Genomic DNA, 57,671 nt, shown 5'->3' with positions numbered 1-57,671 from the left:
AACGACCTGCAGGGTCGGATCCACCTCGAGCCAGCGGCCGGGTGCAGCGCCGATCGTCTCAATCCCCAGGTCGCCGGTCGGGGGGCGGCGCCCGGCGGCCACCAGCAGTTCATCAGCGGCCACCACCGACCCGTCACTGAGGTGAACCAGCACTTCACCCCCGGCCGCCGGACGCAGCACGCGCTGGACTTCGACGCCGAAACGCACCTCGACACCGGCCGCCTGAAGGCCGGCCAGCACCAGGTCGCCGACGAACGGCTCGTGGTTCGGCAGCAGGTGGGGGCCGCGGTTCAACACCACGACCTGGCCGCTGCCCAGCCAGCTCCACGCCTGGGCCATCTCCAGGCCCACCGCCCCACCGCCAAGGACCACCAGGCGGCGGGGGGCAACGACAGCGGACGTGGCCTCCCGGTTCGTCCACGGCAACGCCTCGGCCAGCCCGGGCACCGGCGGAAGGACCGGCAGCGATCCGGTGGCAAGGACGACCGCCTGCCCGGCGCTGAGCTCGATCTGCGGGCCCGGGCCGGCATCAACGACGACGCTCCGCGGCCCGGCGAGACGGCCCCGGCCCCGGATGACCTCCATCCCGCGTGCTTTCATCCCTGCAGCGATCCTCGTGTCGTCGAGGTGATCGACGGCATCGTCACGGCGGGCCAACACCGCCGACGGGTCAAGCCGGCCGGTCACCGACTCCCGTGCCCCCGGAGACCGCAGGGCGGCCAGCCTCGCCTGGGCGGGGCGCAGCATCGCCTTGCTGGGAATGCACGCCCAGTAGTGGCACTCACCACCGACCAGTTCGGCCTCAACGAGGGCGACCGACATCCCGCCGCGCACCAGCCGCTGCGCCGCCGCACCGCCGACCGGACCCCCACCGATGACGACGACATCGTAGGTCCCCGGCTCAGGGCGGTCCTGGGCGGTATTCATCATCTGCCTCATGCTGCTCCTTCAGATTGGGGCTGCCTCCCCGAGCCGAGCATCGGCGGTCACACCGGCTGGGACCGCTCCACGGGTTCCAAGGCCTTCATCCCGAGTTCCGCCGGACTGTCCGCCACCGTAATGGGCTGCTCCACGGGTTTCTTCGGCCTGCCGTGCGCGCTGATGTCGACACGGTCACCATGGACGATCGACCGGATCACCTCCAACGGTAGTTTCGGCCGGCGGTCTTCCCCCGCCAGGCCATTGGCCTCCTGCAGCGTATCGGTGAGCTGTGTGTAGCAGAATCCGGCCAGCACCGGGCTGGCCTGGAGTGCCTCGAACTGCTCGCGCAGGGCGCGCTCATATTCCGATGCCCCGGAGACCGTCACATAGCCCCAACTGGTTTCCGGGGACGACGCCGCAAAACTTACCCCTCCGAACTCCGACACAACGATGGGTTTGCCCTGGTCGGCTGTGTCGATCAGTTTCATACGCCGGCCCAACGGTCCCACTCCCTCCATCAATGACTGCACCGAGTGCTCGTCCTTATAGAAAGCCTCAAGCTCCGGCCCCGTGGTGGAGTAATCATGAATTGTCAGGAAGTCCGACTCGGCATGTTCCCACCCATCATTACTGATGACCGGGCGGCCCGGATCCAACGCCTTTGTGAGGTGGTACAGCGATCGGGTGTAGTCAAGCTGCGCCGGATCGTGTGCAAGGTGCTGAACCCCCCAGCTCTCATTCAAAGGCACCCAGGCCACGATGGACGGGTGGGAGCGGTCCCGGTGGATCGTTTCGGTCCATTCCCTCATCAGACGGGAAACCGCCGTGGCCGAGAACTCGAAGGCGCTGGCATTCTCCCCCCACACCATCAGGCCCAGGCGGTCCGCCCAGTAGAGGAAGCGCGGATCTTCAATCTTCTGGTGCAACCGGACGGTGTTGAATCCCATGTCGCGGGCGAGTTCCACCTCGGCACGCAGCGCGTCAGCGCTGGGAGCCGCCAGATGGGACTGTGCCCAGTACCCCTGCGCCAGCACGGCCCGGATGTAGCAGGGACGGTCATTGAGCAAGAAGTGCCCGCCGGCCCAGGATGTGCTGCGCAACCCGAAATAGGAGGCAACGGCATCATCGCTGCCATCACTGAACTCCACCCTGACCTCGGCATCGATGAGCCTTGGTGCGTCCGGGGACCACAGCAGCGCCTCATACCCCTGGCCATTCACCTGCCCGGGCAGGGTGATCCGCGTAGTGCTGCGGGGATCGGTCTGGGCAAAACTCAGTTCGGCCAGCGTTTCATCCCCAAAGCGGAGGTGAACACTCACCACCGCTTTCCCGGCCGGCCTGCGGTTCAATCCCAGCTCCAGTTCCACCGTTCCGGCCGGAACGTCAGCCGACCAGCCAAGGGAGGCAATGCGCGTCGCCGGGGCGGCCTCAAGCCACACCGGCTGCCAGATTCCGGACGTACGGTGGTACCAGATCCCATGCGGGACAACCTGCCAGTCCTGCTTGCCCCGCGGTTGGGAAACATCCAGGGGATCATCCTCGGCCCGCACCACCACGACCATGGGATCGGAACTGTCCACCCGGGCCGGAAGGGTGAAGGAAAACGGAGTATGCCCTCCCTGATGGCTGCCCAGATACTGCCCATCCACCCACACCTGGGCGCGGTAATCCACGGCGCCGAAATGCAGGATGACCTGCCGTCCCACCGGGCCCAGCGACGCAATCTCGCCCGGCGTGATCGTCCGCCGGTACCAGACCACCGGGTGAAAGCCGGTGGCACCAATGCCCGACAGCTCGGCCTCGGGAGGGAAGGGAACGGTGATGGTCCGCTCAAAAGCATGTGCCTGCGCGAACCACAGTTCGTCGATTCCCCGGTCCTCATCATCGTGCTGGAACTCCCAGGAGCCACTGAGATCGACCCAACCCTGCCGCATCAGCTGCGGACGCGGATACGTCCCGTCCTGTGATGATGCTGCAGGCAGGATCCGGGAATCGCCAATACTAGTCATGGTCCATATGATGCGCGATCGACCCTCGCTTTGCAACGTGGCAATTGAAGTGTTGACAATGAGCTATATCACAATCAAACTTGCGGTTATTGATGGTTTGCCACGAGGAAAAGGGAGTCGACGTTGACTACGAACCAGATCAAACCGACCGGGTCTCCTCCTGGCATTCCAGGTTCCGCTGATGCCTCCGGCCGAGCGCACGAAGTGCGCACGTCCCAACGCAGGCCCGGTTCCCGTCGGCGCCGGCGCGCGTCGATGGACGCAGCCCTCTTCCTGGCCCCCTTCCTGGCGGTGTATGCCATTTTCCTCCTGGCACCGGTGGGCCAGGCACTTTATATGAGCGGTTTTAATTGGGATCTGCTCAGCCCCATCCGCCAGTTCGTGGGAGCGGACAACTACCTGCGCATGCTGTGGGGGACCGGCATTGTCTGGAACATCAGCCACGCGTGGCTGCCCCGGCTGCTGGTCCTGGCCGTGACAGCCCTGATTATCCGCTCCCTGCTGCGGCAGGGCCCCTCCAAAACGGCGGCGGTGGTCACCGGAGCCGCAGGCGTCATCATTGCGGTTCTGCTGGGGTTCCATCCGGGGCCGGGCGGGGCCTGGAATGACTCGGGATTCTGGAACTCCCTGCAGAACACCCTGGTCTTCACCCTGGTGTCCACGCCGATCCTCATCGCGCTGGGACTGGCCATGGCGTTGCTGCTCAACAACGCCCGCCGGGGGCGCAGCGCCTACCGCGCCGTGTTCTTCCTCCCCTATGTGCTGCCGATCTCCGCCGTCACCCTGATCTGGAGCTACCTGCTGAACCCCGACCGGGGGCTGATCGCCGGTGCGCTGGGCTGGTTCGGCGTCGACGGCATCGCGTTTCTCTCCGAACCGGCCCTGGCCATGCCTGCCATCATCGCGACCAGCGTGTGGTGGAGCGTCGGTTTCAACATGGTCCTGTTCGCCGCGGGCCTGCAGGACATCGAGCCGGCCTACTACGAAGCCGCCTCCCTGGACGGGGCAGGGTACTGGCAGCGTTTCCGCCACATCACCGTCCCGGGCCTGTCCCACGTCACGGTTCTGGTCACCATCACCCAGCTCATCGCCTCATTCCAGATCTTCGGGCAGGTCTACATCATGACCCGGGGCGGACCGGGCACGGCGACGGAAGTCCTGATCCAGCACGTCTATGAAGCCGGCTTCAAGAACTACCAACTCGGGTACGCGGCGGCCCTGTCCGTCTTCCTCTTCGTGGTCATGGCGGCCGTGGCCGCCGTCCAATTCCGCCTGATCTCCAAGGACGCCTGATGGCCCACACCACAGCCCCACAGACCCGCATCCGCACCAAGGCGCCGGCGGGCACGCCCCGCACCCAGCCCCAAAGCCCGGCCGCCCGCCGGCGCACCGTGACCTACCACGGCCTCATGATCGTCGCCGCCTTCACCTGGTTCATCCCCGTGCTGTGGATGATTTCCATGGCGCTGACCCCGAACGACTCCCTGCAGCGGTCCTCCTCGAGCCTGCTGCCCTCCTCGCTGACCCTGGAAAACTTCGTCACCGCCCTCGGCGCCGGAGAACTGGCCCGGTGGTTCCTCAACAGCGCCGTGGTCAGCATCACCACCACCGTCGTCACAGTGATTTTCTGCGCCATGGCCGGCTACGCCTTCTCCCGGATCCACTTCCCGGGACGCAGGCTGCTGTTCATCGTCGTCCTCGCCGGGCTCATGGTGCCCAAGGAGGCCATGTTCGTCCCGTTGTTCCTCATGATCTCCAGCGCCGACCTGCAGAACAGCTACCCGGCCCTGATCCTGCCGCGGCTCGCAGCACCCCTGGGGGTGTTCCTGATGGCCCAGTTCTTCAGCAAGGTTCCTGTGGAACTTGAGGAAGCCGCCCGCATCGACGGAGCCGGACGGTGGCGGATTTTCTTCGCCATCATGCTGCCCCTTGCCCGCCCGGCCATGGCATCACTGGCCATCTTCACGTTCGTGCTGACCTGGAACGACTACCTGTGGCCACTGGTCGCCTCGACGCGTTCGGAATGGTTCACCGTCACCACCGGGCTCGCGTCCCTTCAGTCCAACTTCGCCGCCGCAACGGACCTGGGAACCCTCATGGCCCGCGGACTGGTGGGCAGCCTGCCACTGATCATCGTGTTCCTCCTCTTCCAGCGCCAACTCATCCGCGGCATCACGCTCGGAAGCGGGGAAAAGTGACGCCGGAACCACCACCTGGACCGCACCCTCGGATCCGCGGCACCACCCCACGGCGGCCCCGCCCCATCCGCTGGCGCGCATCCAGTTCCTTCCACCCGACCGCAGGCGGGCCGCGCGGCCCCGTCAGCCCGTTAGCCGCATCAAAGAGCCCAAGGAGCACCCCATGCACGTAATCCACCAACGGTTGCCGAAGACCGTCCTCCTGCCCGTGATCGCTTCGGCCCTTCTCCTGAGCGGCTGCAGCGGCGGAACCACCACCGGTGCCGCCGACAGCGGCCAGTCCATCGCCGATGTGGCCGAGGAAGACCTGCAGGGAACCACCATCGAGTTCTCCCACTTCTTCGGAGAATGCTCCGACGAGGTCGGAGACAGCACCGACATCACCGCCGTGGTGGGGGAGTGCCCCACCATCACCACCCTGACCAACAAATTCAACGCCGAGAACGAGCACGGAATCACCGTCAACCGCCTCGGTGGAGCGGCCTGGGACAACTATTACGACCAGCTGAACACCGCCATCGCCGGATCCACCCCGCCCGATGTCGCAGCAATGCACGGGGCGAGCCTGGTCGACTACGCCCAACGATCCCTCCTGGTGCCCCTGGATGAGGCCGTCGCAGCGACCGACACCGATCTTGAGGACGCGCTTCCCGTGGAGCAGGACGCCATCCGGTACGAGGACAAGGTCTATGCGGTCCCCTTCGATGTGCACGCCGCCCTGGCCCACGTCAATGTCGACCTGTTCCGTCAGGCCGGGCTGGTCGATGACACCGGCGCCCCCGTGCTGCCCACCTCCACCGAGGAATTCATCACCGCGGCCAAAACCATGAAAGACAAGACCGGCAAGAACCTCATCGCCATTCCCCGCGTCGGAGACAACCTGGGATGGCACCTGGTCCACAGCCTGATCATGCAGCAAGGCAGCAGCGTGCTCAGTGAGGACCTGACCGAGGCCAACCTCGATACCCCCGAAGCGCGCAAGGCCGTCGACTTCGTCAGCTCCCTGTTCACCAGCGGCTACGCCGACGGGGACCAGACCTATGATGCGGCCGGTCAAAGCTTCCTCAACGGGGAAGCCGCCATGCTCTACAACGGCACCTGGGTCGTCGACAGCTACAACGCCGAGGCGTCCTTCGAATACCAGGCCACCAACTTCCCCACGCTGTTCAAGGAGCCCGCCGTCTGGTCCAACCAGCACCTGTGGGCCATCCCGGCCCAGAAGGACGCCGACCCAGTCAAGTACCGGGCCGCACTGGAATTCGTCAACTTCCTCTACGAAAACGACGCGACCTGGGCACTGGGAACAGGGCACATCTCCTCCAGGACCTCCATCGTGGAAAGCCCCGAATACGAGGCCGCACCGCAGCGGCAGAACTATGCGGAAACGGGCCTGACCAACGCCGGACTGCTGCCCCACATCTCCAACTGGCCCGCCGTCGAGAAAATCTGCGTCCAGGCCGTGGAGTCCATCTGGTTCCAGGACGCCCCCGTCGAGGATGCCCTGCGCGAAGCCGACGCCAACATCAACTCGGCCCTCGCCGGCGGCTGAAGCGGCCCCGCCCGCCGGCCACCACGGCCGCTGCACCTTCGGTGAATCCGAGGATCAGCCCGGGTGCCGGTGGGTGCGGGCACCGGGGCTTTCCCCGCCGGCTGGGAAAGCCCCGGGATGATGGAAGTTCTCCCGGCTGACAGGCCACCCTGTTCAGCCGGGAGGACTTTCACCCCAAAATCGGGGATGATAACGAAGCAATGAGACAGCAGAGAAACTGGGGGATAACGATGCCGGCAAGTATGAGGGACGTGGCGGCGCTGGCCGGTGTCTCTCCCCGCACCGTGTCCAATGTGGTGAACGACTACGTGCACGTCGCCCCGGAGACCCGGGCCCGGGTCCAGCGTGCCATCGACAAACTCGACTACCGGCCCAGCGCCGCGGCACGGCACCTCCGCGGAAGCCGCACCGGACTCTTTGCCCTGGCGCTGCCGGAAATCTCGGCCCCCTACTTCGCCGAACTGGCCGATCTCATCGAACGACGGGCCAGCGAACGGGGTCTGACCGTCCTCATCGATCAGACCGGCGGAACACGGGAGCGCGAACTGCTGGTGCTGGACGGGTACCACTCCAAAGTGATCGACGGACTGATCTTCAACCCCCTGTCCGTCACCGCGCACGACCTGGAAGCACGCAAACTCGGCTTCCCCACGGTCCTCCTCGGCGAAAGCGTCACCGCCAGCGACATCATCCACGTATCAATCGACAATGTCGCCGGCGCGCTGACCGCAACCCAACACCTCCTCGGCACCGGGCGGACAAAAATCGCCGCCATCGGCGCCCTGCCGCAGGCCCGGATTGCAGGACCCGCCCAGCGCCGCACGGAAGGCTACCGAGAAGCGCTTCTCCGGGCAGGGCTCGGGTACGAACACCAGCTCGTCCTTCCCACCGCGCGCTGGTCGCTGGCCGAGGGCTACCGGGTCGCCCAGCAGCTTCTGGACGGGCCAGCCGACATCGACGCCCTCTTCTGCTTCAATGACTCACTGGCGCTCGGCGCCATGAAAGCGGTGACCGACAGGGGCCTGCGGATCCCCGAGGACATCGCCGTCGTCGGCTGGGACAACATCGAGGACGCCGCGTACTCCACACCCACTCTGACAACCATTGCCCCGAACAAAACAGCCATCGCCCATGCCGCGGTGGATCTGCTGCTCGACCAGCTGGCCGGCGAACACACAGCGACAACGGAGATCCTGCTCGATTACCACCTCGCCGTGCGCCAGAGCGCCTGACGCCCCGTCCGCCTTTTTCGACCCCTCGCCCTTTCAACCCCTGAGCAACATCGCGCCCTGCTCCAGGCCTTCCCGAGAACCGGGACCCCGCTGCACCTAAGGCCGGACCCGGTCAGGACAAGCGCCCTTCAGCAATGCCCGCTGCCCGAAGGGTACCCGAACCGGATCCCAATCCCTTGCCCGCCTTCGCCAGCACCGCGTCCACCCTGCGGATTCATGGGTGCTCCACCTTCAATCCACGCCGGCGGTATGTCCTGCTGCCGGCCGTGAATCCCTCCTCAGGGGCGGCGTTCCCTCTCTGCCGTGCGGATCCCGCGTTGGCCGGGCCCACCGCCCGCACCGTCCCACCGGCAGACGCTCCAGGCCCCGGCACGGCGGCGGCAGCCACAGGCAAGGGGCTCACAGGCCGTAATGGTGATTTCTCAGCTCGAGAAACTGTTCGTGGACCGTGCCGGCCCATGCCGGGGCATCGGTCTGCCGGTAGACGGCATCCATTTCCCGCTCCCACTGGGGCGGCTCCTGGGTGCCGGCCACGGTCCACGCTGCCTGCCGGGCCGCACCCAAGGCCACATACTCGCGTGGTGCAGGCACCACCACCTCCGCATCGAGCATATCCGGGGCGGCCCGGCGAAGGCTTTCACTTCGAGCCCCTCCACCGATCAGGAGCACGCGGTGGACCGGGATTCCCTGGCCGCGGAAAGCATTGAGGGCCTCGGCAAGACCGTTCAGCACCCCGAGCACGGCGGCCCGGGCGAGGTTCTCCGGCGTCAGGCTCCGGCGGGTCACTCCGGCAAGGCTTCCAGAGGCGAACGGCAGGTTCGGGGTGCGTTCGCCGTCGAGATACGGCACAAAGATGAGCCCGTCGGCATCGCGAGCGGCCGAAGACGCCAGATGATCCAGCCGGGCCAGGTCCACCCCGAGCAGGTCCGCGGTGGTGGACACCACCCGGGCCCCGTTCAGCGTCGCCAACAGGGGCAGGCTGGCCCCCTGGGCATCGGCGAATCCGGCGATCGCCCCCGTGGGGTCGATGACAGGACGCGGCGCCGAGGTGAAGACGGTGCAACTGGTGCCGATGGACACCACAACCTCGCCCGGGCGCAGCCCAAGACCCAGGGCCGCCCCCGCATTATCCCCACACCCGGGCGCCATGAGGGTGCCCCGGGCGGTGGTGCCCGCCGCCTCCGCCGGCCCGAGTACCCGCGGCAGTTCGGGCACGCGGCCGAAGGCATGTGCCAGCTCGGCGGTCCGGTACCGGTTCTCCGGAACCGAAAAGTAACCGGTGCCCGAGGCATCACTGCGGTCCGTGACGGGATCTCCGAGCATTCCGCGCAGCTTCCAGCTGAGCCAATCGTGCGGAAGTATGACCCGTTCGACCCGCGCGGCGAGCTCGGGGTGGTTCTCCGCCAGCCACGCCAGTTTAGTCACCGTGAAGGAGGCAACCGGGACCACGCCCATGCCGCGGGCCCAGTGCTCCGGCCCGAACCGTGCGCGCAGCCGGTCGGCCTGCGGGGCACTGCGGGTATCGTTCCACAACAGAGCGTCATGCACCGGCCGGTTGTCCGCGTCCAGGGCAACCATCCCGTGCTGCTGGGCCGCGACCGCCAGGGCCTGGGTGCGCATCAGGTCCGGGCCGGCCGCCGACTCCAGCGCCTTCCACCAGTGCTCGGGATCCACGGCCGTACCCTCAGGATGGGGAGCGTGGCCCTGGTGGGCGATCCGGCCCGTCTCCGCGTCCACGGTGAGGACCTTGCAGCTCTGGGTGGAGGAATCGACTCCGGTGACAAGAGTGGTCATCGCGTCCGGCACCCCGGGCGGCGGTCCCGCGGTGGACACCGGTGTCCCGGGGCGGTCCGGCAGCTCCCCATCACAGGGCCCCGTGCGCAAGGGTGTCGGTCGCGGTCAGCCGTTCCACCAGCGACCGCGCGCCCTGCCCGTGGAGGGTCTCCAGGGCGAGCACATAGGCTTTGGTGAACCGCGGGCTGTCGGCGAGGTCTCCGAAGAGGGCCCGTTGGTGCAGAAAGGACAGCGGGTCCCGCTGATTGTGCGCCGCCGCAGCCATCACGGAATCCTTCAACCGGTCGACCACGACAATCGGGGCGCCCTGCTCATCGGTTCCCTCCGCATAGCGGGCCCACCCCGCAACGACCGCTGCCGAGCGTTCGATGCCTCCACCGGCCGCAAGATTCTCCCGGATCACCGGCACGAGCCATTTCGGAATGCGGTCCGAGCTTTCCGCGCACAGCCGCGCCAGGGTGTCCCGGACGTGTTCATTGGCGAACCGGGCCAGCAACGTGTGTTTATACGCCTCCAGATCGATGCCGGGCACCGGCTGAAGGGTCGGAGAGGCCTCCATGTCCATATAGTCCAGCAGGAAACGGGCAAACAGCGGGTCCTGGCACACCTCATGCGCATACCGGTAGCCCGACAGGTACCCCAGATAGCAGAGGGCCTGATGGCTTGCATTAAGCAGCCGAAGCTTCATCAACTCGTAGGGTTCGACGTCGGCCACCAGCTGGACGCCGGCTTCCTCCAGCGGCGGGCGCCCCAGCGGGAAGGCATCCTCGAGCACCCACTGTTCATAATCCTCACTCACCACCGGCCATCGATCCGCCACACCGAACCGGTCCTGGACCAGGGCGCGGTCCGCATCAGTGGTCGCAGGAGTGATACGGTCCACCATCGAATTGGGGAAGGACACGGTGTCGGCGATCCAGGCCCCAAGGTCGGGATCAACAAGATCGGCGAAGGCGGTGAACACGGTCCTTGCCACATTGCCGTTGCCCTGGATGTTGTCACACGACATCACGGTGAACGGAGGAATCCCCCGCTCCCGCCGGCGGCGCAGGGCCTCCACAATGAGGCCAAAAGTCGTGGCCGGGACGGCACCCGGGAGGAGGTCTGCGAGCACTGCCGGATTCGACGCATCAAAATCACCGGTGACCTGATGGAAGTTGTAGCCTCCTTCCGTGATGGTCAAGGAGACCACCCTTGTCGTCTCGGAAGCCATCTGCTCAATCACCGACTCGGGATCCTCCGGCGCGAAGAGATACTTAATGATCGAGCCAATAACCCGGCCTTCGGTACTTCCGTCCGGGTTCTTGACCACCAGGGTGTACAGGCAGTCCTGCGCATCCATGACCTGCTTCATGAGCGCATCCGAGGGCAGCACCCCGACGCCGCACACCGCCCACTCCAGGGCGCGACCGGAGTTCATCAACCGGTCGAGGTACATGGCCTGGTGCGACCGGTGGAACCCGCCCACCCCGAAATGAACAATTCCAGCCGTCAGTGCCGCCCGGTCATAGGAAGGGACCGAGAGCTGTTCCGGCAGATGGTGAAGGGTGCCATTGCTGAGCTGGTGCATGTTTACTCCCACAGATCATGTGCGCATGGAGGGACGGGAAGCCGGCGGGAGTCACCTGCTGAGAATCGCCGGCCGGTTACGCGACGCGCCCCGCAACCGGCGGCTGCGCTGCTGCCGGATCCGCAAGCTTCGTCATGGTCATATAGTGCGGGATTCCACTCAGATTTGCAACGTAGCAAACTAAACTTTTTCCGGCGGCCGCTTGTTCTATTGACTGCTGTGTCTGTCAATTTTGCTACGCAGCAATACCTCCGGCAATTCCGCCTCATCCAACGGCATTCAGCCCGGGGCTGGGGCAAAGGGCGCCGCTTTGACCCCTCGGGCTCGGGTGGGCCCGAAACGGCGGAAGAGCGCGCTCACCGGGTGATTCCGGCCGAACACGCTCTGCCATCGTTCACGCTTTCCCAAGCCCTGGGCGGCTGGTTGCCGGCGCCGGCGGCTGTCCGGGCCGGCGGTGCCAACGCCCACCGGATGTGGCCGGTAGCACCACCGCACCGGACCGGATTATGGCTGCCGGGCTGCCTGCTTCCGGTGGTGGCCGGCCGAGGCCTTGATATCTGCAAGCCGGTTATGGACCCGGGAACCGAGCACCGCGTAGACGGTCGCGGCCGTCAGGCCTCCGGCAAGCCAGGACAGATCCAGGCCGCCCATGGCCCTGGCGATGGGTCCTTGAGTCGCCGGAAGCAGACCATACATGAACAGCCAGGTGGCCACGAGCCCGGAGGCCAGGGCGATCATCCCGGCCCAGTTGATGGCGGGGACCTTCGTGCCCCCCGCGGGGTCGAACAGGCGGTCCGTGCCCAGCGGCCTGCGGCGCTCCAGATAGTAATAGTGGACCAGCATGATGGCACCCCACGAGGCGATCCACGCCACCAGGCCGATCAGCCAGGCATCGATCACGGCGGCGAAATCGGTCTGGAAGATGAAGAAGATCACGACGATGAAAGCCAGTACCCCAACAAGGTAGTTGAGGGTGCGCCGGGGCGTCTTAATGTCGCACGCCTGAGCGGAGACGGTGAAGGTGTAGATGTTCAGGATGTTGGTGGCAACCGGACCATGGAGGACCATGAAGAGCACTGGAATGGCGAGGGCCCCGTAATTGTCGACGATGAGCTTGCCGGGGTCGACGCTCCCACTCTTGGTCGCCAGGCTGGCACCAAGGATGCCCAGCCACACCACCGGAATGAACTGACCCAGAACGGAGACCAGGTAAAGGCGCCGCGGCTTCACTTCCCGGCTGACAAAACGCGAGTAGTCCGCCGCGTAGGTGAACCAGGTGATGCCCCAGCCGATGCCGATCGCGGTCATCACGGCACTCATGGCCGTGATCCTCTCCGTCCCGGTCAGGATGTCACCGGCAGGGCCCTGATACCCCCAGTCGATGTCCATGCCGAACCAGGCGACCGCCGACATGGCGACCAAAACCAGAATCGTCGGCGGCACGGTCCAGCGTTCAAAGGCCGCAATGGCCTTGTACCCGAAGTACGCGATCAGCACCTGCACGCCCATGATCGCTCCGGCCACAAGGATCTTCGCCAGGTGGTTCGGAGCGTCGGGATCCACCCATCCCAACGTCCCGAACAGGGCCATGACAAGGTCGAGCACGATCCACGTGTTCACGGCGCACCAGCCAATGCCCAGGACGGCCTGGGTCATGGCGGGCAGATAATTGCCCGTCCGGCCGAAGGCCGCCCGGCCCAGCACCATGCCCGTCGCCCCCGTCCGCTGGCCCAGCAGGACGAAGAACCCGAACAGGGCCATACCGATCAGGTTTCCGGCCACCAGAACGATGACCGTGTCCCGGAAGCCCAAACCAAGGTGGATTCCCAGCGCCCCCAGCACCCAGTTAATAGGGGCGAGGTTGGCGCCGGCCCAAATCCAGAACTGCCCCGAAACCTTCTTGGTTCGGCCGGATTCGGGAACGGGCTGCAGGTTTTCCTCCAGCTGGGAAACCGCACCGGCGGATTCCAGGTGGCCTGCGTTCGCTGCGGCCGGTAATTGCGGTGATTGCGGTGATGGCGGTGAGACCTGAGGCGCCGGCCGGGAGTGTAGGTTCATGATCGTGTCTCTCCTTTGAGAGATCAGGGCCCTGGTGGATTTTTGGGGGTCGGGCTGCGCTGGCTGTGATGAAGCTCATACAACAGGCCCCGGCAGCCTGCGGCCAATGGAGGATCGTCCACACTTGGCGCCGGAAAGAGATCGGAACCGGACGGGCGTCCGCGTCTGTCGATCCGGATTCCCCGCCGGCCCGGGCGCGCCACAACGCAGCGCGCTCCGGGCCGTCCGGGGCAGGACGTTTATCAGCCGGCCGCCACTGTCTGACGGCGCTCAGGGGAGCCTGGGGCCGCCGGGCCGTTCGCCATCAACCCCACGAGGGAATCGATCTCGGCGAGGGCGTCGGCTAGAGAATCCTCCACCCGGGTGTCGGAGAATTCGTCATACTCGACCGCGATGGTCGTAATCTCTGTCACCCCGGTATAGGTGAGCGCCGTTGCCAGCGCCTTATCAACGTGGTTCATGTGCTCAAGGCGGCCTTCGGGTCCGTAGCCGTAATCACCGCGGGAGGTGAGGATCACCAGGTGCTTTCCCGGCTGCAGCATGGGCCAATAAGGGTCACCCTTCCGGTTCCGGTCGAAGCCGAAGGTCACCCCCACCCGCACAATATTGTCGACCCAGGCCTTCAGGGTCGATGGGATCCCGAAGTTGTACATGGGCGCACCGATCACGATGACGTCGGCTTCGATGAGTTCCTTCACGAGAACATCGCTCTCCTGCAGAACAGCGGACATCTCCGGGGAGCGGTCCTCCGGGGCGGTGAACGCCCCCGCGATCCAGTCCGCAGTCACCGGGGTGGGCGGCTCCAGGGCGACGTCGCGGTGGATGACGGCATCACCAGGAGCCGCCTCCTGCCAGCGGTTCATGAAATGGGCCGCCAGGCGGCGGGTATGTGAACCCCTTGCGTCGGTGTCGGGCCGTGATGCCCGGGCGCTGGAGTCGATGTAGAGGAGGGTCTTCATAGCTGCTTCCATTACTCTGTTGATTCGCCCGGCACGCCGCATGAACGGTCGGGTCGTGGAATGCCGGCGGGCTGCCGTGGGGCTGTCCATAGGGAACGCCGTCACCGGGTGGCCAGCATATTCGCCTCGGAACGTCCGACCCCGTGTGGCTTCGTCCACACATCGCATCGGCCCGGTGTGGGTTGCTCTATTGCTCCGCGAGGAGGCGCGGCACTTGGATGGGGGTATGACGGCAGACGAGATCACCCAGGACATTTCGGCCAGCCAGACCCTTCTGGTTCCCGCCCGGCATGGGCGGGCTATCCGGGTGAAGCAGGGCCAGGAGGTGACCATCACCGACGTTTTCGGCGGACAGGTCGGCGATGTCTTCGCCTTCGCCGAGGACGACATGGACGAATACCACAGTGCATCGCATACGCGCACGGGAGTCAGCCGCCTGTTCCCGCACATCGGCGAGCAGTTCCTGACCACCAAGCGGCGCCCGATCCTCTCCCTGGTGGCCGACACCTCACCGTCGGGAACCCACGACATGCTCATCGCCGCCTGTGATCCGCAACGGTATGCGGAGCTGGGGCACCCTGATCACCGGTCCTGCGCCTCCAACCTCCGGGAAGCCCTCTTCGATGCCGGCCTTGAATCCTCCGTGGTTCCCCAGCCCATCAATATCTTCATGCGGATTCCCCCAGGCGGCGCGGGGGACCTCCGCTGGCTGCCGGCGAACACCAACGCCGGGGACCACATAGTTTTCAAAGCCCTCATGGACTGCGTGATCGTGGTGTCCGCCTGCCCCCAGGACATCACCGCCATCAATAACGGCACACCCACCGACCTGCGCCTGAGCGTCGGCCAGGGACAGTGAAAGCCGACATGATGGGACCCGAAAGCAACAGGACACCATCCGCCGCGGCGGGCACCGCGGGAGCGTCCGACTGGCGCCAAGGTGCTGCGGCCGTCTTCAATCTCACCTTCGACGTTGACGCCGAGACTCCGATCCTGGCGCACGGGAAGTCCCACGCCGACAACCTCATGGTCATGTCCCACCAGTCCTACGGGCCGGATGTCGGAGTTCCACGGATCCTAGACATGCTCGATGAACTGCAGATCCGGGCCACCTTCTTCGTCCCCGGATGGGTGGCCGAGCAAAGGGCGGGCCTGGCCCCGACGATCCTGGAGCGCGGACACGAGGTGGCCCATCATTCCTACAGCCATCAGGCTCCGACCGCCATGACGTCCCTGGAAGAACGCGCCGATTTCGAGCGGGCGCTGGCCGTCTTCGACTCCCAGGACATTGCCGTGACCGGCTACCGTGCCGCAAACTGGTGCGCCACCTGGCGCACCCCCTCCCTCGTCGCCGAGTACGGGCTGACCTACGACTCGTCGCTGATGGGCGATGACCGGCCCTACACCATCTCCACCCCCGCCGGCAGGGTGGTCGAACTGCCCGTCCACTGGTCCCTTGACGACTGGGAGCAGTATGCATTCCTGCCGGCCCCCGACATCGGATCCATCATCCAGCCGCCCGGCAGGGCCGTTGAAGTATGGAGGGCCGAGCTCGATGGAATGCGGCATTTCGGCGGGCTTTTCAACCTCTGCGCGCACCCGTTTCTTTCCGGCAGGCCGGGCCGGCTGCTGGCACTGCGCGGCCTTATTGAATACGCCCAGCAATGCGGCGATGTCACCTTCGCCACCTGCGCCGCGACGGCAGAGCGCGTCGGCGAAGACGGGCGCACCGTCGATCGGACCCTCACCAAGCCCACCCGGGACGCCCTGGAGAGCTTCCCCGATTGACCCGGTTCAGCCCGCGGCGTGTGCGTTCAGCTCATGGCGTCTGCCTCCAGGGCGAGGAACAGGTCGACACGGTCGGCGAAACTGCTCATGTCCCTGCCGGTCAGCGAACCGATCCGGTCCAGGCGGTTGCGCAGCGTATTCACGTGCAGGAAGAGTGCCTCGGCCGTGGCAACCCAATGGCCGTTGCGGTTGAGAAATTCCCGCAGCGTGGCCTCCAGCTCGGTCCCGCGCAGCAGGTCGTGCTGCCTGATGGCGGCAAGCTCGTCAGCGGCAAACCGGCGCAGGGTCGCATCGCGCTGCAGGGCGAGCAGCATGGCATGGGTTCCCAGACTGGCCACGGTGGCAGTCAGGTGGCCGGCCCTCCTGCGCTTCAGAACATTCGCTGCGGCGCGCGCACGGACCAGTTGTTCCTTCAGCGAGCACGCTCCCTCCCCGGGCTCGCCCACTCCGACGACCAGTTTCCTGCGCGGGTAGGCCTCGGCAACTTCGGCCCGCACGGTCTCGGCGAAGTCCACCAGTGATTCCTGCCCGCGGTTCCAGGAAGCGATGACCACTATGTCCTGGCTTCCACCGACGACCACAGGCAGCAGCCTGCTGTTTCGGATCCGCGTCTCAATATCCGCTTCAAGATCCGCCGGCACCGGGGTGTCGGCGAGGGTGAACACCAGCAGGGCCAGCGGGCCCTCCGGGTCAATGCCGAAGGCGCGCAGCCGGTCCGGGACCTCCGCCGCGCGTGCAGAACCCGAGAGGATCATCTCCAGCAGTTCTCCGGAAAAGCGTGATTCTGCGGCGCGCATGGCCTGTCGTTGAGCGACTTCGAGGTTGAGGAACCGCGTTCCCTGATTCAGCGCCACCTGCTCCTCGACGGTGAGCAGCTGATGCGGGCGAAGGCAGAACAGTCCCGCTTCGACCTCCCCGACGGCGTCGATGATGAGAAACAGGGACGCCGGGTCCGGCCATATTCCGTTCGCCTCCAACGGGGGCGGTCTTTTCGCCAGTACTTTCGCGGCGGCATCCAGCTTCTCCCGCGGCAGCGCCTCCCCGCCGCCGGCAAGCTGGTTTCCCCGCCGGTCGATGATGACCAGGGGAAACCCGAACTCCCGTGTCAGGACGTCCAGCACGCCTGACGCGCCTCCACCCTGGGACATGACCGAGGTGAGGGCGTCCCCGCGGCGAAGGGCCTTGAGCAGGGATTCCTGCTGAATCTCTCCCTGGATACGGGCCGCGGCCTGGGTGAGGGCGGCAAACGGGACATCAAGGGGCGCGGTCAGGAGGGGCAGCCGGGCCAGCTCGCACGCCCGGATCAGTTCGGCAGGAACCGCCCGGGTCAGAACTGTCAGGCCGAAAACAATCCCCGCTGCACGCGCACCGGCCACGGCGCGGACGAAGTCCTCGGGCGATGCCTGCTCCTGCCACAAGCCATTGGTGAGAATGAGCTCGGTAGGCCGGATATATCGGGAGGGATCGGGCAGTTCCGTCACGTGCAGCCAGGCAATCTCTGCAGCCAGATCGTCCCCGTTTCCCAGGAGCACGTCGAGACGGAGCGCTGCATCTTCACACAAGCTGGCAATGGACAGGTTGCGTGGGGGATTTCCGGTGCGTGAATTGCTGTGCAATGGTTCCACCTTCCGGTGAGTGATGCGTGTCAGTTGCGAATCGTAAAGAGGGCAGGTGCCCCATGGTCGTACCTGAAGAACCGAGGGGCCGGGACAAGCGAAACTGCAGCACGCTCCGGCGGCCAGTGTTCGGGTCCGACACTCCGGCGCAGCTCCTGTGCCCCGGTCGGGCGTTCCCCGGTCCACCTTCCATGACGCCGGTCCCGGAGCCCGGGCCCGCTGCCCGCCAGGAGCACATGAACCGGCGGCTCACCTCCGGCGGCCGGCGGATAGATGCGGCGGACTACGGACATTTAGTGCCTCCTCCGCCCATTCTGCTAATTCCAGCAGCGACTCATCCGAGTATTCCGGCATGGACAGAAGCAGCCCCGTGGAGGCCGTACCCGATTCCGATGCCAAAGGAAGGCTAATGCCGCAGGTTCCCAGATAGCTCAGCAACATTGTATTGCGGAGGGTTTTCGCGTTAGTGGCGTCATACAGCGAAGGATTGTCCGCCAGCGCGGCAACCGCTGGAGGCAGGTGCCTGACCGTGGGGCAAACCAGCACGGCGCCGGCCAGTTCCCGGGAGAACTGCGCCCGGAGAGGACCCATCTGCCGGTACACCACCGACACCGTGTCCCGGGCGGCTGCACTGCGCGCCAGTCTCCGCCTGGTGGCGGACTCGATCGCCCCGGATTCGAGATCCGATTCATGCATGAGGTAAGCCTCGGCGCCGACAATCGTCCCGTGCCGGTCCATCAGATCCTGCGCCATCCGCATCGAAGCAAGGGGCCGCGTTTCAATGCTCATTCCGCAGCGCTCGAGCTCCCGGACGGCTTCGGTGAAGAGCCCATAAACCTCCGGTGAGCAGTCATCAATCCACTCTCCCTCGGGAATGACCGCCCGCAGGGCCGGCGGCCTGGACGTGAGGTGGTGCGGGCCCGAGGCAAGCAGCGCATCGAGGGCCCTGACGTCCTTCGTGGCGCGGGCGATAATGCCGATGCTGTCCAATGTCCTGGACAGCGGCAGAAAGTCGGCGGGACCGTACCGTGTGCTGCTGGCTTTGAAGCCCACCAGCCCGCAGAAGGCGGCCGGAATACGAACGGAACCGGAGGTGTCGGTGCCCACGGCCAGGGGTGCGACTCCGGCGGCGACGGCCGCCGCCGCACCCGAGGAAGACCCTCCGGGCACAAGGGCTTCGGTGCCGCTGTTGGGGTTTCTGGGCGTCCCGAAGTACTGATTGATGCCGAGTCCGGAAAAAGCGAACTCGCTGAGGTGGGTTTTGCCCACGGTCACCAGGCCACAGCTTTGCGCCTGCCGCACCACCCAGCTATCAACGGCCGCCGGCGGAGCCGACGTACGGCTCTGTGAACCGGCCCTCGTCACCTCGCCCTCAACATCGAAGACGTCCTTCCAGGTAATGGGAACGCCGTCCAAAGGACTCAGCGGCGCTCCTTTGGTCCGCCTGGAATCGCTGAGGACTGCATCTGCCACAGCGCGTTCTGCGGTAAGTACTGCAAGGGCAGCCCGGGCCGCCTCCGATCCTGCCCGTGCAATCGATTCGTCGACCATCCGTCGTGAGGTGACGGCGCCGGATTGCAGTGCGGCGGACATCTCCATTGCTGACAGCGGCAGGGTCCGACTCACAGCTCCGCCTCCCTGCCGCTGCCTGCAAATGACGGCCGCACGGCGGAACGGCCGGTTCCGGAGGTTTCGGCGAGGGATCTGCCCCTGGTTTCCTCACCGAGTACAAGAGTCACGACGAGTCCGACAACATTGACCGCCGCCAGGAGGTACATCACGCCGCTGAGGCCCGCATTGAGCAGGATCAGGGGAAGGATGAATGTGCTCACCGCCGATCCGATCCGGCTGATAGCCACGACCGTCCCGGTTGCCGTGGCCCGCACCTGCGTGGGGAACAGCTCGTTGGGATAGATGATTTCAATGAAGTTGCAGGCACCCGAAGTGACCGCGTAGGCGGCCAGGGCAATAAACAATATGACGGCGGGGGCGTCGGGGAAAACGGCCATGAACCCGAAAGTCACGGACATGATGATGAAGGTGTAGACAAGCAAGGGCTTGCGCCCGATCCGGTCCACCAGCAGCAGTCCCGGAATCCCGCCGACCAGGAACATCGCGCTGATGATGAACTCGGCGAGGAAGATGTTCTGCCCCCCGACCCCGATCTCTGCCAAAATGTCTGGCCCAAAGGTATAGATCGCGAAGAGCGGTATGACATGGGCCGTGAAGAAAACGCCGACAAAGATGACCCGACGGAGATACACGCCTCGAAAAACCGCAGCGTAACTGGTCTGTCCCTCTTCCTCCGGGATCATCTCAATCCTGGCGGCCGGGCCCCATACCGTCTCGCAGACCCGCTGGGCCTCGGCCAGGCGGCCTTTGCTGATCAGCCACCGCGGGGATTCAGGGGTGCCGAACCGCAGAATCAGCGTGATGAGTCCGAAGACGGCAGGGCTGGCGAGCATCCACCGCCACGCGTCCGGTCCAAGGGACGACAGTGCCCAGCCGACCGCCGCGGCGGCCGCGGCGCCGCCGGCCCAGACAACAAAGAGCGATCCCAGAACCCTTCCCCGGGACTTGCTGGGGATGAACTCGGCCAACAGGGAACTGGCGATCGGATAGTCGGCGCCGATGGCGATGCCCAGAATCAGCCGAAGGACGATGAGGTGCCACGCCTCCTGGGAAAAGGCCGATGCGATGGAGACCACCACGAGCACCACCAGATCTATCAGGTACATCACCCGCCGGCCGACCCGGTCGGTCACATAACCGAAGACCGACCCACCAATGAAGATTCCCACCAGGGCCGCCGCTCCGATGAGTCCGACCTCGAACGGGCTCAGCTGCAGCTGGCCCTTAATGGAGACGAAGGCTATACCGATGATCGTCAGGGCATAGCCGTCAATGAACGGACCGCCGGCGGAGAAGACGGTGAGCCGTTTGTGGAACGCGTTCAGGGGAGCGTCATCGATCAGGGACGCTGTCGGATTCGGCATGATAATGGCTCTCTACGAGATATGGACGAGCTGGATCACCGCAGCTCTCACCTGGGAGGTGAGAAGAGCGGACCCGTGTAGGTGAACTGGTTGGCGACACGGCCCAGCGGATCCAGACCGGAAACGTCGATCCTTCCGTCGGGCATGAGGACCTGCTCAGCGACGTGGAACACGACGATCTCACCGACGACGAGGCGGTCACTGCCGGGATGAAAGGTGCTGTGAAGCACACATTCCATGCTGATCAGCGACTCCTGGACCCTGGGCGGTCTTACACGGAGAGAGGGCAGCGGGGTCATCTCCACCTGCGTGAACTCGTCGACCGCCGCGGGAAACGGCCTGCTGCTGATATTGACCGCCCCTGCCATGTCGGATGAAACAATATTCACAACGAACTCGCCCGTTTTTTCGATGTTCTCCGCACTGTCCTTAAGCCATCCACCCTCCTTGTATTCCAGGCTGAGGAGGAGCATCGGCGGCTCGGATGAAACGACCGTGAAGAAGCTGAACGGCGAAAGATTGTTGATGCCCGCCTCACTGATGGTCGATGTCCAGGCAATCGGCCGCGGAACCACAGCGCCGGTCAGAAGCTTGAACAACTCCCCGGGGGACAGGTCCGCACTTTCCATCGAACGCATGGCGGGATCCGTTCCCGGCAAGGGGCTCATGACCGACCCGGCTCCGGCGGCCCCTGAACGTCGACCAGAATCTCCTTCGTTTCCTGCAACGACCCGTTCACCGGAACGAGGTCCTGCGGGCAGGCCGAGACGATCACGATGAGGTCCTCGAGCGCTCTGAGGAGGATGTAGCTTCCCGGGGAACTCACCGGAGGTGCGAAGTCAATCTCACCCCCGGCGGTCCAGGGTACGTTCATGAAGACATTGAACGGGTCGGGCACAAACCCGAGGTCGGCCAGGCCCTCCTCGGCCAGGGCGGTGGTGAAGTTTTCGGCGCAGTTGTCGTGATGCCCGACGTGGCCGAGCATCTCATAGCGGGAGAGGTCGCAGGCCGGAATGAGCGTGTCATGGATACCGCCGGAAGTATCCTCCGTGAACTCGGCCAGGGGACGCCGGGTGTTGCTGAACAGGTGGTCCCCGACTTTCGGGAAGAGCCGCCCGGTCGCCGCGCGGGTATGCGCCATGGAGGCCCACTCGCGGGTCTTCGGGGAAAGGACCCATGTGTCGGCCACCTGCGTGCCGTGGGGGTTGACGATCTTCACCGACGCCCCCGCCGGCACGCGGAACGATGATCCGGTGCGTGCTTCTACGGTCTGCATGTCCAAGCCCCTCACCCGCGGAACGCAATCGATTGCGTGTGTGACTTCGAACACTACCGCAAACGATTGCGGCGGTCAATGAGCCGGATGGCGCGGGTTCGGGCGGAAGCGTTCCTTATCTGAGATGATCAGGAGTGTGACCCAGAAACCCACTGCGGAGCCAACGCGAAGCGGCCGGGAGCGCGTTACCCTCCGGACGGTTGCGGAAGCCGCCGGCGTGCATGCGTCCACCGTGTCAAGGGCTCTGCGGGCCCAGGCCGACCCTGCCCTCAGTGACGCCCCCAGCGCCTCCATCACCAGGCACATTATCGAGGTCGCGGACCGGCTGGGCTACCGTCCGGACCCCTACGCGGCGAGTCTGCGAACACGCCGTTCCATGTCGATCGGTGTGCTTGTCCCGCGCCTTTCGGACGTCGTTCTGGCGACCATCTACGAAGGCATCGAACAGAGCGCCGCCCTGAGCGGTTACCAGGTGGCCGTCGCCAACACCTACGACGATCCCGAACGGCACCGGAAGTACCTCGGTCTCATGTCCAGCCGACGCGTGGACGGGCTGATCCTGGCCGACGCGCACCTGGGCGTTGCCCAGAGCCACCCCACTGACGTGCCGACCGTCCTGGTCAACCGCCGCTGCCCAGGCTTCCTTTCCGTCTCCGGGGCGGACATCGTGGGCGGAGGGCTGGTGGCATCACACTTTGCCGACCTGGGACACGACCATCTCGGCGTCATCGCCGGCCCCACCTGGGCCAGCACGAGCATCGACAGGGTCACCGGATTCCGTGAAACCAGTCGGGCCAGGGGACTCGACCTGCCCGATTCGGCCGTCGTTGCGTCCTCCTTCGACGTTGAGGGCGGGCGCGAGGCCGCCAGGAGGCTTTTGGCCCTGGAGCCGCGCCCCACGGCCATTTTCGCCGTCAACGATTACGCTGCCATCGGAGCAATGGGGGAGATGCGTGACCAGGGACTGATGCCCGGCGCCGATATAGCCGTCGTGGGATACAACGACATAAACATCGCCCGCGAACTCCTGTGTCCATTGAGCAGCGTCGACAATTCCGTGATCAGCATGGGCCGGATTGCCGGCCAGACCCTGATCGATGTGCTGGCCGGAAAGCCGGCGGCCCCGACGCTGATTACGCCTTCCCTCAAGGCCAGGCAGTCAAGCGGCCCTGCACGCCGGTAGGTCACCGGCCGTACCGCCGGAACGGCTCTTTGCAGCGGACATGGTGAGATCACCATCCCAGCGGCCCAAACAATGTAGCTTGCTCCATAGCCACCCGTGCCGGCCGGTGGTCAGATGGGACCCACGGCCTGCCAGGCCGGCGCCGGCAAGCTAACGACTTCCTGAACCGAGTGCGCACCTGCCAGACCGGAACCCCACCGGAGGCGTCCACCGCGGCCGGGCCCCGGCCGGTCACGGCGCGCAGCCACCGTCCGGTCTCCATCAACCGTAAGGGACTACTTTCATGAATGACGCACCACAACTGCCCGAGGTCACCAGTGCGACGACGCTGTCGAACAGTTTCCTCGGGAATCTCATTGAGGTATGCATCGTGACCGCGGACCACCGGAAAACCATGGAGGGACTCGTCCGCCTCGGGATAGGCCCGTGGCGGGTCTACACGTTCGATTCAGCCACCGTTACGGACCGCACATACCACGGCGAGGCCGCCGACTATGCCATTAAGGTGTGTTTCGCTGACGTCGGCGATCTGGCGGTGGAACTGATGCAGCCGCTGTACGGGCCCTCCATCTTCCAGGAGCACCTGGACAAGCATGGGGAAGGTGTCCACCACCTTGCTTTTGACTGCGAGGAGCTCCCCTGGGAGCAGCGTCTGGAGCAGTTCACACAACGCGGATTCCCCTCGACGCAGTCAGGGAAGTTCATGGGCCAAAATGCCTTCGCCTTCTTTGGGACCGAAGCCGCAACCACGACCACCTTCGAGACCTACACCATTCCCGAGGGGTACCAGTGGCCCGAACCGGAGGAATGGTATCCCGCGGCTCCGCCCGCCGGCCAGGTACCGCCGGTGCGCGAACAACGCGCCTGAGCTCCGGCTCCGCCCGCCGCTACGGTATGGCCAGCCCGGACAGGCATCGGCGCGGTATCGACGATCGATGATGCGGTGGCCGCCGGTACCGGCCGGCGTCGCCGCCTAGGTCCGTCGTGCTCACGATCATCGGCGGCGTCACCGGCTTCAAAATCCACTAACAACACCGATGAACGGGGGACCCCTCGCCGCCGTCCACCGGATGCCTTACACCGCCGAGCGCGCCTGCTCCCGAGGTCCCCGACAGTCACCGGGTGGTAACGCCGGCTCCCACCCGGTGACTGCCGGGGACCCCGGGGCGGACGGTTCTGCCGGTCCCCGCCACAGCCGGAGAATCCAATCCTCCGCCGGGCAGCGGAACGTGTCCGCCTTCCATCACGACCGTTCTCCGCGGGGCAGGCCCCAACCGCGGCGTCACCGGCGGCATCCGCACGCCCGCTGTGCAGCACCACCAGCGGACGGGCGCGGGCGCGGACATGAGGTGCCGCCACCTGCCCGACCCGCACTGCAGCGCCCGCCGCATCAACCACAAACGGACCAGCACCCGGCAGCACGGTCCTCCACCGGCCGGTTCCAGCAGGTGGGAACCCGGCCGGATCCTGCAAGCGTCCAGGTGATCCGTCGGCATCCGCTCCACGCCGGCGGTTCGCCGTCCAAGGTATTCCGGCAAAGCGGCGGGTATGGGCGGCCCGGGGCCGCCCATACCCGCCGGGAATCAGGTCATCCGCCCCGTCACGTGTTGAAAAGCCCATGTGGAAGCCGTGTCCATCGGTGGGGTCACACCGTTCGCCGCACCGACGTGCCAGGCGAAACGGTGCGGGACAAATCCGGCGTGACAACCCCGGGGCAGCACGTCCACCTGCTCCCGGAACGCGGTCACCACGGCGGGCCCATGCAGTGCCGGCGGGCCCGAATCACTTCCCGAGCAGGCTGTGCACGGCCGACAGGATCTCCGCCGGTTCGCTTCGGGTGGTGTAGTCAAGGTGGACATCGATCCATTCGATCGTTCCATCCGCGCGGACCAGGCTCGTGGTGGGGAAGGTGAGTGTGGCGGTGCCATCCGCATTGATCTCTTCAATATCGAATCCGGAGGCCTTATCACTGGCAACCTGCTCGTCCGACTGCCGGCTCAGGATTCCCAGCTGCCCGGCAATCTGATTGCCCGGGTCCGACAAAACGGTGAACTCGAGCTGATTCTTCTCCTTCATCGTCAGCGAGCCGTCGGGCTTCTGCGGGCTGATCGCGACAAGCTCCACCCCAAGATCCCGGAGCGGTGCGCTGAGCGTCTCGTTATAGGTGCGCAGGGCAAGGTTGCAGACGGGGCACCATGCTCCACGGTAAAAGACGACCACCGAGGCTTTGCCGCCAACGGCCTGCGCAAAGGTCGTCGGCTCCCCCTGGGCGGTCAGAAGGTTTCCTTCGGGGAACGGATCACCCGCCACCAGGGTGCTCTTCGGCGATCCGCCCGGGAGGACCTGCGCGTTCTGCGCCCCCGGCGCGAGGTCCCGGGGGGAGGGGGAGGAGCCCTTGAGCGCGGCTGCCTGGTCACTAACGGGAGTGGTATCGGGCGACATCAGTCGTCCTTTCAATCGGTAATACGCGGTTTGTGGTGCATTGACGCCCCCACCATGACCCAACAAGATTGTATTAGCAAGTACAAAATGCTATTGTTGCGCGATGGCCGCCTACTCAGCAGACAACGCCCCGACAACACGCAAAGGCCGGGCGACGCGCGAGCGAATCATCGAGGTGGCCGCACGACTGATGCAGGACCGCGGCGTCTCCGGCACCACGCTCGAGGAGGTGGAGGCCGCGGCTGCCGTTGGCCGGTCGCAGATGTACCACTACTTCGCCGGCAAGGACGACCTGGTGGGTGCGGTCATCGACCATCAGATCCGGGGCATCCTGGCCTCGCAGGCTTCCCGCGACGGCCTGTCATCCTGGCGGGCGTGGGAGGAATGGCGCGACCACACGGTCGAGCACAGCTCCAAAGACAACTGCGCGGGAGGCTGTCCACTGGGCTCCCTGGCCAGTGAGCTGGCGGAAATCAGCGAAGAGGCCCGGGGCCGGCTTTCTGCGAGCTTCCTGCAATGGGAGGAAAGCTTCCACGAGGGTCTGTCCACCATGAAAAGCCAGGGACTGCTCTCGGATTCCGCCGACCCGGCACGGCTGGCCATTGGGATTATGACCTCCCTCGAGGGAGGGCTGCTGATGAGCCAGACGCACCGCGACAGGAAGTACCTGGAGATTGCCCTGGACGGCGCTCTGGGCCACGTGCGCGCGGTGGGGGCACCCCCGCACCAGCTGTCCTGACCCCGAAAACGGCCCGGCCGGTGAACCAGGGCCGGAGCCGCGGCCCGGTGGTGATAGGGACCGGTCCATGCGGACGGGACCGCAATCCGCACCCCGCCACGACCCGGGACGCCGCCGCGGACGGTAACCGTTCCAGCAATCGAGCCGGCCTCTGACGGCGTCCAGACGGCGGACCGCACTGGTGCATGATTCCCGGGACCTGCGGGCATGTCCGGAACCCCGCCGGCCTCGAGCGGATGCCGGCGGCCGGGTCAGCCCGCATGCCGGACATCATCCGACTGCCGAGGGCACGCTGAAATGGAAGCGGCCCGGCCCTCCACCGCGGTTGGGCTCGCGCCAGGCAGCAGCGCCGGTGCCCGGAGGATACCCGCGCACCGGCGTCGGGTTCCCCACTCGCGAGGTGCGGGCCCGTTTCCGCGCTGACCGGCGGCGTCCTGCGCCTTCGGGCCGGCGCACCCGCGTGCCCGGCAGCGGTTTCCTCCCCGCGCGGGCAGCAGGGGCTATCGACAATGTTCAATTCCTGAACTACCTTTTCACTACCGCCAGTCCGGCGGAATCCACCTCTGGCGGGAGTACCGCATGGCCGCACCAACCCGAGGGTTCACCGGCAGACCACGGAACCCGGATGCCAATCTCCCGCCCGGCCAGTACGCCACCGACGGCTTTCCCGTCCTGTCGGCAGGTCCCACCCCGCACGTACCCCTGCCTGACTGGACCTTCGAGATCGACACCGGCTCCGCGACACACCAATGGACCTGGGAGCAGCTGCAGGCGCTGCCGCAGGAAAACATCACGGCGGATATCCACTGTGTGACCCGCTGGTCCAAGCTCGGCACCGCATGGCGCGGAGTTTCCCTCGACACCCTGTTCGAGGAGGTGGAGTCCGAAGCCGAATACGCGATGGTCCACTCCTACGGCGACTACACCACCAACCTTCCCCTCGAGGACCTCCTCGACGGCAAGGCATGGCTTGTCCACGAATTCGAGGGGGAGGCGCTCCCCTCCGCCCACGGGGGACCGGTCCGGCTTCTCGTGCCGCACCTGTACTTCTGGAAAAGCGCCAAGTGGGTCAGCGGCATCCGCATGATGGATCAGGACCTGCCCGGTTTCTGGGAGGTCAACGGCTACCACATCTATGGCGATCCGTGGAGAGAGGAACGCTATTCGTGAGGAAATCCTGGCAGGCCGCCGAGGTCAGCGCCGTCCGGCCCGAGACGGCAAGGTCGCGCACCATCCGGCTTCGCTTTCCCGACGCCGTCACGGGAATCGCCGGCCAGCACGTCGACCTGCGGCTCACCGCAGGCGACGGGTACCAGGCCGTGCGCTCCTATTCGGTGGCAGGCTGGATTCCCCCTGATGAACTCGAGGTGACAATCGAGGAACTGAAGGACGGGGAAGTGTCCCCCTTCCTGGTCAATGACCTGGCCCCGGGCGACGAACTGGAAGTACGGGGCCCCGTCGGCGGCTGGTTCACCTGGACGCCCGATCAGGAGGGACCGCTGCAGTTGATTGCCGGTGGATCCGGGGTTGTTCCCCTGATGGCCATGCTGCGGGCACACTCCGGAGCCGGCTCCGCCGTCCCCGCGCGGCTGCTGTACTCCGTGCGGGGTCCCGAACAGGTCTTCTATGGCAGCGAACTCGCGGTCATCGGGCAGGAAAATCCGCACGTCACAGTGGACTTCGCCTACTCGCGGGAGGCCCCCGACGGCCAGCCCGTCGGGCGGCTGACCCGGGAAGCAGTGATGCGTGCGTGCTTCCCTCCAGAAGACCTTCCCTCGGTCTACGTCTGCGGCTCCACCGGCTTCGTCGAGGCCGTCGCCTCGTGGCTGGTGGACGCAGGGCATGAGGCCGGCCGGATCCGAACCGAGCGATACGGAGGATAACGATGGACAGCGCCGATCAGCACCCCCACGACCATGACCACCTGGATGGGAACGCCCTCGCGGGGGCCCTGGAGCAGTTCATGGTCGACCTCACGAGCGCCAGGTGCACCTGCGCCCACTGCGGTTCCTCCTCCGCGCTGGGAGCGGCCCTGCTGTACACCCACGCACCGGGGATGGTGCTGCGGTGTCCCACCTGCACCTCCGTCCTCCTGTGCCTGAGTGACCAGGAGGGACGCCAGGTCCTGACCGTCGACGGCATCCGCCAGTTCGCGGTCACGTCCCGCTGACCCGGCAGCCGGAAGCTCGATGGCCAGCGGCGGCGTTCCGTCCCCGCGTGGACGCTGTTTCGAAACGTCGATCCCGATCGTGAGTGCCTCCGGTCCCACCCCGGCATCCGGAGACCCGTGCAGGATTCCGCGTTGCCTATGATCCGCATCAGGAAGGCCAGGAGCGGATGCGCCGGGCACCCGCTTCCGGCCTGCAGCGCGCGGATCCGCGCGGCCCCTATTTACGGAGGAGGAGCCGTTAACGGCCTACGGTACGCCGCATGTTCCGCCCGAACCGTCCGGCCCCTGCCCTACAGTCCGGGGTGTTCTTCGATCCGGGCCAGCTCCGAGTCCAACTTCAGGGACCTGGACAGCACCAGGTAGGCGGCTCCAGCGCCGATCAGCCCGATGACGAAGGAGATGTCGATGCCTGCGGTCAGCGCCGTGGCAGGACCCTTGTAAAAGCTCAGGACCATGAACGGGACCTCGAACAACAAACCCGCCGCGTAGGCAGTCAACCCCCGCCAGGCCCACGTGCCGTACATGCCGTCGCGCTGCTCGATCTCCGCGATGGAGTAGTGGCCTTTCCGGACGATGAAGAAGTCGACGAGGTTCACCGCCGTCCACGGAACCAACAGATACAACAGAATGCTCAGCAGGTTGGTGATGAGAACGGTCTGGTCGCCCTGCAGGTTGAGGTTGATCGTGCCCCAGACGAGGAGCAGGCCCACCGTGCAGGCAATGCGCAGGCGCCGTGTGGACCGGATGGGCTTGAAGCAGTCAATGACCGTCGCCACGGCGATTCCCGCGCTGTAGGTGTTGATACCGATGACCGCGATCAGCCCGGCGACCGACAGAAGCGCTGTGGCGGTGCCGAAGACGGGGAACATAGTGTTCCCGGCCATGTTCAGTCCCACCAGGGCGTCGGTGGCCCCTACATGGGTCGCAAGCCAGGCACCCATGGACATCAGCCAAATCAGTGAGAAGCAGATCCCGCTTTGGACGGCCAGGACGACATGGGAGGTCTTGATCGTCGCGGGGAGGTAGCGGGTGTAGTCCGATACGTACGGTGCCAGCGTGAGGTTGTAGCTCATTGCCGTGGCGAAAACGATCATGAAGGCCGTGGCGGAGAAGCCTCCCGGCGAGGATGGTTCCTGGGTGGCGGCCCCGCCCGTGAACATGCCAATCGTCAGCACCAGGTAGAAGGGTGCGCTGACCCAGAAAAGCACCCGGAACACCTTGTGGAGCCAGTTGTGCCCGAAGATCGCCAGCAGCGCCGCGATGGCCGACACGGCGATGATGATCGCTGTCGGGTTCCAGCCGAACACTCCATTCAGTCCCGACTTGAGCACGTCGGTCTGTAGAACATTGAAGACGATGAAGTTGAACAGCACGGCAATGGTGGGGATCAGCACCCCGCGGTAGCCGAACTGGGCCCGGGACTGGATCATCTGCGGCAGTCCCAGCCGGGGACCCTGGGATGCGTGGAACGAGACGAAGATCCCGCCGAAGATCCCGCCGGCCGCACCGGCAACGATCGTCCACACGAGGGACAGTCCAAGACTTGGGCCGATGAAGCCCAGTGCGATGCTGAAAATGTTGAAGTTTGCGATCGTCCAGAAAATCGCCTGTTTTGGGGCGGTGCCGTGCCGCTCGTGTTCCGGGATGAAGTCAATGGAGTGGGACTCCACGGCGCTTTTCATGCCCAGGCTGTTCTGCTCCAGCTCCTGGTGCTCGTCAATCAGTGTCCTCTTTGACATGGTGGTCTCATCTCGGAATTGTGAAAGCTTTGGTCAGGGAAAAGTTCCGGCGCCGGCGCGGCGCCTGGTTTCTGCGAAGGCGTGGTTCCGCCACGAACCTCTGCCGGTTGGTTCGTCATCCTGAGGGCGTTGGCACCGGCACGGAGGTCAGACTGCGCCGAAGTGCGGTCAGGAACATCTCGGCATCGGCGCCATTGAACGACAGGGGCGGCCGGATCTTCAGTACGTTCCGCCCCGGTCCCACCGCGGCGACGAGCACGTGGTTCTCCTTCATCGCGTTGACGATGTCGAAGGCGTAGTCACCGGCCGGCGCTTTGGTGGTCCTGTCGGTGACCAGGTCGACACCGAGATACAGGCCGCTGCCGCGGACATCTCCAATGGTTTCGAACTGGTCCGCGAGCCCGCGCAGTCCCTCCATGAGGTAGGAGCCGGTCGTATCGGCGTTCTTAATGAGCTCCTCGTCGCCCAGGACGTCGAGGGTCGCCTGAGCCGCGGCCACCGACACCGGATTGCCCGCGAAGGTGCTGAAGTAGCGGATGTCCGCCCCGAAACGGTCGATCAGCTGATGTGGGGCGACAACACCCGCGATGGGCTGACCGCTGCCCATCGGTTTGCCAATGGTGACCAGATCGGGGGTGACGCCCAGGGTGTCGTAGCCCCACATGCCCTGGCCGAGCCGGCCGAAGCCGGACTGGACCTCATCGGCGATCGCCAGCCCGCCGGCCTTTCTGACTGCGTCCACTGCCTGGGATACCGCCTCCGGGCCCGGCGTGAAGGAACCATCGGAGGCGAAGATCGAATCGAAGATGATGGCCGCCGGCTTGATGCCCCGTCGGGCAAAATTCCTCAACGCCTGTTCGACTCCGGCGGCGAAGGTTCCGGTGCCGCGGTAGGTGTCCGGTGCCGGCACCATTTCGACCCACTCCGGAACGGAAGCGGGGCCGCCGAGCGACGGGGAAATGGAAGCCGTCTCGGTGGTAATGCCGTGGTACGCCTCCGTGGTGACGATCACTCCGGTGCCGGAGGTGATGTACTTGGCGATTCTCAGTGCGAGGTCGTTCGCCTCCGAGCCGGTGCACGTGTACATGATGTTGTCGAGGTGGTCCGCGAACGTGCTGAGGAGCTGCTCGGAGTAGTTAATGACTCCTTCATGGAGGTACCTCGTGTGGGTGTTCACCTGTGCCACCTGGCGGGAGATCGCCTCGATGATCCGGGGATGGGCGTGTCCGGCGGTCGGGACGTTGTTGTAGGCGTCGAGGTATTCCGCGCCGACCGCATCGTAGAGCCGGGTGCCGCTGCCGCGCACGATCTGCAGGGGATCGGAGTAGAAAAGCCGGTACGCAGCACCCATGGCATCCCGGCGCCGCGTGACGAGTCCGGCAATGTCCTCGGGCAGCTTCTCCAGATCGGCGTAATTGAAGTAGTTCGTAGGTCCTGGCACGGTGGCTCCTAGAAATCGAGGTTGCGGAGCTGCTGGTAACTCAGCTCAAGGTTGCGGCGTAGGTAGTCGGTGTTGTTCGTCAACGAGGCGCTGAGCTTTTCCGCCAGCAAAATGCGCTGGGCGATGCGCATGGCAACCAGGCCCGGGAGCATCCGATGCTCGAGCGGCGTCAGAGGATTCACGCTGATGTACCCCGCGATAATATGGGCAGGTTTTTGCCAGGCGGGGCCGGCGACCCCGGCCTGCGAGGCGAGCCCGCTGGCCAGGTCCGCCGCCCGCCAGGTACGCACCGCGTCCCCCCAGTCAAGGACGCCACAGACATACTCAGGAGTGCCCGGGTCGACGAGAACATTGTCCAGACCGAAATCCATGTGGAGGACCTGAACCGGCAGTTCATGCGCGACGGGGGAGAGGACCTCGTCGAACCAGTCAAACACCCTGGCAATCAGCTGCCCGCTCTGCGGGGGGTGGATCGCCCGCAGATCATTGAAGTGGCGTAGATCAAACATCATGTAGCGCCCGTCGGCGGGATGGTCGAAGTCAGCCAGGGCCAGTGCCAGACGCGCTTCAACGATCCCGCACTGCCGGAGTTGGCCAGGCGTCGGCTTATTCGTGCGCAGCATGGAACCCGGCAGGAAGGTCAGCAACCGGGCGACCCGCTGCTGTCCGTCCTTTCCCGTGATAGCCGGCGACCAGTTCCCTGCCGCCGTCGGCACCACGCGCTGCAGCGGCAGCTCCGGGTCCTTTTCGGAGGCATGGCGCAGCGCGGCCGTCTGCAGGTCGATCGAGCTGCGGTCATCGTCGGGATGTGCCACCTTCAGGACGAAGTCCCCCGACCGGGAGGAAACCCTGAAGGTGTCATCCCGCTCCGTGGCCAGACGCGCCGGGGGCTCACTGACTTCTATGCCGAAAACGGATTCGAGCACCCGGACCGCGTCCTCGGGCTGCATGGGCAGAAACGGCAGGGGCGCAACAGCCGGGACTGTGGTGCCCGTCACTCCAAACTTTGTCTCGTTCATCCCTGAACGGTAGGCCGTCTCCAGATGAATAGCAATCCTTTTGTTGAACAGTTCTACAAGTTTCCATGATGGGGTCTCAATTCCTCAGCGGCCGGCTGGAATCCTTGACGCGTTCCGGGGAAGCCTGTATTGTTCACTTGTTCAACAATCCTCAACCGTGCTGTCAAGGACTGGAGTCTTATCGTGGACGCATCAAGTGGGCTTTTCATCGATGGGAGCTGGCGCACCTCCAAGGGCCGCTCGAGCCGCGCCGTCCGGAATCCATGGGACGACTCCATCGTGGCGACCGTCTGCGATGCAGGCCCCTCCGACGTGCAGGACGCGGTCGGGGCCGCCCAGCGGGTTATGGACGCAGGTGACTTCCTGCCCTTCGAGCGCTACCAGGTCCTCTCACGTGCCTCCGCCCTGATTGCCGCCGACGCGGAGGAGTTCGCCCGGTTGATCGTTTTGGAGGCGGGCAAGCCGCTACGGGATGCCCGGGCGGAAGTGGCCCGAGCCGTTCACGCCGTCCAGCTCTGCGCCGAGGAAGCCAAGAGGGTGACCGGTGAGGTGATTCCCTTTTCCGCGACGCCCGGCTCGGAGCGGCGCGTCGGGTTCACCCTGCCCCACCCGATCGGCGTGGTGTGCGCCATCTCCAGCTTCAATGCTCCGCTGGTTCAAATGATGCACAAAGCTCCGGCGGCTTTGGCCGCGGGATGCGCCGTCGTCCTCAAGCCGGCAGAGAAAACCCCGCTCTCGGCGATGAAGTTCGTCGAGACGCTGAGCGAAGCCGGCCTGCCGGCGGGATGGCTCAACCTGGTGCTCGGAGGAGCCGAGGTGGGCGACCAGCTCATCGCCGACGAACGGTTCGCCGCCTACTCGTTCACCGGATCGGTCCGCGTGGGCCAGCACATCCGCCAGGGAGTAGGGTTGCGCAAAACCATCCTTGAACTGGGCAACAACTCACCGAGCATTGTCCACGCGGACGCAGACCTCGAGCTCGCCGCAACGGCCATCGCGAAAAGCGGGTTCGTCTACGCCGGTCAGATGTGTATCGCGGCCCAGCGCGTACTCGTTCACTCGGCCGTTCATGACGAGTTCCTGGAGCTGCTCCAGGAAAAGACCCGCGCCCTCATCGTGGGCGACCCCATGGATGAGCGTACCGATGTAGGGCCCATGCTTTCCCTTGAGTCCGCCGAGCGTGCGGTGCAGCTGATTAAAGAGACCGTAGGGGCGGGAGCTGAATGCATCACCGGCGGCACGAGGGAAGGCTCGACGGTCACTCCGACCATCCTGCGGAACGTCCACCCGGGCATGCGCATCGCCCGCGATGAAGCCTTCTCCCCCATCCTCGCGGTCACCAGCTATGACACCATTGAGGAGGCCGTGGAACTGGCCAACAATACGCGCTTCGGACTGCAGGCCGCACTCTTCACGGAATCACTCGACACGGCCATGTACATCTCCCAGCGATTGGACACCGGCACGGTGATGGTCAACGAAGGCTCGCACGTGCGCATCGACCAGATGCCCTTTGGCGGTGTCAAGGACAGCGGCATGGGCCGTGAAGGCATCCGTTACGCCGTAGAGGAATTCACGTCCCAGCGGCTGGTCTGCCTGACGCTGAAGGACCCGGTGTGACGCCCGCCGACCTGCAGTGGCTCGACGGCGTGGCGCTCGGAGACCTCGTGCGCTCGGGGGAGATCACCCCCCTAGAGCTGGTGGATCATGCCATTGCACGCGCGGAACGGGAGAACCCGACCCTGAACTTCATCGCCCATACGAACTACGACCAGGCGCGGAAAGCCGCCGGTGAGCTGAACCATGCGGATCCCGCCGCCGATCACGGCCCGCTGTTCGGGGTCCCGATGATGGTGAAGGACCACGTTGCAACGATCGCCGGGGTGCCCCACACCTCCGGTTCCAGATACCTGGGCGACTACATCGCTCCCTACGACAGCGAACTGGTCATCCGGTACAAAGCGGCGGGACTCGTCCCCGTGGCCACCTCCGTCGCCAGCGAATTCGCCCTGATCGCAACGGCGGAGGCGCAGCGCTACGGGCCGTGCCGGAACCCCTGGAACCCCAGCCACTCAACCGGCGGTTCCAGCGGTGGCTCCGCCGCAGCCGTGGCGGCCGGAGTGGTCCCGATCGCCCACGCCAATGACTCCGGCGGCTCCATCAGAATTCCTGCCTCGGCATGCGGGCTCTTCGGTCTGAAGCCGACGCGGGCCAGGAACCCCCTCGGCCCCGACTTCGGGGACATCACCTCCGGACTATGGGCCGAACACGTCATCACCCGGTCGGTGCGCGACAGCGCGGCTTGCCTTGATGCAACCGCCGGGCCCATGCAGGGCGATCCCTACCCGGCACCCAGACACCCAGGACGGTTCCTCGCCGCCCTCGACGAACCCACGGCGCCACTACGCCTCGCCTTCTCCACCGAGGCCCCTACCGGGGTGGAAGTCTCCGCCGAATGCCGCACCGCGGCGCTCGACGCAGCGGCACTGTGCGAAGAGCTCGGTCACCACGTGGAAGAAGCCAACCTTCCTGTCGATGCCAGCTCCATGGAGGAAGCATTCTTCGTGCTCTATGCCGCTGGTGCTGCCTGGGGGATTGATTCCTGGCAGCGCACGCTTAAGAGGGGGCCGGCCGAGGGGGACCTTGAACCCTATACCCGGGCGCTGGCCGACACGGGACGGAAATTCACCGCCTCGGAGTATCTGCTCGCCGTGCAGGAGGTTCAACGGTATTCCAGGACGTTGGCAGCGTTCTACGCCACCTTCGACTCCCATCTGACACCCGTCCTTGCTGCTCCCCCTTTGAAAATCGGTGGATTGGCTGCGCCGGCAGCCGATCCACTGCAGCTGCTTCACATCGACGCGAATTATGCCCCCTTCACCTGGATGGCCAATGCGACCGGGCAACCTGCCATGTCGGTGCCCCTCTTCTGGAACCAGGCCGGTCTGCCGATCGGGGTTCACTTCACGGGCAGGACCGGAGATGAGGGACTGCTCCTGCGGCTCGCAGGTCAACTGGAGGAGGCACGTCCGTGGGCTCACCGCCGGCCCGGCGGTACCCTGCCCTAGCCTCACACCCGGCCCGCCGACGTGCCGCGGGGCACCGGCACGGCACATCGCGCGCCGCAGACCTGACACGCGCCAACAAGGGGGCGGGCGATGGGGGAGTGTGCCGACAACAGCGTGCAGTGACGCCGTCCTTCCGGTCAGCTCGCATTATCGACCGGCAGCGAACGGCCAGCGGTTCACTCCCGGAACCGACCGGATCTCGGATCCAACAGCAGGAGCCGCGGGTTGCTTCTGCGCCCTGCCACCGCATTCCGGCGGCAGGACGAAAGTGCTTTGCTGCGCGGTGCGCCCCGGAGCGCGGTCCTCCGAGCTGGGTTTCCCGGCAGGCCGGTCCCGCCGCCGGCCGCGGAGGGGTTACCCCGGCCGGGCGCTGGCCCAGCCGGAACGTTGTTCCGTAATCCGGCCCGCGACGGTCAGGCATCCGGGCGGAAAGGAAATCTCTCGCCTCCCCGTCGAACGCGGCTCATGACGATATGCCGGAGATGCCGGGAGCTATCGGCTGACGGTCGACGAAGGGTCAGCTGCCTGCAGTTGGGAGCAGAAGGCGCGAATGTCCTCGACGAGCAGGTCCGGAGCCTGCAGCCCGGCGAAATGCCCCCCGCGGGGAAACTCGGTGTAACGAACGATCCGGTGATGGTGACGCTCGGCCAGACTGCGCACGGTTCGGTCCCCGGGGAACACCGCAACAGCCGTCGGAGTGGTCGTAGGCGGCGGATCCGAGAGCAGCTCGCCGTTTTCCCGGTACAGCCGTGCCGAAGATCCCGCGGTCTGGGTGAACCAGTAGATCGACGCGGCGGTCAGGATGTCCTCGTCGGAGACAGTCGTTTCACCTTCGGCCAGGTCATCGCCGACGGCCCATTCCAGATCAAGGATCCAGGCCAGCAGGCCCACCGGGGAATCATTGAGCGCGTAGGCAAGCGTCTGCGGCCTGGTGGCCTGCAGTGCAGCATAACCGTAACGGTTCTGCCACTGCCGGGCAGTGTCCGCGATCGCCGTGGCGTCATCGGAGGACAGTCCATCGAGAGGTTCCCGCCGGGAGGGATCAACCATGGAGCCGTTGATCATCGCATTGACATGGACGCCGATGACGTTGTCCGGAAACAGGCGCCCTATGGCGGGGGACACGAGAGACCCGTAGTCTCCGCCCTGCACGATGTACCGGTCGTAGCCGAGTCCTTGCATCAGCTCCGCCCATGCCCGTGCAATGCGGTCCACGTTCCATCCCGTGGCGGTTGTGACGCCGGAAAAGCCAAAGCCTGGCAGCGACGGAATGACGACATCAAATGCCGGCCCCTGCGTCTCTTCCGCGCCGGGGTCCACGAGTTGCGGAATCATCGTGCTGAAGTCAGCGAAAGTGCTCGGCCACCCATGGGTGAGCAACAGAGGCACCGCGTCCGGGCGGGCCGACCGAACGTGCACAAAGTGAATCTGCTGGCCATCGATTTCGGTCATGAACTGGGGAAACCGGTTCAACCGGCGCTCCTGATCACGCCAGGCAAACCCGTCGGCCCAGTACTCCGCCAGCGCCTGCAGGCGGGACTTCGCAACACCGAACGTCCATCCGACCCCCGGCAGCTCGTCTGGCCACCGGGTCCGGCGCAGCCGAAGGTTGAGGTCCGCCACCTCGTCCTCCGGAATCGAAATCGTGAATGGCTGGATCGACTGAAACGGCAACCTGACTCCTTAGATTGTTGATTTGTTGAGCAATATACTTTAGCGTGGCCTACATCACAACCGCTTGACGCTAGGAGTACCCAGTGGCCGCACCAACAATCCCAACGGACGAGTTCGCACAGAGGCGGGCCCGGGCCTGCGCCGCAGCGGCGGAGCGCGGATTCCACGCCCTGGTCGTCTGGTCCCGGGGCGGAGCAACCGCCGACTTCTATGGGGACGTCATGTACCTGGCCAACCACGTGACCGCCTTCCCCACCCAGCCCGACAACCTGCCGCTCTGGGCCGCCCGCGGCCACAGTGTGCTGGTCCTGCCGGTGTCAGGGGAGCCGGTGCTTGTGGTCGACTCGTATGACTACCGGCAGGACCTCGCCACCGTCAGCGACGTCCGGGTCGGTCTGCACATTCCGGCCCTCGTGGCCGAAGTGCTCAAGGAACTGGGCCTCGAAGGCAGCCCGCTGGGGCTCATCGGAAGGGAAAGCTTCCTTCATTCCAGCTACGGACTGCTCGAGCACCACCTGGGTTACACACCCGATCTGACTGCCTGCGATGAGATCCTCACCGATCTTCGGCTGATCAAGAGCAGCGCGGAGCTGGACCTGATGCGGGCAGCGGCGACCATCGGCTCGGAGGCGATGACTGAAATGCTTGCCGCCGTCAGGGTCGGCGGAAATGAAGGCGAGGTGGCCGGCGAAGGATGGCGCGCCGCGGCCCGCCGAGGGGGATTCCCCTATGACACCTCCATCACCTCGGGCCCCCACTCACAGCATTTTCAGTGGGCCCGCCTTCCCTCATGGGATATCCACCGGCCCCTCGAACGGGGGGACATCCTCCACGTCGACTTCTACGGGCCGATGAGCCAGGGGTACTGGGTCGACATGGCCCGCACGACGATCGTGGGCACAGGGCCGACCCGGAACCAGGCAGCGGTTCTTGAGGGTGCGGTCACACTCGTGGAGCACATCACTGCCGAGATACGACCCGGAATCACCTACGGCGAACTCTGGCAGGTCGGAGACGACTGGCGCCAGACCCATGGTTTTCCGGTCCGCCCCGAGGAAGGATCCGGTTGCCTCGTGGGCCTGGACGCCGACTTCCCGGCATACGGGCACAGCCTCGGTCTGGGCCTGGAGGGGTACTACCTCCAGGAAGGTTCCGCACTCGTTGTTCAGCCCGGCATGGTCATCTCGGTGGAAACGCTCCTATCGCGGGAGGATGTCGGAGGAGCCAACTTCGAGCAGAACGTTATCGTCACCGCGGACGGGCACGAACTGCTCACGGGCGCAAGCCCGGCCATGCCGTGGCAGTGATCTCCAGGAGGGCTGCTGCATTGGTTTACAGTTGAACAATGGCAGGGTGCCCTGCTGCAATACCTCCAGAAAAGCAGCGACCGGTGGAAGTGACAACCTTGGGAACACCAGAAAGCCCCTTTGGCTCAATTTTGACCATTGACAGGCCGAGTACGGCAGAGCAGATAGCAGGCAAGCTGCGGGAGCTCATTCTCTCCGGCGAGCTGGCCCCCAACACCCCCCTGAAGGAAGCCCAGATCGCGGCCGCGTTCGATACCTCCCGAAATACGGTCAGGGAAACCCTCCTGCTGCTGACGCATGAAGGAATTGTGCAAAGGAACCGTAACAAGGGGGCCATCGTGGCCGTCCTGACCAAAGAGGACATCGAGGATATGTCCAAGGCCCGAAAGGCCCTCGAATTGAGCGCCGTGGACGCATATCAACGAGGAAGCAGCATTCCCCTGACGGCGCTTGAAGGCGCTCTGGGGCGGCTGGCGGAAGCGGTCGAGTCAAAGGATCCGGCCGCGATACCCCTGGCGGATGCTCTCTTCCACCGGGCACTGGTGTCCCTGCATGGAAGCGGGCGCCTCATGGGGCTCTACGACCAGCTGTGGACCGGCATCAGACTTGCCACCCTCGTCTCGACACGTCAGGACGCCGAAGAGGACCGGTCGGTGCTCGATGAGCATCAACGGGTCTACGACTACCTCGCCGCAGGGGACTTCGACGCGTGCCGGAAAGAACTGGAACGCATGATTGATGAAACGGAACTTCGCCTGCTCAGAAGCCACGCCGCTGCAGAGGGCGCCGTCATCTGAACCGCCCACAGCCCAATGCCCACCCGGCAACGGTCCGGGAGGGTGCGGCCGCACGGACAATGTCCGCCGCTAGAGCTCCTTCCGGCCCCACTGACCCCGGGGTGGCGGCATTCCCTGGCCGGAGCCGCGCCTACAGGGAGGCTGCACGGAGAGCCCGTGTGCTCCGTTTGATGCCCGCTGCCGTTCAGCACCTGCCCGGGGCAGGCGCCTGCTGCCGTGGCGGCAAGGCGCCATCGGTCGCGGCGATCGGGGCCGGGACCTGGCTGCCAGCCCGGACGGGACGGGCAAGGATCACCCGCAGCTTCGTCAACCGGGCAGGACATACCTGCGGTGGCCGTCACGGTCCGGCCGGGCCAAGCTGATCAGGCAGGAACTTCCAGCTCCCAGTCCTTCACATCGGCGATGGGCGAGAAGACGCGGCCATCGAGCTCGTCCATTCCGGCGTTGGCGCGCGCCCGGCGAGGCCAGTCGCGGGTGGCCAGTGCCGCCTTGCCAAGGGCAATGATGTCCGCCTGCCCCGCAGCCACGAGCGCGGCGGCTGCCTCCGGTTCATCCAGGCTTCCGTTGGCGATGACAACCAATCCCGAATGCTCCCTGGCCAGGGACGCGAGCGAGGCGCCTTCCGCGCCGAACGCGGGTGCGTCGGCACGGAGTTCCGTGGTGTGGATATAGTCGATCCCGGTCGCGGCAAGAGCGGTGAAGATGGATTTGGCTTCCTCGGCCCCACCGGCCCACTTATGCGCGGAGTCACTGACCTTGCCCTGGGAGATACGGATACCGACCGTCATGTCGGGCCCGACCGCCTCGCGGACAGCCCGGCTGATCTCGACAGCGAACCGCGTCCGGTTGGCCGGGCTGCCCCCGTACTGATCGGTGCGGTTATTCAGATAGTCGGTGAGGAACTGATCCAGCAGGTACCCGTTGGCGCCATGGATTTCCACGCCGTCGAACCCGGCGGCTTTGGCGTTCAGCGCGGCCGCCACGAACCCTTCGCGCGCCTGGTCCATCTGTGCGCTGGTGATCATCTCCGGTACCTGAAACGGCCCCTCGCCGCGGTAAAACCGCAGCTGCTCGCCTCGCGGAGCCACCGCGGAAGGGCCGACAGTCGTGTCGATAAACCGGTTGCCCTGGGACTGGGCGCCGGCGTGCATCAGCTGAGCAAAGATGCGAGAGCCCTCGGAATGGACGGCGTCGACAACCTTCGTCCAGGAGCGGGACTGTGCGGCCGTGGCCAGACCCGGCTGAAGGAGGTACCCCTGGCTATAGGCGGTGTCGGTGTACAGGCCTTCGGTGATCAACAACCCAAAGCCGCCCCGGGCAAACCGTAAGTAGTAGGAGGCCATACGCTCGGTGGCATGGCCCTGCTCCGTGGCGCTGACGCGGGTCATGGGCGCCAACGCAACACGGTTGGGCAGCTCCGTGGAACCTATACGGATGGGGGTCCACAGGGGATCGAAATGAGGCATGACGGGTATCCTTGCGAGTCTGGGCCGATGTGCGTGGTCAATGCCCCAATATCAAGGCCATTACCAGTATCAAGGCCCGCGGATACCCCATAAATTCCCCTGCTCCGGCCGCGTTCCAGCCGCGGAACACTCTGCCGGGGCACTGCGTGCAGGCGAACCGTCCAAGCCGCTGTCCACCCGGCAGGAACACCGGGACGGGTTCCTCCAAGAAAAACGGCTCGTCCTGGATGCCCCGGACAATCCGAGATTCCGCAGGCGGCGGCAGCGTTTGCACGCCCGACACCACGGGGATTTCTGCCACCTTCAGCACCAAACCTCGCGGTGGTGGCGTGCTACCCTCCGAAGTAGACAGAACATCCCGAGTCACCCAGCACCGCAGGGACGATCGGCCGGACAGGCCCCCCGTTCACCCGCTTCCCGCCCGCTGACCACGACAGAACCCGCACGACATGGGGTCCAACCCAATAGGCGATTATGACTCTGACCCGGCGCCGCAGAACATTCATCGCCGCAGCCCTGCTGCTCACCGCGGTGGTAATCGCAGGGGCCCTGCTCCTGTTCAAACCCTGGCTCCTGTTCGTCGACGTCCGGGTCGACGATGAGATTCCCGACGCCGCGCCGCCCGCCGCGGCGGCACCTGCCACTTCGTCCCCCTCCACACCGGAGGCAGGACCGCCCGCCGCGGAGCCCACGGTGTCCCCGGCCGCGCCCGGGGCGGGACCGACGCCCACGGATCTCCCGGCACCCGCACCCGCCGGACCGGTCGCGCTCAGCGGCGGCAGCTTCATCAGCCACGAACATCGAACGACCGGAAGCGCCCGGATCATCGAGCAACCCGATGGGACGAGGGTGCTGGCGCTGGAGGACCTCGAGACCACCACCGGTCCCGATGTCCATGTCTGGCTCAGCGCCGCCGACGTGGTGGAGGGAAGGGACGGCTGGTACACCGCAGGATCGGCCGAGCATGTGGACCTCGGAATGCTGAAGGGCAATCAGGGCAACCAGCTGTACAGCATCCCCGACGATCTGGACCTCACCCGGTACAAAGCCGTCGACCTGTGGTGCGTCCAGTTCAGCGTGTCCTTCGGGGCAGCCCAGCTCAATCCGTTCTAATCCGTTCCCGGGCCGCATGAAAGGCTGCTGCACCAGGGATTGCCACCTGGCCGCCGCACGCCGAAGCGGCCGATCGCCCGCGGAGGCCCCCACAAAGTACCGGGACGCTGGCCGGCCCGGCACCGGGTCCGGGCGCGGCCTTTACCTGGCCGCGGCGACGCCCATCCGCCGCTGCCCGCTGACCGCGGCCTTCGGGGCCGGCGAATCCCTTGCACGAGAGGGTCCCGCGGACCGGGGACCACAAGACCACCGTGGCCGGCAGCGCCGGGTCCGCACGATTTTGGACGGACCCGTACGCGGGGACCGGGTCTGAAGACGACTCCAGAGGACCGGGCGCCCGGGTCCATGCCGCTATTTGGTCTGGGACCGCTCATAATGCCGGCGGGCCTTCATCCGGTTGCCACAGACGGCCATGGAACACCACTGTGCGCGATTTCCGTTGCTGCGGTCGATGAGGAACAACCGGCACTCCACATTGGCGCAGGGGCGCAACCGGCCCGGCCGGCTGTTTTCCAACCCGACCCAGGCCAGCACGCTTCGCGCCGCGAACAGATCCTCCGGTTCGGACTCCAGCGTCCAGACAATCGTTCCCTCCCCGGCAGCAGGAACGAGCACAGCCGTGCGAAGAACCTGCATCAGTTCATCCGGGCCGGTTTCTCCGCGCACCACCCGCTGAAGGGAGTCGCGGGCTGCGATGAGGCGTTTCAGTTCCCCGGCCGTGCCTCTGCCGTTACGGCGGAGAAGCCAGGCCCGCCCCTGAGCCTCATCGGCAAGCTCATCCACCACCTTCCCGTGCACCACGGGCGTCGTGTTCAGCAGTTCGAGCAGATGGTCTTCATCCTCCCGGGTGACGTGATGCATTCCTATCCTCCCAATCTAACCTCTCAACACCTACTTGACAGGTTAGCATGATGCGGTCATGCTCGAACCTAACCATATAAATATCTTAGAGGGGTTAGCATGACGTCGAACATCCACTACCGCTACCGAACCATCAACGGCCACAAGCTCTTTTACCGCGAGGCCGGCAACCCGAGCGCTCCCACCCTGGTGCTGCTGCACGGCTTTCCCACCAGTTCCTTCATGTTCCGCAACCTCATTCCCCGGCTCGCGGACGACTTCCGCCTCATCGCCCCGGACCACCTCGGCTTCGGCTTCTCCGACGCGCCGACGGTCAATGAGTTCGACTACACCTTCGACGCGCTTGCGGACCTGACCGAAGCGCTCCTGGCCGATCTCGGGGTGGGCCGGTACGCCATGTATGTCCAGGACTACGGGGCGCCCATCGGCTGGAGGCTCGCCGTCCGGAACCCTGAGGCAATCACGGGCATCGTCAGCCAGAACGGCAACGCCTACGAAGCGGGACTCGTCAAGAGCTTCTGGGACGTCGTGACCGACTACCAGGCAGAGCAGAACGAGACCACCGAGCATGCTGTCCGTTTCGCGCTCACGGTCGAGGCCATCCGATGGCAGTACCTCACCGGCGTGCAGGACACCACCCTCGTCGACCCGGAGACCTGGACCCATGACCACGCCCTGATCTCCCGCCCGGGCAACGACGCCATCCAGCTGAAACTCTTCCGCGACTATGCAACGAACGTCGCCATGTACCCACAGCTCCACGAGTACTTCCGGGCCTCGCAGGTGCCTCTGCTGGCAGTCTGGGGCGAAGGCGATGAAATCTTCGGCCCTGCCGGTGCCAAGGCCTTCCGTGATGACCTGCCGGAAGCGGAGGTCCGGCTGCTGCCCGGCGGCCATTTCCTCCTTGAAACAGAAACCGACGAGGTCGCAGCGCTGATCCGCACCTTCCTGCAAAAGCAGACCACCTCCCGGTAGCGTCCCCACCCGGCACCGGGCCGGCGCCCTCAGGGGTGCCGGAGCGTTTCCGCTGAAATCCGCTCCGCCGACGTGAGAACCATTCGACGCGGGCGGAGCGGCCCCTCCCGCCTCCGCCACCGGTCAGTGAGCGCCGCCCCAGCCCTGGGCGGTGCCGAACGCGCGCCAGCCGTCACCTGTCAGATTGGATATGTCCCATGCGCACAGCAGCCCTGCCTTCCACCGGTTTCCATCCCGGTGAACTCGCCGTGCAGCACCGGGCCGGAGTGGCGCCTCTTGCCCGCCGCCTGGAAGGGATGCTCGAACCCGGCGGCATCTCCGGCGGCATGGCCGCGTTTCTCGCCGGACAGAGGTTCGCGGTCCTCACGGGCCGGGACCCGGGAGGTTCCCTGTGGTCCTCGGCACTGCTGGCAGACCCCGGGTTCCTTCGGGCCGATGCGTCCGGAAATACGCTCCACCTCGGCGCGGTACCCCGACCGGGCGACCCGCTGGCGCAGATACCCGCCGGACAGGAGATCGGCGTGCTCATCATCGACCTCGCACGCCGCCGCCGGATCCGCGTGAACGGATACCTTTCCGCCACCAGCCGGTCCGGACTGGAAGTGGCCGTCGAGCAGGCCTACGGGAACTGCCCGCAGTACATCTTCCCTCCCGCAGCCGCGGACGGGCGCCGATCCGAGGCCCGCACCGAATATCCAGGACCGCTGCTCGCCCCCGCACATCAGGCATGGGTGACGCGTACGCAGACAATGTTCCTCGGAACCACCCATCCGACCCGCGGGCTCGACAGCTCCCACCGCGGCGGGCCTCCGGGGTTCATCCACCTCCAGGGGGAGCGGCTGTGGTGGCCCGACTTCCCCGGCAACAACATGTTCAACAGCATCGGCAACATCACCGTCGACCCGGCCGCCGCACTGCTGTTCGTCGATTTCTCCACCGGAGCCACACTCCAGATGACCGGAACCGCCGAGCCCGACTGGCCACCCACGCCGCAGCCCGGCGTCCCGGACTCCACTGAACGCGGTGTGTGGTTCAGTCCCCACACCATTGTTGAGGCACCCTAAGCTCCACCTGCCGACACCGCAGAAGCCCCTGTCGCCGGTGGTTCCCGCAGGCGGCGGTGCTCCCCGGCCATGATGACCTGCGCGTGCCAAAACGATAAGGGTGGTGCTCCCGGTGCAGGCCCCGCAACCCGGTCAAGGGGCCCGCAGGAACGTGCCCTGGACCCACGGTGGTCCGGGCGGAACCGGAGATTGGGCGTCACCGCAGTCGGCGCAGCCTGCCCGACGGTACTGGTGCCGCACTGCCGCAGCAGCAGGACCAGGGGCCGGTGCGGAACGGTCCCGCGGTCACGGACGCGGAACCGGTGTCCGGCCCCGGATCCACATCGACTCACCAAAGGACATGCGCCCCCGGCCGCTCCGGTTCCCGGCAGCCACAGGGCCGTACGGTTCTGCCTCGAGCCGCCCGCCCCGGCCGCCACCTTTCGGGCCGGCCACACGGATCGCCCGCGAGACGTCGCGGTCACCTCCCACCCCTTCCGGGCGCCACGCCCGCCAGCCGCTGCAGCCCCGGCGGAATTCATCCGAGGCGCGTCCTCCACCGCCGGCCGCTCCACGACGTACGAAGGCCCCCGGGAAGTATTCCCGGGGGCCTTCGTGCGCGGCATCACCGGTGCCCCTGAAGCAACGGTGCACCCGACTGCCCGGCCCCTTTGGTTACGGGGCCGGGCCGGTCTCACGTGTTGGTCACGGCGGATCAGGTGGTGACGAGGGGGAAATCGATTTCGACCCCGGCCGCCTTGTTGAAATAGTTCGTCAGAACATTGAGGGCGACATGTCCTGCGATCTCCGCAAGCTCTTCGTCGGTGACCCCGGCGGCGCGCACGGCGCGGACGACGGCCTCATCGACGGTGCCGCGGCCGTCATTCAGCGCGGAGGCGTAGGTCAGGATCGCCTCAATGTGCGGATCCGCATTCTCGCCGTGGCGGGCTGCCTCGATGTCCTCGGCGGAAAGCTTAGCGACGTGCGCGCCGACGTAGGAGTGCGCCGAAAGGCAGTAATCGCAGGTGTTGCCCTGCGCAATGACGATACCGATCCGCTCCCGGGTCGGGGCGTCAATGACACCACGGCTGAGGGTCTGCGACATCGCCAGGAACGTGTCGAGCAGGGCCGGGCTGTTTGCCATTGCCTTGGTCGTGTTCGGGACGGCACCCATCCGGCTCTTGACGGTGCTCAGCAGTTCGGCGCGACGCGCGTCGGTGGTCTCAGGGTCGATGAGGGTAAGCACGGTCATGGTGTTCCTTTCACACCCCGCTCTCACGGGTCGCAGCGTTTGCTGCCGTGGGAACCTTTGTATCAGGAAGTTCTCACGGTTACAAATCCTATCAACCGTGATAAACTAAGTGGCATGACGACGACGGGCCGCTTCTGGAAGCTCTCTGCAGAGCCTTTGCCGGTCCGGCTGATGAACACCATCTGGACCGCCCACGGCACCGTGCGCGACGAGCTCCAGCAGCCGGCCGACATCGATGACTGGTTCCGGTCCACCGGGTTCACCCCGGAGGGGGTGAGCGCCGCGGAGCTGGCCTCGGCACTGACGCTCCGCACCGCACTCCGCCGGGTTGCCGCGCACGCGAGCGGCGACAGCCGCGCGGCGGCAGGCGGCGCGGATGGTGACGTCGCGGACGCGGTGGGAACCATTAATGCGGCGCTCACCCCGGCGCCGGTCGACCGCATGGCCCTTGGAAAGGACGGCTTCCGCGCCGAGAGCGAGCCGGCCGGGAACACCGTCGCGGACGGCCTCGCCGCGGTCAGCGCGCAGGCTGTGGCTCTGTTCACCGCCGCGGACGGATCGAACATCCGTGCCTGCATGGCGCCGGGGTGCGTGGTGTACTTCGTCAAGAACCACCCACGCCGTGAATGGTGCTCCGTTACCTGCGGCAACCGCTCCCGCGCGGCCCGCCACTACCGCCGGGAACACGACGGGAGCGCAACATGAGCGCACATTCCGCTGCCGCCGGCCGCGCCGACGCGTACGGTGCCCTCGCCGCGGCCGACCCGGTCCTCGCGGGACTGATGCGGGACCACGGCACTTCAGATCCGTTCGCGTGGATCGACGCCGGCAGGACCGGGGGGAGCAACTTCGCTGCCATGGTCCTGCACATCCTCGGTCAGCAGATCTCCGTTGCCGTGGCCTTCATCCTCTACGACCGGCTCGCCAACGCCGCCGGCGGGATTCCCACCCCACAGGCGGTTCTCGCCCTCGACCCGGACACGCTCCGCGGCTTCGGTCTGTCCCGGGCCAAGGCCGCATACGTGCACGACCTCGCCTCACGGGCCGAGGACGGCAGGCTCGACATTGAACACATGGACGGCCTCAGCGACGGGCAGGCCTTCACGGCCCTCACCGCGGTTCGAGGAATCGGCCCGTGGTCGGCTGAAATGTTCCTCATCCATCAACTGCACCGCGCCGACATCCTTCCCGCCGGCGATGTCGGGATCCGCCGTGCCATCGAACAGGCGTGGCAGTTGCCCGGGATGCCGACGATCGACGAGGTCCGGGACCGAGGTGCGGCATGGGCCCCGCACCGGACCTACGCCTCGGCACTGCTGTGGCGATCACTCGCCCACCCCGCCTCCACCGCGCCTTAGCCTCCATTCGGCGGACGCCGGCCGCCAGCCCGCCCTGAAACCCGGACCGCAGCGCCCCGGCCCGGCAGCCGGCTCGATCCGCTCACCGGCGGCGCGTCACGCTCACCGGTTCCCGGTCACCCTTCTTGTCTGCTCACCGGGCGGATGAAACACTGACTCCTGGCGGCCGGATCGGTCGGCCGGGAAGCAGACGAATCATGAGCGAGGGCATCCGATACGCGTCGGCATCAGGGCGTTGGCTCCTGCTGGCCGCCATCCTCGGCTCCGCCCTCGCAGGAATCGATGCGACCGTGGTCAACGTCGCCCTGCCGGCCATCGGAGGGGAGTTCAACGCGGGCTTTGATCTGCTCCAGTGGACCGTGACCGCCTACACGCTCACACTCGCGGCCTTCATCATGCTGGGCGGATCGCTCGGCGACCGGTTCGGCCGCCGCCGCGTCTTCGTCATCGGTGTTGTTTGGTTCGCCCTGGCATCGCTGCTGTGCGGGCTGGCACCCAACGCCGGAACACTGATTGCCGCGCGGGCGCTCCAAGGCATCGGCGGCGCACTGCTGACCCCGGGCAGCCTGGCAATGATCCAGGCCTCCTTCACGGCAGAAGACAGGGCCAGAGCCATCGGGGCGTGGTCCGGAATGGGCGGCGTCGCAACCGCAATCGGTCCCTTCCTAGGCGGCTGGCTCGTGGAAAGCGTGTCCTGGCGGTGGATCTTCCTCATCAACGTGCCCATCGCCGCCGCCGTCGTGCTGATATCCCAGCGCCACCTGCCGGAAACCCGCGACCCGTCCGCCAGCGGCGCCCCCGACTTTCTGGGCGGATTCCTGGGCGCCGGGGCGCTGGGCGGCTGGACCTATGCATTGATCGACATTCCCACGGCGGGACCCCTGGCCCCCCGCGTCCTCATCGCCGCGGCATTGGGCACCGTCTGCGCTGTGGCGTTCTTTATCATGGAGAGCAGGATGGCCCAGCCCATGCTGCCCTTGGGAATCTTCCGACGGCGCCAGTTCAGTGCCACCAATGCCGTCACCCTCCTCGCCTATGGCGCCTTCGGAGGAATCTTCTTCCTCCTCGTGGTGCACCTGCAGGTCGTCGCCGGATTCTCACCGCTGGCCGCAGGGGTTGCCCTGCTGCCCATCACGGTCGTGGTGCTTCTACTGTCGGCCCAGGCCGGTGCGCTCAGTACCCGCATCGGACCCCGCCTGCCGATGGCGGGAGGGTCCGCAGTCTGTGCCGTGTCAGTGCTGATGATGCTCGGGATCGACGAGAGCGCCTCCTACTGGATCAACGTCCTTCCCCCGATCATCGTCCTCGGACTCGGACTTTCGCTGCTCGTTGCGCCCCTGACCTCCACGGCAATGTCCTCAGTGCCCGATGCCCAGGCGGGACTCGCCTCCGGTATCAACAACACCGTGGCCCGGGCGGCAGGCCTGCTCGCCGTCGCGGTGCTGCCCGTCCTCGGCGGGCTCACGGGCAACGCCTACACCGACCCCCAGGTCTTCCTCGAGGGATTCCGCATGGCGGCAATGATCTCGGCAGGCGCGCTCATCGCCGCCGCTGTCCTCGCCGCGGTAACGATCCGCAACCCCCGCCCCCAGCCGGCACGCGCCCCCTCGACCTCGGCCGCTCCGGCCGCTGCATCGTCTCCGACCCAGGCCGGTCGGCCTGGGTCGACCACTCAGACGCCGGCCCTGCACTACTGCGCCCTGGACGGCCCGCCGACGTGCGTGTGTGCCGCGGCGCAGGGACCGCGGCACGACGCATCGGCAGCCGGCAATACGGGAGCCCCCTGACGTCGGAGGCCCCGGCACGGTACGGCTGCGGGGCGCCCGTGGCTCATGTCGATGATGCAGCATGAACGATGCAGCGTTCCAGGGTGACCAGGCCCGCCAAGGTCCCAGCCGAACGAACCAGGCCACCCACAATAAGGGCGAGCATCACCTGCCGATCGCCGTTCTGAACCATCGAGGGCCCTGCCCGAAACCCGGCAACAATCCGCATGCGCCCGACCGTCCAGGGGCAGTTCCCCAGGGGCTGTGTATGCCCGAGACCGGCGTTTGCCCGCGGATCGGCCACGAACTCCGGCAGGGGCACCCGGTCCACTCTTGCTGCGCCCCGGAATAAGCGGCGGGCGAGGGGAGGTTGTGCTAGGTGTGCGTGGAGATCCATGCGCAGTTTCGCGCCGCGCATCCAGGAAGGTTCACCGTAAACGTGACAACTGAAACCCAGACCGCAGCAGGCGGCACCCCCGAAGGCGAGCAGAAAATCCACGATGTCATCATTGTGGGATCCGGACCGTCGGGATACACCGCCGCCGTGTACGCGGCAAGGGCGAACCTGAAGCCGCTCCTGATCGCGAGTTCCGTCAAGGCCGGTGGTGAACTGATGAACACCACCGATGTCGAGAACTACCCGGGGTTTCCCGAGGGAATCCTCGGCCCCGAGCTGATGGAGAACTTCGAGAAGCAGGCGGCGCGGTTCGGCACCGACATCCTCTTTGAGGATGTTGTCTCCGTCGGGCTGACCGGTGAGGTCAAGAAGGTGACCATCGGCACCGGAGAGACCTTCCTGGCCCGTGCTGTGATCATCTCCACCGGCTCGGCGTACCGTGAGCTGGGCCTTGAGGATGAGAAGCGTCTTTCCGGCCACGGCGTGAGCTGGTGTGCCACGTGTGATGGTTTCTTCTTCGGCAACCAGGACATCGCGGTCATCGGCGGCGGTGACTCCGCCCTCGAGGAAGCACTCTTCCTGACCAAGTTCGCCCGCTCCGTGACCGTCGTGCACCGCCGGGACACCCTGCGGGCCTCGAAGATCATGCAGGACCGCGCGCTGTCCAACGAGAAGATCCGGTTTATCTGGAACTCGGAAGTCACCGGCATCCGCGGCGAGAGCAAGGTGAGCGGGATCCAGCTCAGGAGCACCGTCGACGGCTCGACCAGCGATCTGGACGTCACCGGGGTGTTCGTGGCCATCGGCAACGACCCGCGCATCGAGCTGGTCAAGGACCAGCTGACCCTGACGCCGGAGGGGACCATCGCCGTGGTCGGCAGGACCTCGAAGACCTCCCTGCCCGGCGTTTTCGCCGCCGGTGATGTCATTGACCCCACCTACCGTCAGGCGATCACGGCAGCCGGCTCCGGAGCCGCAGCCGCCATTGACGTCGAGCACTACCTGGCCGACCTGGGCGATGCCGTGAAGACCGCGGCGGCGGTTCCCACGCCCCCGGCCGAAGCCGTGTCCGAGCAGGCTTTCGTCTAATCCACCAAGGGAGATACCAATGAGCACTACCAAAGATGTAAGCGAAGCGACCTTCGAGGCCGACGTCCTCCAGGCGCAGAAACCGGTAATCGTTGATTTCTGGGCTGAGTGGTGTGGCCCCTGTCGCATGCTTTCGCCCATCCTCGATGCGATCGCCGGAGAGCACTCCGAGAAGATCGACGTCGTCAAGGTGAACGTCGACGACAACCCCGCCATCGCCGCGAAGTACGGAATCACCTCGATCCCGGCCGTATACGTCTTCAAGGACGGCGAGGTGGCAGCCAAGTCCATCGGCGCCAAGCCCAAGCAGGTTCTCGAGCAGGAATTCTCAGCCTTCATCAACTAAGGCCCGGCAGCCCCACGCGGCGCACAAGGCCGGCCGCCCTCCGGGGCGGCCGGCCTTTCCCTTTGCCGAGAGCTTTCCTCCACGGCGGCAGGGGGCTGCAGCCAGCCGCCACCGCGGGTCCTGCGCCGGAATCCGGGAGATGAAAAAACACAACGGATCAGCCGGAATTCAAATGTCATACTCCGGCGCGGTCCAGACAACCGCTTCCAGATGGTGATGAAACCGGTAGCCGTGACCGTGCACGGTCCGGACGCTGTCCGCATAGCGCTCAAGCTTCGCACGCAGTCGCGTGATGTGGCTGTCGATGGTGCGCTCGTGCGGACATCCGCCGTCATCGCGCCAGAGAACCCGGAGCAGTTCCTCGCGGGCGACGGTCCGGGATCGATTGTCGATGAGGTACTTCAGGATCTCGAACTCCTTGAAGGTCAGATCCAGGGTCTCGCCGTCGAGACGCACCTCCCGGCGCGGCAGGTCGATGAGCACGCCGGCAGGCCCTAACGGCTGGGCCGGTGCCGGCACAGACCGGGGCTGCCGCGCGGCTCCGGGATTACCGGGGGCAGCCCGTAAAACACCGATATCGGAACCCGGCGCGTCGGGCGGTGCAACGGCGATAGTCACGTGGGTCTGCGCCGTGGGGGAAAGACCCTTCAGATGGGCGCGGACACGATGTGCCAGTTCGGACAGTGTCATTCCGGCCGCTGCGGCCGCCGCTTCGTCGAGGGCGACGTAGACTACGAACCCGCGCGCGGAGGCACCGGCCCGCGCGGCTTCGGTACCTTGAACTGCGCCGGACACAGCAGGGAACGGTTCGCTCATCAGCCCGGCGGCGGTATCACGGCAGGGGATTGCAGGAGGCCGCGACACCGTGTTGCGCCTCTGCCGCCAGCGGCCCGGAAGGATGGCGGGAACAGCCGGAGTGCCCGGTGGCTGTGCGAAAAGCGGACGGAAATGTGGACATGGCCCAAACCTACTGTCTTACAACAAGCTTGAGGAGTGCCCCGCCATCGGCTTGGAGCCGAGGGGCTCAGCGGAAAGAAACGAGGTACCGCCGCCGGGAGCTCCGGTTCCAGCCCAGCCACGCCGGCCTTGGGACCCACAGAGTGCGCGCGGACGTTTCTCTCCACGAAGGGACGCCGGTGATTGTTATGGCAATGAACCCCCGCGGGCAGGTGACAGCCGAGGTATCGAAGACCCGGTCCACGCCTGTTGAACTGACCTCCTAGCGCCTCCAGCTCTCCCTGCTTCCCGGTCCCGCCGGAGCGGGAATCGACTCCCGCTCATGCATCGAGCCAACACCCGGGGGCTCCGCAGTATTACGACCGGATGACGCTGAACGCCACGATTAAGAAGACAATGCAGACCGGCCACGCCACAATTACTGGGCGCACCGCGCACAGTTTTGTGCGCACCCCGTCGCGTGCCAGGAATGCAATGGTCTGTGGCTGGAAGGGAGGTGAAAATGAATCCCATCTACGAAAAACGCGAAATATTCGTCGTGGGTTATTCGGTGGAGGAAGTACTCACACGACTGGCGGGCCAACTCAGGGCGTCGGGATACAGGCCGCGCCGCAGAAAAACCACCATCGTTGTGGAGACCGGATCCAATGCGCTCCTACGGATGTTTGGGACGATGCTCTGGATCAGCCGGAGGAGCGTTCCAGCGGGCATGACCCTCCGCGCCTACGCGGCAGGCGCCGCTTCCATTGTCGAGGTGCATGCCTACGACAAGGTCGGTTGGTTCGTCGCTGCCGACACCAATCCCGTCCTCCGGGAGCGCTCGGAAGAGAACATCCGCTCACTGATCGGCCAGGCACAAGCCGTCCTCGAACATCAGGACTGAACAGGCCGGCCGTGGAGTCTACCGGGTCGGCGGGCACCGGCTCATATCTCCACGAAAGGGCAAGGACACCTATACGGAAGGACCGCCAGGGGTCGGCCATGGACCTGACCGGCAGTCATCCCGCAGCGCTTTTGCCGACGAGGTCCAGCCGGACCATCGAATTCTGAACAATCATGCACGATCCTCAACGCCCGCCGGAACCCGAAACAGAGGCCGCATTTCGAAGCGCTTCACCGCAACTCCAGCGGACCACGAGGCCTTCCCGATGACCAGGTTCGGCCGGCCTGGAATCCGGTTAGGGAAACCTGCCTGCGGCCTTTGCGGGGATTTCGCCTTTGGCCGGGCGCATAGTGTAGCGGGTTAATTCGGTGCTCCTGAAAGAATGGGCAAACCTCCATTCCCGGCATTAAAGACTGGAGCAAAGTCCATGGCACCGAACAGCAGCCCGTGCTTTTATGGCTTTTAATCACTTTCCCGGGAACAGCCACTTCCCGGAAAACCCCATCGATGGACTGCCCGCACCGGCGGAGCCCCGCCGGTACGGGCAGGCAGGACACCACCGGCCCACCCCGGGAGCAGGACCGCTCACCGCCGGCGCATCCTGCGCCGCCGCGCACCTGCTGACACCCTGCACGGCGGCCACCGAATCCCCGGCCCCGCCTCCGGGGGCCCCACCCTCACACCCGGCACCCCCCGCCGGGCCGGCCCGAGCATCCCAGCATCCCAGCATCCCAGCATCCCAGCATCCCAGAGAGGGTTCCCATGCATTGGGTATTCCTAGGCATCGCATCGGTATTCGAAATCGTCTTCGCCCTGTCCGCCAACGCCTCCAAGGGCTTCACCCACCGGTGGTTCTCGGTGCTGACCTTCGCCGCGGCCGCGGTGGCCATCTACTTCCTCTCCCTGTCCCTGCAGGTCCTTGACGTCGGAGTCGGCTACGCCATCTGGACCGCGATCGGCGCCGTGGGCACCGTGATCTTCGGAGTGTTCCTCTTCAAGGAAAAACTCAACCTCGGCAAGGTCGCCTCGATCCTGGCGGTCATCGTCGGAGTCATCGGCCTCAAGGCGGTCTCCGGCCACTGAGCCAACCAGCAGCACCGGCAACCGCTCCGCCGCCGAACCGCTCCGCCGCCGAACAGCTCCGCCCCGAAACAAAAGGACACCCCCATGACAGCCCTGCCCGCCCCGGCCGCCCCGCCGGCCCAGTCCCGCGCCAAGGCCTGGGTGCTGCTGCTGCTCGCGGCCGCCTTCGAGATCGTCTTCGCCCTGGCCACCGGAGCCACCGAAGGCTTCACCGTCCTGTGGCCCTCGATCATCGCCATCGTCGCGGTCGCCGCCAGCATCTACTTCCTCACCCAGGCCCTGAAATCCCTGGACGTCGGCGTCGGCTACACCATCTGGACCGGCATCGGCTCCGTCGGCACCGTCCTGCTCGGAGCCATCGTCTTCAGCGAATCCCTCACCCTGCCCAAAATCGCCGCCTTCATCCTCATCATCGGCGGCGTCATCGGACTCCAGCAATCCGACCGCAAGAAGAACACCCCCGCACCCGAAACCGTCACTGCACCGTAAGGCCCGTCAGTCCGGCAGGAAACTCTGGTCTGTATCCCATCCCGAGCCTCACGAACAATGTGAGTGAGGGGTATGTCTTCAACTGGTCGGCTACCACCCCGCTCGGACATCGGGTGGCAGATCAGTAACGCTCGGCCCTTCAGCCCCAGCCATTGGGTGGCGGCTGAGGGGCCGCGCGTCATTCAGCAGAGTTGGCCGCCCTCACCGATCAATTGAACAACCTGGAGTTCTGTATATCGCGCATCTGGTTGATGCCTTGTAGCGCCCGACGAGGGATCTTCGTGTTTGGTTCGGGACAGTTCGCGGGCCGAGCAGCGGAACTGCCGCTGGGCCGCGGAGCTGCTGCACTTGGGCAAGGAAACGTCGGACCCGCGGCCCATCATCGCCGACCTCATGAGCCTTGCGGGGTCGATGGATGAGACGCTGGCCGACCGCTCGAACTTTCAGGAGAAGCAGGAGAGCTGTATCAAGGTCGTTCTAAAGCCGTCATTCCGACCGCCGCGAGCGACGAGGATCGCATGCCGCCGGCGTAGTGAATTGCGTCGGCAGCCCGCACCAACGCAAGGTGCGAGAACGCCTGCGGGTAGTTTCCGACCATGGTGCGGGCCTCCGCGTCGTACTCCTCGGAGAGCAGGCCGAGCTCGTTGGCGTAGCCGACCAGCTGATCCATGAGGGACCGGGCATCGTCGATCCTGCCGCTGCGGGCGTACTGTCCTACGAGCCAGAAGGAGCAGGCAAGGAACGGATGCTCGCCCGGCTCAAGCCCGTCGTCGGACTCGTCGGTGCGGTAGCGCAGCAGCAGCCCCTGCTTGGTCAGTAACTGCTCCTCGAGTGCGGCCACGGTTCCCAGTATCCGCGGATCGTCGTAACTGAGGAACCCGACCTGGGGCAGCTGCAGCAGCGCAGCATCCAGCTGGGTCTCGCCATACGCCTGCGTGAAGGAGTTGAGCTCCTCGTTGTAGCCGTGCTCCATCACCTCGGCGTGCAGTTCGTCCCGCAGCGCCACCCACCGCTCCAGGGGCCCATCGAGCCCGTGGTTTTCGATGGCACGCACTGCGCAGTCAAACGCCGCCCACATCATCACCCTTGAGTGTGTGAAGTGCTTGAGGTCCCCGCGCATCTCCCAGATACCGTTGTCCTTATCGTGGAGGTGGTTCTCGGCGGCGCCGAGAAGCGCGCGCTGCAGCGGCCACGAAAAGTGGTCCTCGGTCACGCCAAGGCACCGCAGCTTCTCAAGGGCCACCATGACCTCGCCCACGACGTCGGCCTGGTACTGTCGCACCGCGCCATTGCCGATGCGCACCGGCAGCGAGTCCCGGTAACCGGGCAGGTGGGAAAGGATGGTCTCGGGGAGGGACCGCTCTCCGGCGAGGCCGTACATGATCTGGAAATCCTCAGCGTCCCCGGCCACCGCGCGGAGCAACCAGTTCCGCCATTCGAAGGCTTCATCCTGGTAGCCGTGGGTCATCATCGCCTCAAGGGTCAGGACCGCGTCGCGCAGCCAGCAGAAGCGGTAGTCCCAGTTACGCTCTCCACCGAAGTGCTCGGGCAGCGAGGTGGTGGGCGCCGCGACGATGCCGCCGGTGTCCTCATGCGTCAGGGCCCGCAGCACCAGCAGGGACCGCTTGACCATGTCGTCGTACTCACCCTGCGGCTCGTAGTTTGACGCCCAATCCTGCCAGTAGGCGATGGTGCTCTGGAGGCAGAGACCGGCTTCAATTAGCTTCGGGGGCTTCCGATGCGAGGGATACCAGGCGAGCTCGATGTCGCGCACCACCCCGGCGGTGACGGTGAGCGTGCCTTCGTGTTGGCGGTCGTTCGCGTGGAGGATATTGCCACGGTGCATCAGCGCGTCCGGACCGGCCATGGCCAGCAGCATCAGGCCGTCGTTATCACGGGCTTTGCTGACCCATGGAAGGATTTCGCCGTACCCGAACCGGATCTGGATTTCCTCACGCATCGCGACGGTCCCGCTGATTCCCTCGACCCGCCGCACCAGGGAGGCCCTCCGGTCCTCCACCGGCATGAAATCCGTCACCAGGGCCTCACCGGTGGAGGTGCGCCACAGCGTCTGCAGGGCGAAGGTCGAATCGATGTAGCTGCGCTCAATCACCTCGGCGTCTTCGGCCTCCGGTGCCAGCAGCCAGCGCCCGTGGTCCTCGGTGCCCAACAGGGCGGCGAAGACCGAGGGGGAATCAAAGCGGGGGAAGCACAGCCAGTCGACACTCCCCGTGCGCGAAATCAGCGCCCCGGTATGGAGGTCGGAAACCAGCGCGTAATCCTCAATGGGAGAATGCATGGCTTAACTCAACCACAATTAGGCCGAATTAGATCCTGCCCGGGCCACCAAATTAATAGGGCTCCATGCATCTCCACAGCGAAATTGGTCGTTGCCTCCACAACTCCGGGGCTGGCCGTGAGCTCGGCCTCTTCTTCCGGGCTGATGGTCTGCACCCGATCCGTTTACCTCGCCTACCCGCCGCACAATGTTTTGGTATGCGCGGACGAAGGCCGCGCATACCCCAGGGATCTGGCGGTGAGATAGTGCCCGTTCGTGGCGGCCATCCGTGGCCGACGGGACGTTTCGATGGCACGCCTGGCCCGGGCGGACGTCGGGCCGGATCCACGCTGGCCGTGTGAACACGGTTCGCCGTTTCGTGCGGCCCGCGCCGGCCCGGCCTCATCTCCAAGCTCCGGCTGTGGTGGATGCATCGATGAGCGCGGCGCTCTTCCCCGGATGGGATCTGGGTTCTGACGAACCTGCCCTCCGACACCTGCGCCAAGGTCGGCCGGCCTGGAATCCGGTTAGGGAAACCTGCCTGCGGCCTTTGCGGGGATTTCGCCTTTGGCCGGGCGCATAGTGTAGCGGGTTAATTCGGTGCTCCTGAAAGAATGGGCAAACCTCCATTCCCGGCATTAAAGACTGGAGCAAAGTCCATGGCACCGAACAGCAGCCCGTGCTTTTATGGCTTTTAATCCGTTTCCCGGGAACAGCCACTTCCCGGAAAACCCCATCGATGGACTGCCCGCACCGGCGGAGCCCCGCCG

General features: G+C 65.8%; 48 protein-coding genes (1 of these 48 running past the window's edge). 27 read left to right on the top strand and 21 right to left on the bottom strand.

The window, feature by feature from the left end:
- Positions 1-939: the 5' portion of an NAD(P)/FAD-dependent oxidoreductase gene (locus QZX79_RS09130; RefSeq protein ID WP_294567737.1), read on the bottom strand. It extends 525 nt beyond the left edge of the window; 939 of the gene's 1,464 nt are visible here — the first part of the coding sequence; the start codon lies at positions 937-939; its stop codon lies off the left edge, out of view.
- A 47-nt stretch (positions 940-986) separates the two neighbouring features.
- A complete protein-coding gene (locus QZX79_RS09125) occupies positions 987-2,966 on the bottom strand; it encodes a glycoside hydrolase family 2 TIM barrel-domain containing protein (RefSeq protein WP_366484849.1) in 1,980 nt (659 codons plus the stop codon).
- 219 nt (positions 2,967-3,185) lie between these two features.
- Here QZX79_RS09125 and QZX79_RS09120 point away from each other — a divergent pair, with 219 nt between their 5' ends.
- From QZX79_RS09120 to QZX79_RS09105, 4 genes are all read left to right on the top strand, one after another.
- Entirely contained in the window at positions 3,186-4,223 is a 1,038-nt protein-coding gene (locus QZX79_RS09120; RefSeq protein ID WP_294567735.1) for a carbohydrate ABC transporter permease, read from the top strand.
- Positions 4,223-5,128: a carbohydrate ABC transporter permease gene (locus QZX79_RS09115; protein ID WP_294567734.1), complete on the top strand. Its 906-nt coding sequence runs from the start codon at positions 4,223-4,225 to the stop codon at positions 5,126-5,128. The genes QZX79_RS09120 and QZX79_RS09115 overlap by 1 nt, the downstream gene beginning before the upstream one ends.
- Before the next feature lie 163 nt (positions 5,129-5,291).
- Positions 5,292-6,677 (top strand): ABC transporter substrate-binding protein, encoded by a 1,386-nt coding sequence (locus QZX79_RS09110; RefSeq protein ID WP_294567732.1) that lies wholly within the window; start codon positions 5,292-5,294, stop codon positions 6,675-6,677.
- Positions 6,678-6,877: 200 nt separating this feature from the next.
- Positions 6,878-7,909, top strand: a complete 1,032-nt coding sequence (locus QZX79_RS09105) for a LacI family DNA-binding transcriptional regulator (RefSeq protein ID WP_294567730.1) — start codon at positions 6,878-6,880, stop codon at positions 7,907-7,909.
- A 399-nt stretch (positions 7,910-8,308) separates the two neighbouring features.
- Here QZX79_RS09105 and QZX79_RS09100 read toward each other — a convergent pair whose 3' ends face one another.
- The 4 genes from QZX79_RS09100 to QZX79_RS09085 form a co-directional block, all read right to left on the bottom strand.
- Positions 8,309-9,703 (bottom strand): xylulokinase, encoded by a 1,395-nt coding sequence (locus QZX79_RS09100; RefSeq protein ID WP_294567728.1) that lies wholly within the window; start codon positions 9,701-9,703, stop codon positions 8,309-8,311.
- Positions 9,704-9,773: 70 nt separating this feature from the next.
- Positions 9,774-11,273, bottom strand: a complete 1,500-nt coding sequence (locus QZX79_RS09095) for a mannitol dehydrogenase family protein (protein WP_294567726.1) — start codon at positions 11,271-11,273, stop codon at positions 9,774-9,776.
- A 504-nt stretch (positions 11,274-11,777) separates the two neighbouring features.
- Positions 11,778-13,331 carry a cytosine permease gene (locus QZX79_RS09090; protein WP_294567724.1) on the bottom strand — a complete coding sequence of 518 codons (1,554 nt, stop codon included), beginning with the start codon at positions 13,329-13,331 and terminating at the stop codon, positions 11,778-11,780.
- Between the two features lie 242 nt (positions 13,332-13,573).
- Positions 13,574-14,290 (bottom strand): FMN-dependent NADH-azoreductase, encoded by a 717-nt coding sequence (locus QZX79_RS09085; protein WP_294567722.1) that lies wholly within the window; start codon positions 14,288-14,290, stop codon positions 13,574-13,576.
- Positions 14,291-14,516: 226 nt separating this feature from the next.
- Here QZX79_RS09085 and QZX79_RS09080 point away from each other — a divergent pair, with 226 nt between their 5' ends.
- Together QZX79_RS09080 and QZX79_RS09075 are read left to right on the top strand one after the other, a co-directional pair.
- Positions 14,517-15,149 (top strand): urea carboxylase-associated family protein, encoded by a 633-nt coding sequence (locus QZX79_RS09080; RefSeq protein WP_294567720.1) that lies wholly within the window; start codon positions 14,517-14,519, stop codon positions 15,147-15,149.
- An 8-nt stretch (positions 15,150-15,157) separates the two neighbouring features.
- Positions 15,158-16,078, top strand: a complete 921-nt coding sequence (locus tag QZX79_RS09075) for a polysaccharide deacetylase (RefSeq protein WP_294567718.1) — start codon at positions 15,158-15,160, stop codon at positions 16,076-16,078.
- 26 nt (positions 16,079-16,104) lie between these two features.
- Here QZX79_RS09075 and QZX79_RS09070 read toward each other — a convergent pair whose 3' ends face one another.
- From QZX79_RS09070 to QZX79_RS09050, 5 genes are all read right to left on the bottom strand, one after another.
- Complete coding sequence (locus QZX79_RS09070) at positions 16,105-17,694, bottom strand: PucR family transcriptional regulator (protein WP_294567716.1); 1,590 nt, start codon at positions 17,692-17,694, stop codon at positions 16,105-16,107.
- Positions 17,695-17,943: 249 nt separating this feature from the next.
- A complete protein-coding gene (locus tag QZX79_RS09065) occupies positions 17,944-19,287 on the bottom strand; it encodes an amidase family protein (RefSeq protein ID WP_294567714.1) in 1,344 nt (447 codons plus the stop codon).
- Positions 19,288-19,316: 29 nt separating this feature from the next.
- Positions 19,317-20,690, bottom strand: a complete 1,374-nt coding sequence (locus QZX79_RS09060) for an MFS transporter (protein WP_294567712.1) — start codon at positions 20,688-20,690, stop codon at positions 19,317-19,319.
- Positions 20,691-20,737: 47 nt separating this feature from the next.
- The gene (locus QZX79_RS09055) at positions 20,738-21,328 is read right to left on the bottom strand and encodes a flavin reductase family protein (RefSeq protein ID WP_294567710.1); all 591 of its coding nucleotides are present in this window, start codon (positions 21,326-21,328) and stop codon (positions 20,738-20,740) included.
- A gap of 26 nt (positions 21,329-21,354) precedes the next feature.
- Positions 21,355-21,966: an urea carboxylase-associated family protein gene (locus QZX79_RS09050; RefSeq protein ID WP_294567709.1), complete on the bottom strand. Its 612-nt coding sequence runs from the start codon at positions 21,964-21,966 to the stop codon at positions 21,355-21,357.
- Between the two features lie 232 nt (positions 21,967-22,198).
- On the opposite strand from QZX79_RS09050, the gene QZX79_RS09045 reads away from it, so the two are divergent.
- Both QZX79_RS09045 and QZX79_RS09040 read left to right on the top strand, forming a co-directional pair.
- Positions 22,199-23,149: a substrate-binding domain-containing protein gene (locus QZX79_RS09045; protein ID WP_366484845.1), complete on the top strand. Its 951-nt coding sequence runs from the start codon at positions 22,199-22,201 to the stop codon at positions 23,147-23,149.
- Between the two features lie 283 nt (positions 23,150-23,432).
- On the top strand, positions 23,433-24,017 hold the full coding sequence (locus QZX79_RS09040) for a VOC family protein (protein ID WP_294567705.1): 585 nt from the start codon (positions 23,433-23,435) through the stop codon (positions 24,015-24,017).
- A gap of 914 nt (positions 24,018-24,931) precedes the next feature.
- Here QZX79_RS09040 and QZX79_RS09035 read toward each other — a convergent pair.
- Positions 24,932-25,591, bottom strand: a complete 660-nt coding sequence (locus tag QZX79_RS09035) for a peroxiredoxin-like family protein (protein ID WP_294567704.1) — start codon at positions 25,589-25,591, stop codon at positions 24,932-24,934.
- Between the two features lie 103 nt (positions 25,592-25,694).
- Here QZX79_RS09035 and QZX79_RS09030 point away from each other — a divergent pair, with 103 nt between their 5' ends.
- The 4 genes from QZX79_RS09030 (at position 25,695) to QZX79_RS09015 (ending at position 28,500) form a co-directional block, all read left to right on the top strand.
- A complete protein-coding gene (locus QZX79_RS09030) occupies positions 25,695-26,330 on the top strand; it encodes a TetR/AcrR family transcriptional regulator (protein WP_294567703.1) in 636 nt (211 codons plus the stop codon).
- A gap of 579 nt (positions 26,331-26,909) precedes the next feature.
- The gene (locus QZX79_RS09025; protein WP_294567702.1) at positions 26,910-27,500 is read left to right on the top strand and encodes a sulfite oxidase-like oxidoreductase; all 591 of its coding nucleotides are present in this window, start codon (positions 26,910-26,912) and stop codon (positions 27,498-27,500) included.
- A complete protein-coding gene (locus tag QZX79_RS09020; RefSeq protein ID WP_294567700.1) occupies positions 27,497-28,213 on the top strand; it encodes an FAD-binding oxidoreductase in 717 nt (238 codons plus the stop codon). Before QZX79_RS09025 ends, QZX79_RS09020 begins: the two co-directional genes overlap by 4 nt.
- 2 nt (positions 28,214-28,215) lie before the next feature.
- Complete coding sequence (locus QZX79_RS09015) at positions 28,216-28,500, top strand: DUF6510 family protein (RefSeq protein ID WP_294567698.1); 285 nt, start codon at positions 28,216-28,218, stop codon at positions 28,498-28,500.
- Between the two features lie 290 nt (positions 28,501-28,790).
- Here the strand turns inward: QZX79_RS09015 and QZX79_RS09010 are convergent, their stop codons facing one another.
- From QZX79_RS09010 to QZX79_RS09000, 3 genes are all read right to left on the bottom strand, one after another.
- Positions 28,791-30,239: a cytosine permease gene (locus tag QZX79_RS09010; protein ID WP_294567697.1), complete on the bottom strand. Its 1,449-nt coding sequence runs from the start codon at positions 30,237-30,239 to the stop codon at positions 28,791-28,793.
- A 115-nt stretch (positions 30,240-30,354) separates the two neighbouring features.
- Positions 30,355-31,680 (bottom strand): aspartate aminotransferase family protein, encoded by a 1,326-nt coding sequence (locus QZX79_RS09005; RefSeq protein WP_294567696.1) that lies wholly within the window; start codon positions 31,678-31,680, stop codon positions 30,355-30,357.
- 8 nt (positions 31,681-31,688) lie between these two features.
- Positions 31,689-32,678, bottom strand: a complete 990-nt coding sequence (locus tag QZX79_RS09000; protein ID WP_294567695.1) for a phosphotransferase — start codon at positions 32,676-32,678, stop codon at positions 31,689-31,691.
- A 204-nt stretch (positions 32,679-32,882) separates the two neighbouring features.
- Between QZX79_RS09000 and QZX79_RS08995 the strand changes: the two genes are divergently transcribed.
- Positions 32,883-34,319: an aldehyde dehydrogenase family protein gene (locus QZX79_RS08995; RefSeq protein ID WP_294567694.1), complete on the top strand. Its 1,437-nt coding sequence runs from the start codon at positions 32,883-32,885 to the stop codon at positions 34,317-34,319.
- Positions 34,316-35,767 (top strand): amidase, encoded by a 1,452-nt coding sequence (locus tag QZX79_RS08990; protein ID WP_294567693.1) that lies wholly within the window; start codon positions 34,316-34,318, stop codon positions 35,765-35,767. Before QZX79_RS08995 ends, QZX79_RS08990 begins: the two co-directional genes overlap by 4 nt.
- A gap of 492 nt (positions 35,768-36,259) precedes the next feature.
- Here QZX79_RS08990 and QZX79_RS08985 read toward each other — a convergent pair whose 3' ends face one another.
- Positions 36,260-37,441, bottom strand: coding sequence for an epoxide hydrolase family protein (locus QZX79_RS08985; RefSeq protein ID WP_294567692.1), 1,182 nt, complete (start codon positions 37,439-37,441; stop codon positions 36,260-36,262).
- A gap of 83 nt (positions 37,442-37,524) precedes the next feature.
- Here QZX79_RS08985 and QZX79_RS08980 point away from each other — a divergent pair, with 83 nt between their 5' ends.
- Entirely contained in the window at positions 37,525-38,748 is a 1,224-nt protein-coding gene (locus QZX79_RS08980) for a Xaa-Pro peptidase family protein (protein ID WP_294567691.1), read from the top strand.
- Positions 38,749-38,831: 83 nt separating this feature from the next.
- Positions 38,832-39,545: a GntR family transcriptional regulator gene (locus QZX79_RS08975; RefSeq protein WP_294567690.1), complete on the top strand. Its 714-nt coding sequence runs from the start codon at positions 38,832-38,834 to the stop codon at positions 39,543-39,545.
- 362 nt (positions 39,546-39,907) lie between these two features.
- Here QZX79_RS08975 and QZX79_RS08970 read toward each other — a convergent pair whose 3' ends face one another.
- A complete protein-coding gene (locus QZX79_RS08970) occupies positions 39,908-41,011 on the bottom strand; it encodes an NADH:flavin oxidoreductase (protein ID WP_294567689.1) in 1,104 nt (367 codons plus the stop codon).
- 474 nt (positions 41,012-41,485) lie between these two features.
- On the opposite strand from QZX79_RS08970, the gene QZX79_RS08965 reads away from it, so the two are divergent.
- Positions 41,486-42,124, top strand: coding sequence for a DM13 domain-containing protein (locus QZX79_RS08965; RefSeq protein WP_294567688.1), 639 nt, complete (start codon positions 41,486-41,488; stop codon positions 42,122-42,124).
- Between the two features lie 351 nt (positions 42,125-42,475).
- Here the strand turns inward: QZX79_RS08965 and QZX79_RS08960 are convergent, their stop codons facing one another.
- Positions 42,476-42,985, bottom strand: a complete 510-nt coding sequence (locus QZX79_RS08960; RefSeq protein WP_294567687.1) for a CGNR zinc finger domain-containing protein — start codon at positions 42,983-42,985, stop codon at positions 42,476-42,478.
- A gap of 99 nt (positions 42,986-43,084) precedes the next feature.
- On the opposite strand from QZX79_RS08960, the gene QZX79_RS08955 reads away from it, so the two are divergent.
- Both QZX79_RS08955 and QZX79_RS08950 read left to right on the top strand, forming a co-directional pair.
- Positions 43,085-43,960, top strand: coding sequence for an alpha/beta fold hydrolase (locus tag QZX79_RS08955; RefSeq protein WP_294567686.1), 876 nt, complete (start codon positions 43,085-43,087; stop codon positions 43,958-43,960).
- 197 nt (positions 43,961-44,157) lie between these two features.
- On the top strand, positions 44,158-45,024 hold the full coding sequence (locus tag QZX79_RS08950; RefSeq protein ID WP_294567685.1) for a pyridoxamine 5'-phosphate oxidase family protein: 867 nt from the start codon (positions 44,158-44,160) through the stop codon (positions 45,022-45,024).
- A 694-nt stretch (positions 45,025-45,718) separates the two neighbouring features.
- Here the strand turns inward: QZX79_RS08950 and QZX79_RS08945 are convergent.
- Positions 45,719-46,255, bottom strand: a complete 537-nt coding sequence (locus QZX79_RS08945; protein WP_294567684.1) for a carboxymuconolactone decarboxylase family protein — start codon at positions 46,253-46,255, stop codon at positions 45,719-45,721.
- 114 nt (positions 46,256-46,369) lie between these two features.
- On the opposite strand from QZX79_RS08945, the gene QZX79_RS08940 reads away from it, so the two are divergent.
- From QZX79_RS08940 to trxA, 5 genes are all read left to right on the top strand, one after another.
- Positions 46,370-46,960, top strand: coding sequence for an ABATE domain-containing protein (locus tag QZX79_RS08940; protein ID WP_294567683.1), 591 nt, complete (start codon positions 46,370-46,372; stop codon positions 46,958-46,960).
- A complete protein-coding gene (locus QZX79_RS08935; RefSeq protein ID WP_294567682.1) occupies positions 46,957-47,613 on the top strand; it encodes a DNA-3-methyladenine glycosylase in 657 nt (218 codons plus the stop codon). Before QZX79_RS08940 ends, QZX79_RS08935 begins: the two co-directional genes overlap by 4 nt.
- 197 nt (positions 47,614-47,810) lie before the next feature.
- Entirely contained in the window at positions 47,811-49,400 is a 1,590-nt protein-coding gene (locus QZX79_RS08930; RefSeq protein WP_294567681.1) for an MFS transporter, read from the top strand.
- Positions 49,401-49,818: 418 nt separating this feature from the next.
- A complete protein-coding gene (gene trxB, locus QZX79_RS08925; RefSeq protein ID WP_294567680.1) occupies positions 49,819-50,865 on the top strand; it encodes a thioredoxin-disulfide reductase in 1,047 nt (348 codons plus the stop codon).
- Between the two features lie 19 nt (positions 50,866-50,884).
- Entirely contained in the window at positions 50,885-51,211 is a 327-nt protein-coding gene (gene trxA, locus QZX79_RS08920) for a thioredoxin (RefSeq protein ID WP_120165928.1), read from the top strand.
- A 168-nt stretch (positions 51,212-51,379) separates the two neighbouring features.
- Here the strand turns inward: trxA and QZX79_RS08915 are convergent, their stop codons facing one another.
- On the bottom strand, positions 51,380-52,027 hold the full coding sequence (locus QZX79_RS08915) for a winged helix-turn-helix domain-containing protein (RefSeq protein WP_294567678.1): 648 nt from the start codon (positions 52,025-52,027) through the stop codon (positions 51,380-51,382).
- A gap of 643 nt (positions 52,028-52,670) precedes the next feature.
- Here QZX79_RS08915 and QZX79_RS08910 point away from each other — a divergent pair.
- From QZX79_RS08910 to QZX79_RS08900, 3 genes are all read left to right on the top strand, one after another.
- Positions 52,671-53,051: a hypothetical protein gene (locus QZX79_RS08910; protein WP_294567676.1), complete on the top strand. Its 381-nt coding sequence runs from the start codon at positions 52,671-52,673 to the stop codon at positions 53,049-53,051.
- Positions 53,052-53,813: 762 nt separating this feature from the next.
- Positions 53,814-54,134 (top strand): multidrug efflux SMR transporter, encoded by a 321-nt coding sequence (locus tag QZX79_RS08905; protein ID WP_294567674.1) that lies wholly within the window; start codon positions 53,814-53,816, stop codon positions 54,132-54,134.
- Between the two features lie 84 nt (positions 54,135-54,218).
- Positions 54,219-54,623, top strand: coding sequence for a multidrug efflux SMR transporter (locus QZX79_RS08900; protein ID WP_294567671.1), 405 nt, complete (start codon positions 54,219-54,221; stop codon positions 54,621-54,623).
- A 466-nt stretch (positions 54,624-55,089) separates the two neighbouring features.
- Here the strand turns inward: QZX79_RS08900 and QZX79_RS08895 are convergent, their stop codons facing one another.
- On the bottom strand, positions 55,090-56,922 hold the full coding sequence (locus QZX79_RS08895; protein WP_294567670.1) for a glycoside hydrolase family 15 protein: 1,833 nt from the start codon (positions 56,920-56,922) through the stop codon (positions 55,090-55,092).
- Positions 56,923-57,671 lie beyond the last annotated feature (749 nt).

The sequence above is a fragment of the uncultured Arthrobacter sp. genome (genome assembly GCF_902805515.1).
In the GTDB taxonomy this organism is placed as follows: domain Bacteria; phylum Actinomycetota; class Actinomycetes; order Actinomycetales; family Micrococcaceae; genus Arthrobacter_D.
This window is presented reverse-complemented; position numbering and strand designations above follow the sequence as displayed.

Bases quoted from the DNA above. Each gene is read 5' to 3' on its own strand.
- QZX79_RS08900 (WP_294567671.1), top strand. From the start codon at position 54,219: ATGACAGCCCTGCCCGCCCCGGCCGCCCCGCCGGCCCAGTCCCGCGCC.
- QZX79_RS09010 (WP_294567697.1), bottom strand. From the start codon at position 30,239: ATGTCAAAGAGGACACTGATTGACGAGCACCAGGAGCTGGAGCAGAAC.
- QZX79_RS08940 (WP_294567683.1), top strand. From the start codon at position 46,370: ATGACGACGACGGGCCGCTTCTGGAAGCTCTCTGCAGAGCCTTTGCCG.
- QZX79_RS09055 (WP_294567710.1), bottom strand. From the start codon at position 21,328: ATGCGTTCGATGGAAAGTGCGGACCTGTCCCCCGGGGAGTTGTTCAAG.
- trxA (WP_120165928.1), top strand. From the start codon at position 50,885: ATGAGCACTACCAAAGATGTAAGCGAAGCGACCTTCGAGGCCGACGTC.
- QZX79_RS08935 (WP_294567682.1), top strand. From the start codon at position 46,957: ATGAGCGCACATTCCGCTGCCGCCGGCCGCGCCGACGCGTACGGTGCC.
- QZX79_RS09075 (WP_294567718.1), top strand. From the start codon at position 15,158: ATGATGGGACCCGAAAGCAACAGGACACCATCCGCCGCGGCGGGCACC.
- QZX79_RS09025 (WP_294567702.1), top strand. From the start codon at position 26,910: ATGGCCGCACCAACCCGAGGGTTCACCGGCAGACCACGGAACCCGGAT.
- QZX79_RS09110 (WP_294567732.1), top strand. From the start codon at position 5,292: ATGCACGTAATCCACCAACGGTTGCCGAAGACCGTCCTCCTGCCCGTG.
- QZX79_RS08950 (WP_294567685.1), top strand. From the start codon at position 44,158: ATGCGCACAGCAGCCCTGCCTTCCACCGGTTTCCATCCCGGTGAACTC.
- QZX79_RS09015 (WP_294567698.1), top strand. From the start codon at position 28,216: ATGGACAGCGCCGATCAGCACCCCCACGACCATGACCACCTGGATGGG.
- QZX79_RS09040 (WP_294567705.1), top strand. From the start codon at position 23,433: ATGAATGACGCACCACAACTGCCCGAGGTCACCAGTGCGACGACGCTG.
- QZX79_RS08970 (WP_294567689.1), bottom strand. From the start codon at position 41,011: ATGCCTCATTTCGATCCCCTGTGGACCCCCATCCGTATAGGTTCCACG.
- QZX79_RS09065 (WP_294567714.1), bottom strand. From the start codon at position 19,287: ATGTCCGCCGCACTGCAATCCGGCGCCGTCACCTCACGACGGATGGTC.
- QZX79_RS08910 (WP_294567676.1), top strand. From the start codon at position 52,671: ATGAATCCCATCTACGAAAAACGCGAAATATTCGTCGTGGGTTATTCG.
- QZX79_RS09035 (WP_294567704.1), bottom strand. From the start codon at position 25,591: ATGTCGCCCGATACCACTCCCGTTAGTGACCAGGCAGCCGCGCTCAAG.
- QZX79_RS09115 (WP_294567734.1), top strand. From the start codon at position 4,223: ATGGCCCACACCACAGCCCCACAGACCCGCATCCGCACCAAGGCGCCG.
- QZX79_RS09060 (WP_294567712.1), bottom strand. From the start codon at position 20,690: ATGCCGAATCCGACAGCGTCCCTGATCGATGACGCTCCCCTGAACGCG.
- QZX79_RS09090 (WP_294567724.1), bottom strand. From the start codon at position 13,331: ATGAACCTACACTCCCGGCCGGCGCCTCAGGTCTCACCGCCATCACCG.
- QZX79_RS08965 (WP_294567688.1), top strand. From the start codon at position 41,486: ATGACTCTGACCCGGCGCCGCAGAACATTCATCGCCGCAGCCCTGCTG.
- QZX79_RS09120 (WP_294567735.1), top strand. From the start codon at position 3,186: ATGGACGCAGCCCTCTTCCTGGCCCCCTTCCTGGCGGTGTATGCCATT.
- QZX79_RS09050 (WP_294567709.1), bottom strand. From the start codon at position 21,966: ATGCAGACCGTAGAAGCACGCACCGGATCATCGTTCCGCGTGCCGGCG.
- QZX79_RS08895 (WP_294567670.1), bottom strand. From the start codon at position 56,922: ATGCATTCTCCCATTGAGGATTACGCGCTGGTTTCCGACCTCCATACC.
- QZX79_RS09030 (WP_294567703.1), top strand. From the start codon at position 25,695: ATGGCCGCCTACTCAGCAGACAACGCCCCGACAACACGCAAAGGCCGG.
- QZX79_RS09100 (WP_294567728.1), bottom strand. From the start codon at position 9,703: ATGACCACTCTTGTCACCGGAGTCGATTCCTCCACCCAGAGCTGCAAG.
- QZX79_RS08960 (WP_294567687.1), bottom strand. From the start codon at position 42,985: ATGCATCACGTCACCCGGGAGGATGAAGACCATCTGCTCGAACTGCTG.
- QZX79_RS08930 (WP_294567681.1), top strand. From the start codon at position 47,811: ATGAGCGAGGGCATCCGATACGCGTCGGCATCAGGGCGTTGGCTCCTG.
- QZX79_RS09105 (WP_294567730.1), top strand. From the start codon at position 6,878: ATGAGACAGCAGAGAAACTGGGGGATAACGATGCCGGCAAGTATGAGG.
- QZX79_RS09085 (WP_294567722.1), bottom strand. From the start codon at position 14,290: ATGAAGACCCTCCTCTACATCGACTCCAGCGCCCGGGCATCACGGCCC.
- QZX79_RS09095 (WP_294567726.1), bottom strand. From the start codon at position 11,273: ATGCACCAGCTCAGCAATGGCACCCTTCACCATCTGCCGGAACAGCTC.
- QZX79_RS08905 (WP_294567674.1), top strand. From the start codon at position 53,814: ATGCATTGGGTATTCCTAGGCATCGCATCGGTATTCGAAATCGTCTTC.
- QZX79_RS08955 (WP_294567686.1), top strand. From the start codon at position 43,085: ATGACGTCGAACATCCACTACCGCTACCGAACCATCAACGGCCACAAG.
- QZX79_RS09080 (WP_294567720.1), top strand. From the start codon at position 14,517: ATGACGGCAGACGAGATCACCCAGGACATTTCGGCCAGCCAGACCCTT.
- QZX79_RS08945 (WP_294567684.1), bottom strand. From the start codon at position 46,255: ATGACCGTGCTTACCCTCATCGACCCTGAGACCACCGACGCGCGTCGC.
- QZX79_RS08915 (WP_294567678.1), bottom strand. From the start codon at position 52,027: ATGAGCGAACCGTTCCCTGCTGTGTCCGGCGCAGTTCAAGGTACCGAA.